Source organism: Curtobacterium sp. RIT-PI-V, assembly GCF_025642935.1.
Taxonomy (GTDB): Bacteria; Actinomycetota; Actinomycetes; order Actinomycetales; family Microbacteriaceae; genus Curtobacterium.
On sequence record NZ_JANZKM010000013.1, the window covers coordinates 1 to 57,440 of the forward strand.

Annotated in this window: 51 protein-coding genes (1 of these 51 running past the window's edge); 16 read left to right on the forward strand and 35 right to left on the reverse strand. The window is 69.3% G+C overall.

All coding sequences use genetic code 11. From position 1 onward, the window contains the following. Positions 1-169: 169 nt before the first annotated feature. Positions 170-919 carry an SOS response-associated peptidase gene (locus tag OGL88_RS09570; RefSeq protein WP_131880696.1) on the forward strand — a complete coding sequence of 250 codons (750 nt, stop codon included), beginning with the start codon at positions 170-172 and terminating at the stop codon, positions 917-919. A 116-nt stretch (positions 920-1,035) separates the two neighbouring features. Continuing rightward, positions 1,036-2,496, forward strand: a complete 1,461-nt coding sequence (locus OGL88_RS09575; RefSeq protein WP_263091219.1) for an MFS transporter — start codon at positions 1,036-1,038, stop codon at positions 2,494-2,496. A gap of 124 nt (positions 2,497-2,620) precedes the next feature. Here OGL88_RS09575 and OGL88_RS09580 read toward each other — a convergent pair whose 3' ends face one another. From OGL88_RS09580 to OGL88_RS09590, 3 genes are all read right to left on the reverse strand, one after another. After that, the gene (locus tag OGL88_RS09580) at positions 2,621-8,209 is read right to left on the reverse strand and encodes an Ig-like domain-containing protein (RefSeq protein ID WP_263055318.1); all 5,589 of its coding nucleotides are present in this window, start codon (positions 8,207-8,209) and stop codon (positions 2,621-2,623) included. 244 nt (positions 8,210-8,453) lie between these two features. Further along, on the reverse strand, positions 8,454-8,783 hold the full coding sequence (locus OGL88_RS09585) for a hypothetical protein (RefSeq protein WP_263055317.1): 330 nt from the start codon (positions 8,781-8,783) through the stop codon (positions 8,454-8,456). A gap of 111 nt (positions 8,784-8,894) precedes the next feature. Continuing rightward, positions 8,895-9,224, reverse strand: coding sequence for a hypothetical protein (locus OGL88_RS09590; protein WP_263055316.1), 330 nt, complete (start codon positions 9,222-9,224; stop codon positions 8,895-8,897). A gap of 260 nt (positions 9,225-9,484) precedes the next feature. Between OGL88_RS09590 and OGL88_RS09595 the strand changes: the two genes are divergently transcribed. Next, positions 9,485-9,955 carry a VanZ family protein gene (locus tag OGL88_RS09595; RefSeq protein WP_263091220.1) on the forward strand — a complete coding sequence of 157 codons (471 nt, stop codon included), beginning with the start codon at positions 9,485-9,487 and terminating at the stop codon, positions 9,953-9,955. 64 nt (positions 9,956-10,019) lie between these two features. Here OGL88_RS09595 and OGL88_RS09600 read toward each other — a convergent pair whose 3' ends face one another. The 5 genes from OGL88_RS09600 to OGL88_RS09620 all read right to left on the reverse strand — a co-directional run bounded on the left by OGL88_RS09600 (position 10,020) and on the right by OGL88_RS09620 (position 16,226). Continuing rightward, positions 10,020-10,577, reverse strand: a complete 558-nt coding sequence (locus tag OGL88_RS09600) for a hypothetical protein (protein ID WP_263055314.1) — start codon at positions 10,575-10,577, stop codon at positions 10,020-10,022. 375 nt (positions 10,578-10,952) lie between these two features. Next, positions 10,953-12,773 carry a DUF4012 domain-containing protein gene (locus tag OGL88_RS09605; protein ID WP_263055313.1) on the reverse strand — a complete coding sequence of 607 codons (1,821 nt, stop codon included), beginning with the start codon at positions 12,771-12,773 and terminating at the stop codon, positions 10,953-10,955. A 35-nt stretch (positions 12,774-12,808) separates the two neighbouring features. After that, positions 12,809-13,780 carry a GDP-L-fucose synthase family protein gene (locus OGL88_RS09610; protein WP_263055312.1) on the reverse strand — a complete coding sequence of 324 codons (972 nt, stop codon included), beginning with the start codon at positions 13,778-13,780 and terminating at the stop codon, positions 12,809-12,811. Then, on the reverse strand, positions 13,780-14,808 hold the full coding sequence (gene gmd, locus OGL88_RS09615) for a GDP-mannose 4,6-dehydratase (protein ID WP_134195695.1): 1,029 nt from the start codon (positions 14,806-14,808) through the stop codon (positions 13,780-13,782). The genes OGL88_RS09610 and gmd overlap by 1 nt, the downstream gene beginning before the upstream one ends. Continuing rightward, on the reverse strand, positions 14,805-16,226 hold the full coding sequence (locus OGL88_RS09620) for a glycosyltransferase family 4 protein (RefSeq protein WP_308202614.1): 1,422 nt from the start codon (positions 16,224-16,226) through the stop codon (positions 14,805-14,807). Before OGL88_RS09620 ends, gmd begins: the two co-directional genes overlap by 4 nt. Between OGL88_RS09620 and OGL88_RS09625 the strand changes: the two genes are divergently transcribed. The 3 genes from OGL88_RS09625 to OGL88_RS09635 all read left to right on the forward strand — a co-directional run bounded on the left by OGL88_RS09625 (position 16,216) and on the right by OGL88_RS09635 (position 18,993). Then, positions 16,216-16,767, forward strand: coding sequence for an acetyltransferase (locus tag OGL88_RS09625; RefSeq protein ID WP_308202615.1), 552 nt, complete (start codon positions 16,216-16,218; stop codon positions 16,765-16,767). The two genes, OGL88_RS09620 and OGL88_RS09625, sit on opposite strands and share 11 nt — an antisense overlap. A 70-nt stretch (positions 16,768-16,837) precedes the next feature. Next, positions 16,838-17,674, forward strand: a complete 837-nt coding sequence (locus tag OGL88_RS09630) for an alpha-1,2-fucosyltransferase (protein ID WP_263055309.1) — start codon at positions 16,838-16,840, stop codon at positions 17,672-17,674. Positions 17,675-17,730: 56 nt separating this feature from the next. Beyond that, a complete protein-coding gene (locus OGL88_RS09635; RefSeq protein WP_263055308.1) occupies positions 17,731-18,993 on the forward strand; it encodes an oligosaccharide flippase family protein in 1,263 nt (420 codons plus the stop codon). Here the strand turns inward: OGL88_RS09635 and OGL88_RS09640 are convergent. From OGL88_RS09640 to OGL88_RS09675, 8 genes are all read right to left on the reverse strand, one after another. After that, positions 18,970-19,824 (reverse strand): glycosyltransferase family 2 protein, encoded by an 855-nt coding sequence (locus OGL88_RS09640; protein WP_263055307.1) that lies wholly within the window; start codon positions 19,822-19,824, stop codon positions 18,970-18,972. The two genes, OGL88_RS09635 and OGL88_RS09640, sit on opposite strands and share 24 nt — an antisense overlap. Before the next feature lie 13 nt (positions 19,825-19,837). Then, positions 19,838-20,359, reverse strand: a complete 522-nt coding sequence (locus tag OGL88_RS09645) for a serine O-acetyltransferase (protein ID WP_263055306.1) — start codon at positions 20,357-20,359, stop codon at positions 19,838-19,840. Beyond that, a complete protein-coding gene (locus OGL88_RS09650) occupies positions 20,359-21,024 on the reverse strand; it encodes a glycosyltransferase (RefSeq protein ID WP_263055305.1) in 666 nt (221 codons plus the stop codon). Before OGL88_RS09650 ends, OGL88_RS09645 begins: the two co-directional genes overlap by 1 nt. Further along, positions 20,996-22,273 carry an O-antigen ligase family protein gene (locus OGL88_RS09655; protein ID WP_263091221.1) on the reverse strand — a complete coding sequence of 426 codons (1,278 nt, stop codon included), beginning with the start codon at positions 22,271-22,273 and terminating at the stop codon, positions 20,996-20,998. The genes OGL88_RS09650 and OGL88_RS09655 overlap by 29 nt, the downstream gene beginning before the upstream one ends. Before the next feature lie 20 nt (positions 22,274-22,293). Continuing rightward, positions 22,294-23,478, reverse strand: coding sequence for a glycosyltransferase (locus OGL88_RS09660; RefSeq protein ID WP_263091222.1), 1,185 nt, complete (start codon positions 23,476-23,478; stop codon positions 22,294-22,296). A gap of 94 nt (positions 23,479-23,572) precedes the next feature. Continuing rightward, the gene (locus tag OGL88_RS09665; protein WP_263091223.1) at positions 23,573-25,039 is read right to left on the reverse strand and encodes a sugar transferase; all 1,467 of its coding nucleotides are present in this window, start codon (positions 25,037-25,039) and stop codon (positions 23,573-23,575) included. A gap of 7 nt (positions 25,040-25,046) precedes the next feature. Continuing rightward, positions 25,047-25,931 carry a hypothetical protein gene (locus tag OGL88_RS09670; protein WP_263091224.1) on the reverse strand — a complete coding sequence of 295 codons (885 nt, stop codon included), beginning with the start codon at positions 25,929-25,931 and terminating at the stop codon, positions 25,047-25,049. Between the two features lie 78 nt (positions 25,932-26,009). Next, the gene (locus tag OGL88_RS09675) at positions 26,010-27,452 is read right to left on the reverse strand and encodes a polysaccharide biosynthesis tyrosine autokinase (RefSeq protein WP_131921299.1); all 1,443 of its coding nucleotides are present in this window, start codon (positions 27,450-27,452) and stop codon (positions 26,010-26,012) included. Between the two features lie 159 nt (positions 27,453-27,611). Here OGL88_RS09675 and OGL88_RS09680 point away from each other — a divergent pair, with 159 nt between their 5' ends. After that, positions 27,612-28,334 (forward strand): CPBP family intramembrane glutamic endopeptidase, encoded by a 723-nt coding sequence (locus OGL88_RS09680; RefSeq protein ID WP_263055144.1) that lies wholly within the window; start codon positions 27,612-27,614, stop codon positions 28,332-28,334. Between the two features lie 46 nt (positions 28,335-28,380). Beyond that, entirely contained in the window at positions 28,381-29,679 is a 1,299-nt protein-coding gene (locus OGL88_RS09685; protein WP_263091225.1) for a PP2C family protein-serine/threonine phosphatase, read from the forward strand. A gap of 5 nt (positions 29,680-29,684) precedes the next feature. On the opposite strand, the gene OGL88_RS09690 is transcribed toward OGL88_RS09685, so the two are convergent. Together OGL88_RS09690 and glgX are read right to left on the reverse strand one after the other, a co-directional pair. Further along, a complete protein-coding gene (locus OGL88_RS09690; protein ID WP_263055146.1) occupies positions 29,685-30,128 on the reverse strand; it encodes a hypothetical protein in 444 nt (147 codons plus the stop codon). An 80-nt stretch (positions 30,129-30,208) separates the two neighbouring features. Further along, complete coding sequence (gene glgX, locus OGL88_RS09695) at positions 30,209-32,227, reverse strand: glycogen debranching protein GlgX (RefSeq protein ID WP_263055147.1); 2,019 nt, start codon at positions 32,225-32,227, stop codon at positions 30,209-30,211. Positions 32,228-32,878: 651 nt separating this feature from the next. On the opposite strand from glgX, the gene OGL88_RS09700 reads away from it, so the two are divergent. The 4 genes from OGL88_RS09700 (at position 32,879) to OGL88_RS09715 (ending at position 37,619) form a co-directional block, all read left to right on the forward strand. Further along, positions 32,879-34,048: a hypothetical protein gene (locus tag OGL88_RS09700; protein WP_134195668.1), complete on the forward strand. Its 1,170-nt coding sequence runs from the start codon at positions 32,879-32,881 to the stop codon at positions 34,046-34,048. Continuing rightward, a complete protein-coding gene (locus OGL88_RS09705) occupies positions 34,045-35,769 on the forward strand; it encodes a glycosyltransferase (protein ID WP_205463874.1) in 1,725 nt (574 codons plus the stop codon). The genes OGL88_RS09700 and OGL88_RS09705 overlap by 4 nt, the downstream gene beginning before the upstream one ends. 106 nt (positions 35,770-35,875) lie before the next feature. Next, the gene (locus OGL88_RS09710) at positions 35,876-36,928 is read left to right on the forward strand and encodes a BLUF domain-containing protein (protein ID WP_111086135.1); all 1,053 of its coding nucleotides are present in this window, start codon (positions 35,876-35,878) and stop codon (positions 36,926-36,928) included. Positions 36,929-37,007: 79 nt separating this feature from the next. Continuing rightward, positions 37,008-37,619, forward strand: a complete 612-nt coding sequence (locus OGL88_RS09715; RefSeq protein ID WP_263055148.1) for a hypothetical protein — start codon at positions 37,008-37,010, stop codon at positions 37,617-37,619. Between the two features lie 27 nt (positions 37,620-37,646). On the opposite strand, the gene OGL88_RS09720 is transcribed toward OGL88_RS09715, so the two are convergent. Next, positions 37,647-38,633, reverse strand: a complete 987-nt coding sequence (locus OGL88_RS09720) for a signal peptidase I (RefSeq protein ID WP_263055149.1) — start codon at positions 38,631-38,633, stop codon at positions 37,647-37,649. Positions 38,634-38,664: 31 nt separating this feature from the next. After that, entirely contained in the window at positions 38,665-39,267 is a 603-nt protein-coding gene (locus OGL88_RS09725; RefSeq protein WP_263055150.1) for a hypothetical protein, read from the reverse strand. Positions 39,268-39,384: 117 nt separating this feature from the next. On the opposite strand from OGL88_RS09725, the gene OGL88_RS09730 reads away from it, so the two are divergent. After that, a complete protein-coding gene (locus OGL88_RS09730) occupies positions 39,385-39,852 on the forward strand; it encodes a MarR family winged helix-turn-helix transcriptional regulator (protein ID WP_263091226.1) in 468 nt (155 codons plus the stop codon). A gap of 35 nt (positions 39,853-39,887) precedes the next feature. Here the strand turns inward: OGL88_RS09730 and OGL88_RS09735 are convergent, their stop codons facing one another. The 3 genes from OGL88_RS09735 to OGL88_RS09745 all read right to left on the reverse strand — a co-directional run bounded on the left by OGL88_RS09735 (position 39,888) and on the right by OGL88_RS09745 (position 42,113). Beyond that, entirely contained in the window at positions 39,888-40,328 is a 441-nt protein-coding gene (locus tag OGL88_RS09735) for a YsnF/AvaK domain-containing protein (protein ID WP_263055152.1), read from the reverse strand. A gap of 102 nt (positions 40,329-40,430) precedes the next feature. Beyond that, complete coding sequence (locus OGL88_RS09740; RefSeq protein WP_111086141.1) at positions 40,431-41,198, reverse strand: mechanosensitive ion channel family protein; 768 nt, start codon at positions 41,196-41,198, stop codon at positions 40,431-40,433. Positions 41,199-41,303: 105 nt separating this feature from the next. After that, complete coding sequence (locus OGL88_RS09745; RefSeq protein WP_263055153.1) at positions 41,304-42,113, reverse strand: PRC and DUF2382 domain-containing protein; 810 nt, start codon at positions 42,111-42,113, stop codon at positions 41,304-41,306. A 230-nt stretch (positions 42,114-42,343) separates the two neighbouring features. On the opposite strand from OGL88_RS09745, the gene OGL88_RS09750 reads away from it, so the two are divergent. After that, entirely contained in the window at positions 42,344-43,060 is a 717-nt protein-coding gene (locus OGL88_RS09750) for a TetR/AcrR family transcriptional regulator C-terminal domain-containing protein (RefSeq protein ID WP_111086143.1), read from the forward strand. Between the two features lie 29 nt (positions 43,061-43,089). Here OGL88_RS09750 and OGL88_RS09755 read toward each other — a convergent pair whose 3' ends face one another. Continuing rightward, complete coding sequence (locus OGL88_RS09755; protein ID WP_263055154.1) at positions 43,090-43,815, reverse strand: hypothetical protein; 726 nt, start codon at positions 43,813-43,815, stop codon at positions 43,090-43,092. A gap of 224 nt (positions 43,816-44,039) precedes the next feature. Between OGL88_RS09755 and OGL88_RS09760 the strand changes: the two genes are divergently transcribed. Next, positions 44,040-45,137 (forward strand): BLUF domain-containing protein, encoded by a 1,098-nt coding sequence (locus tag OGL88_RS09760; protein WP_263055155.1) that lies wholly within the window; start codon positions 44,040-44,042, stop codon positions 45,135-45,137. On the opposite strand, the gene OGL88_RS09765 is transcribed toward OGL88_RS09760, so the two are convergent. Together OGL88_RS09765 and OGL88_RS09770 are read right to left on the reverse strand one after the other, a co-directional pair. Then, the gene (locus OGL88_RS09765; protein ID WP_263055156.1) at positions 45,092-45,553 is read right to left on the reverse strand and encodes a GNAT family N-acetyltransferase; all 462 of its coding nucleotides are present in this window, start codon (positions 45,551-45,553) and stop codon (positions 45,092-45,094) included. The genes OGL88_RS09760 and OGL88_RS09765 overlap by 46 nt on opposite strands. Positions 45,554-45,770: 217 nt before the next feature. Further along, complete coding sequence (locus OGL88_RS09770) at positions 45,771-46,406, reverse strand: TetR/AcrR family transcriptional regulator (RefSeq protein WP_263055157.1); 636 nt, start codon at positions 46,404-46,406, stop codon at positions 45,771-45,773. Positions 46,407-46,529: 123 nt separating this feature from the next. Between OGL88_RS09770 and OGL88_RS09775 the strand changes: the two genes are divergently transcribed. Further along, positions 46,530-47,003, forward strand: a complete 474-nt coding sequence (locus tag OGL88_RS09775) for a hypothetical protein (protein WP_263055158.1) — start codon at positions 46,530-46,532, stop codon at positions 47,001-47,003. A gap of 24 nt (positions 47,004-47,027) precedes the next feature. On the opposite strand, the gene OGL88_RS09780 is transcribed toward OGL88_RS09775, so the two are convergent. From OGL88_RS09780 to OGL88_RS09820, 9 genes are all read right to left on the reverse strand, one after another. After that, complete coding sequence (locus OGL88_RS09780) at positions 47,028-47,696, reverse strand: response regulator (RefSeq protein WP_263055159.1); 669 nt, start codon at positions 47,694-47,696, stop codon at positions 47,028-47,030. Beyond that, the gene (locus tag OGL88_RS09785) at positions 47,693-49,006 is read right to left on the reverse strand and encodes a sensor histidine kinase (RefSeq protein ID WP_263055160.1); all 1,314 of its coding nucleotides are present in this window, start codon (positions 49,004-49,006) and stop codon (positions 47,693-47,695) included. Before OGL88_RS09785 ends, OGL88_RS09780 begins: the two co-directional genes overlap by 4 nt. Beyond that, positions 48,993-49,967 (reverse strand): type II CAAX endopeptidase family protein, encoded by a 975-nt coding sequence (locus tag OGL88_RS09790; RefSeq protein ID WP_263055161.1) that lies wholly within the window; start codon positions 49,965-49,967, stop codon positions 48,993-48,995. Before OGL88_RS09790 ends, OGL88_RS09785 begins: the two co-directional genes overlap by 14 nt. A gap of 95 nt (positions 49,968-50,062) precedes the next feature. After that, positions 50,063-50,554, reverse strand: coding sequence for an SRPBCC family protein (locus OGL88_RS09795; protein ID WP_205463858.1), 492 nt, complete (start codon positions 50,552-50,554; stop codon positions 50,063-50,065). 187 nt (positions 50,555-50,741) lie between these two features. After that, positions 50,742-51,302, reverse strand: coding sequence for an arsenate reductase/protein-tyrosine-phosphatase family protein (locus OGL88_RS09800; RefSeq protein WP_263055162.1), 561 nt, complete (start codon positions 51,300-51,302; stop codon positions 50,742-50,744). A 2-nt stretch (positions 51,303-51,304) separates the two neighbouring features. Then, positions 51,305-52,600 carry an adenylosuccinate synthase gene (locus tag OGL88_RS09805; RefSeq protein ID WP_263055163.1) on the reverse strand — a complete coding sequence of 432 codons (1,296 nt, stop codon included), beginning with the start codon at positions 52,598-52,600 and terminating at the stop codon, positions 51,305-51,307. 119 nt (positions 52,601-52,719) lie between these two features. After that, positions 52,720-53,640: a glycosyltransferase gene (locus tag OGL88_RS09810; RefSeq protein WP_263055164.1), complete on the reverse strand. Its 921-nt coding sequence runs from the start codon at positions 53,638-53,640 to the stop codon at positions 52,720-52,722. A gap of 147 nt (positions 53,641-53,787) precedes the next feature. Next, a complete protein-coding gene (locus tag OGL88_RS09815) occupies positions 53,788-53,952 on the reverse strand; it encodes a hypothetical protein (protein WP_159573348.1) in 165 nt (54 codons plus the stop codon). A 163-nt stretch (positions 53,953-54,115) separates the two neighbouring features. Then, positions 54,116-57,440, reverse strand: the 3' portion of a protein-coding gene (locus tag OGL88_RS09820) for a S8 family peptidase (protein ID WP_263055165.1). 320 nt of this gene lie beyond the right edge of the window; only the last 3,325 of its 3,645 coding nucleotides appear in the window; the start codon falls outside the window, past its right edge; the stop codon is at positions 54,116-54,118.

Genomic DNA, 57,440 nt, shown 5'->3' on the forward strand with positions numbered 1-57,440 from the left:
AAGCTCTCGCTGCCGGGCGACTGAGGTCCCCGCTGGCCCGACTTCGTGAGCAGAAATGGTCGGGTGGTGTGACAGGACCCGACCATTCCTGCTCACGAAGCGGAACAGGCCGACACGACGCAACAGCACCGCCCGCGCGACTGTCGGGGGCACGGAGCACACTGGGCGCATGTGTGGAAGGTTCGTCGTCTCCGACACCACGGCCGATCTGTTGCCCGAGCTCCTCGGTGAGCTCGCCGGCCGGACCGAGCACGTCGACCAGGACACCGGCGTCGTGGGGACGGGCCTGGTGCCGAGCTGGAACGTCGCCCCGACCGACCCCGTGTCCGCGGTGCGCCAGCGGCACGGCGAACGCGAGTTGCCGCAGATCAGCTGGGGCTTCGTGCCGAGCTGGGCGAAGGACTTCCAGAAGCAGCGCCCGAAGCCGATCAACGCGCGCATCGAGACGGTCGCGACGAGCGGCATGTTCAAGCGGGCCTTCGCGACGAACCGCTGCATCGTGCCGGCGCAGGGCTACTACGAGTGGGTGGTGCGCGAGGACGGCAAAGAGCCCCACTTCGTGCACGAGCCCGGCGGTGCCTTGGCCATGGCCGGGGTCGTGAGCGCCTGGCCGGACCCGACCAAGCCCGACGGCGACCCGGACAAGTGGCGGCTCTCGCTGGCGATCATCACGCGGGACGCCCACGTGGCCCCGGGCGAGGTGCACGACCGCATGCCGGCGTTCCTGACGCCCGACGGCTACGACGACTGGCTCGGCGGCGGCACCGGTGGCGCCGGGGGCCTCGGCACCGACGACCTGCTCGCGCTGCTCGACCACGAGTCGCTGACGGTCGCGGCCGGCCTGGAGCAGTACGAGGTCGCGCGCACCGTGAACAGCGTGAAGAACGACGGCCCGCAGCTCATCGAGCCCGTCGCCTAGACTGGCCCTCTGACCGAATCTGATCGGTGCGGTTGACCCGTCGCGAGCGCGCGGTCGATCCGAGGCTGGAAACCTCCGGCGTTCCCCATCGAAGCCCGGAGACCATTTCCATGACCATGCCCTCACGGACCGCATCCGACACGACCGCCCCGTCCAGGCGCTGGTGGGCGCTCGTCGTCCTCGCGCTGACCCAACTCGTCGTGGTGCTCGACGGCACCATCGTCAACATCGCCCTGCCCCAGGCGCAACAGGAACTCGGCCTCAGCGACGGTGAACGCCAGTGGGTCGTGACCGCCTACGCCCTCGCGTTCGGTGCCCTCCTGCTGCTCGGTGGTCGAGTCGCTGACTACTGGGGGCGGAAGCGCACGTTCCTCGTCGGCATGCTCGGGTTCGGCGTCGCCTCCGTCATCGGCGGCATCGCCCAGAACGGCACCGAGCTGATCATCGCTCGTGGTCTCCAAGGCGTGTTCGCTGCGCTGCTGGCGCCGGCCGCGCTCGCGCTGCTGACCGTGACCTTCCCGAGCGGCCGTGAGCGGAACACTGCGTTCGCCGTCTTCGGGACGGTCGCGGGCGCGGGCGCAGCCGTGGGCCTCGTGCTCGGCGGTGTCCTGACCGAGTTCGCGGACTGGCGGTGGTGCCTGCTCGTGAACGTCTTCTTCGTGGTCGTGGGACTCATCGGCGGCATGCTGCTGGTGCAGGAGTCCAAGGCCGAGGGCGACAACCGCTACGACCTGCTCGGTGCCGCCACCGTCACGCTCGGCCTCGGATCGCTGGTGTACGGGTTCAGCCTCGCCGAGCAGGGCTGGGGCGAGATCCGGACGATCGGCTTCCTCGCCCTGGGCGCGGGACTGCTCGTGCTGTTCGTGTTCGTCGAGAGCCGTGTCGCCCAGCCTCTGCTGCCGTTGCGCGTCGTCACCGACGCGGTCCGGGGCGGAGCCTTCCTCGTCCAGATGATCGTCGGCAGCGTCCTGATCGGAGCCATGCTCTACGTGGCGTTCCACCTGCAGATCGTGCTCGGGATGGACCCGTTGCCCGCCGGCCTGGCCACGCTGCCGATGACGCTCACCATCATGGTCGTGGCTCCGATCGCCACGAAGCTGCTGTCCTCCGTCGGCCCGCGGCCGATGATGATCGGCGGACCGTTGATCGCCGCCGTCGGGCTCGGGTACCTCAGCCGCCTCACGGCGGACGGTTCCTACGTGGTCCAGGTGCTGCCGGCGCTGATCGTGTTGGGTCTCGGCCTCGCGTTCGTCTTCGTGCCACTGCAGAACCTCGCACTCACGGGCGTCGCGCCGCACGACGCCGGTGCGGCCTCGGCCACGTTGAACTCCGCGCTGCAGATCGGCGGGTCGATCGGTCTGTCCGTGTTCACCGCGCTCTACGCCGCTGCAGTCGCTCGCTACGACGGAGGCGGCTCGGAGCTGGACGCGTTCGCGGACGGGTACTCCGTGGCGTTCCTCGCAGCGGCCATCGGCATGGTGCTCGCGTCGGTCATCGCCGCCGTGTTCATCCGCGGCTCGAAGTCCGACTTGCTGCCCCAGGGGTCCGGCACGGAGGCAGCGGTGCCGGTGCACTGACTCCGGCTCCCCACCCGCCCGCTGGCGGCGTGCGTCGGACGCGACCACGGCACGACGACGGGAGGCCCGGATCACGTGCGCCTGTCGGCTGACGTGATCCGGGCCTCCCGGTCGACCGCAGTGGTCACGAACGCGCGCTGCGTCGGATCCCCGGGGTGGCTGCGATGCCCGCCGCGATGCGGCGACGTGTCACGAGCAGCACGCCGGCCAGGAGCAGGGCGATCGCCGCGAGGCCGAGGCCGACCAGGCCGGTCGCGCCGGTGAAGGCGAGCTCCGCGGTGTGGACCGCTGCCGCGATGCCGGTCGGGTAGGTGACCGTGATGGTCGCCGTCACCGTCTGACCGTTGCTGTCCGTCACCACGTACCCGATGAAGGTGGTGCCGGTGTGGCCCTCCGCCGGGGTGAACACGACCTTGCCGTCGCGGACGGTCCAGGTGCCCTCGTGGCTGACGACGACGCGGTCGGACTGCTCGCCCGTCTCCGGGTCGATCAGGTGCAGGGTGCCCGCCTCGAAGGTGGCACCGCCCGAGGCGGAGTCGTTGTCGAGCGGGTCGATCGTGACCAGGTGCCCGACGGTCCCGGTGGCGGAGTCGTCCTTCGCGACCGCGGCGGCGACGACCGTCATCGTGGCGGTGGCGGTGGTGGTCAGCCCCGAGGCGTCGATCACCGTGTAGGTGAAGGTGTCCGTGCCGGTGAAGCCGGCGGCCGCGGTGTAGACGTACGCGCCGGTGGGCTGGACCCTCACCGTGCCGTGGGCCGGCCGCCGGTCCAGGGCTGCGGTGAGGCGGGTGCCCTGGTCGTTGGCGAGCAGACCGTGGGCGGCGTCACGGGCGATCGGGGTGCCGGCGACGGTGTGGCCGGCGTCCTTCGTCGCGTCGATGCCGACGGTGACGGTGACGGTGGCGTCGACCTGCTGGCCCGAGGCGTCCTGCGCCCGGTAGGTCACGGTGTCGGTGCCGGAGAAGCCCTTTGCCGGGGTGTAGACGAACGTGCCGTCCGCGGCGATCGAGACCGTGCCGTGCTCCGCCGTACCGGAGGTCACGACCCTCAGGTCGCTGCCGTGGTCGTTGCCGAGGACGCCGGGGCCTGCGACGGTGACCGGCTTGCCGGCCTTCGTGGCCGCCTTGTCGTTCGTCGCCGTCGGGGTGACGGTGATCGTCACGAGGCCGGTCGCGGTGTTGCCGTCGCGGTCGACCGCCGTGTAGGTGAAGGTGTCGATGCCCGACCAGTCGTGCTCCGGCGTGTAGACGTACGAGCCGTCCTTCGCCAGCACCACGGTGCCGTGCGCCGGCTTCCGGTCGGTCTTCGCCCACAGGTCGGTGCCCTCGTCGTCGGACAGGACGCCCGTTCCGACGGTCGCGGTCACGGTGCCGTTGGTGGCGGTGCGGCCGGTGTCGGGCGTCGCCATGGTGCCGACCAGGACGGTGACGGTCGCCGTGGTGGTCTGACCGGAGCCGTCCGTGACGGTGTACGTGAACGTGTCCGTGCCGGAGAAGCCCTTCTTCGGCAGGTAGACGAGCGAGCCGGGCTCGGTGCCCTTGGTCACGGTGCCGTGCGCGGCGTCGCCGTGGCCGGTGACCGTGAGCGTCGTGCCGTGGTCGTTGGCGGTCAGCGTCGTGCCGGCGATGGCCAGCGCGGTGCCCGCGGTGGTGTGCACGGCGTCCGCGACGGCGACGGGCTCGACCGTCACCGTGACGGTCGCCGTTGCGGTGCCGCCGGTCGGGTCGGTCACCGTGTAGGCGAACGTGTCCGTGCCGGAGAAGCCGTCGGCTGGCGTGTACGTGACGGTGGTGCCGGTGCCGGTGCCGGTGCCGGTGCCGGTGCCGGTGCCGCGTCCGGTGATCGCGGCCTCGCCGTGACCGGGCTTGGTGACCGCGGTGACGGTGAGCTCCGTGCCGGAGTCGTTGCCCGTGACCACGACGTCGACCGGGGTCGAGGCGGAGGTGGTCGCGGTGTCGGCGACGGCCTTCGGTGCGACGACGATCGTCACGGTGCCGGTCGTGGTGCCGCCGGCGCCGTCGGTGACGGTGTAGTCGAACGAGTCCGGGCCGGAGTAGCCGGGCTTCGGCGTGTAGGTGTAGCCGCCGTCCTTCTCGACGACGACGTCACCGTGCGACGGGTCGGTGTTGTCCGTGACGTGCAGGTCGGTGCCGGTGGCGCCGTCGAGCACGCCCTTGTCGGCCGGCACGGTGATGGAACCGTCGGCGTCGGTGGTCGTGGAGCCACCCGCCGTGACGGGGGTGACCCGGACGGAGACGGTGCCGGTGTTCGTGAGGCCGTTGCGGTCGGTGACCGTGTACGTGAACTCGTCGGTGCCCGAGAAGCCGGGCTTCGGCGTGTAGGTGACCGTGCCGTCGTCGTTCCGGACCGCGGTGCCGTTCGTGCCGCTCTTGCCGACGGGGATGTCGAGCACCGACAGGCCGGTGCCGTGGTCGTTGCCGGTCAGGTCGGCGGAGGTGACCGTCTTGCTGCCGCCTGCCGTGACCGTGATCTCGTCCGGCTCGGTGCCGGGCTCGACCGTGATGGTCACCACACCCGTGGCCGTCCCGCCGGAGGGGTCCTTCGCCGTGTAGGTGAAGGTGTCCGTGCCCGAGAAGCCGTCCTTCGGGGTGTACGTGTACGACCCGTCCTCCGCCAGCTCGACGTCGCCGTTCGCCGGTTCGAGGTCGACCGTGGCGGTGAGCTTCGTGCCCTCGTCGTTCGCGAGGACGCCCGTGCGGTCGTCGCCGTCCCCGCCCACGGTCAGCGTGGTGCCGGCGGTGGCGGTCGCGGTGTCCGGGGTGGCCATCGGGCCGACGACGACGGTGATCGTGCCGGTCGTGGTCTGGCCGGAGTCGTCCCGCACCGTGTAGGTGACGGTGTCGGTGCCCGAGAATCCGGGCTTCGGCGTGTACGTGATCGTGCCGGTGGTCGGGTCGATCGTGACGTCGCCGTGGGTCGTGCCGTCGGCGTCCGGCACGGCGGCCGCGTCGGTGACGGTCAGCTTCGTTCCCTTGTCGTTGCCGGTGAGCGTCGTCGGCGCGATGGTCAGCGTCTCGCCGGACTTCGTCGACACGGTGTCGCCGTTCGCGACCGGCTTGACGGTGACGGTGACCGTCGCCGGGCTGGTGGTGACCTTGTCGCCGTCGGTCACGGTGTAGGTGAACGAGTCGGTGCCGGAGAAGTCACCCGTCGGCGTGTAGTCGACGGTGCCGTCCTCGGCGACCACTGCGGTGCCGTTCGCCGGACCGGTGACGATCGTGGTGACCAGGTCCGAGCCGCGGTCGTTGTGCTGCACGTCGACGTTCACCGGGGTGCCGGCGCTCGTCGTCGTGGAGTCGTTCGCGATCGTCGGGTTGACCGTGATGGTCACCGTGGCGGTCGTCGGCGCACCGGCGGTGTCCGTCGCGGTGTACCGGAACGAGTCCGTGCCCGAGAACCCGTCGGCCGGCCTGTAGGTGATCGCACCGGTCGCCTTGTCGAGGGTGAGCTCGCCGTGCGCGGGCTTCGTGTTCGTCGAGACGGTCAGGCCGGTGCCGAGGTCGTTGCCCAGGACGCCGGTGGCGCGGGTGTCGGCGGTGTAGGTGTTGCCGGCGGCGACGCGGATGGTGTCGTCCTTCGCCAGCGGGGCGACGTTCACGGTCACGGTGACGGTGTCGCTCTTCCCGTTGCCGTCGGTGACGGTGTACGTGAAGGAGTCGGCGCCGGAGTACCCGGTGGCCGGGGTGTAGGTGTAGCTGCCGTCCTTCGCGACGACGACGTCACCGTGCGACGGCTTGGTGCTGCCCGTCACTGTCAGGTCCGAGCCGAGGTCGTTGGCGAGCAGGCCGGGAGCAGTGCCGGGGGTGCCGGTGCCGGTGCCGGTTCCGGTTCCGCTTCCGCTTCCGCTGATCGGCGAGCCTGCCGTCGCGGTGACGGTGTCCGCGACCGCGGTCGGCAGCACCGTGATGGTGACGGTGCCGGAGATCTCCGCGCCGTCGCCGTCCTTCGCCGTGTAGGTGAACGAGTCCGGACCGGAGTACCCGGCGGTCGGGGTGTACGAGTACGAACCGTCCTTGCCGACGGTCAGGGCACCGTGGGCGGGCTTCGTGTTGCCCGTGACCGTCAGGCCGGTGCCGTGGTCGTTCGCGAGCAGACCCGTCTTCGCGTCCGCGGTGGCGGTCTGGCCGGCGTGCACGCTGAACGCGTCGTCGGTGCCCGCCGGGGCGACGGTGATCGTCACGGTGCTGGTCGACGTCTGGCCGGAGGAGTCCTTCGCCGTGTACTGGAAGGTGTCCGTGCCCGAGAAGCCGTCGGCCGGGGTGTACGTGTACGAGCCGTCGGGGTTCACGGTCGCGGTGCCGTGGGCGGGCGTGGTGTTCGACACGACGGACAGGCCGGTGCCGCTGTCGTTCGCCAGGACGCCCTTCGCCGGCACGGTCAGCGTGGTGCCGTTCGGCGTGTTGCCGGTGTCCGAGGTCGTGGTGACGTGGACGGCCTTGAGCGTGTTGGTGAAGGTCACCATGACGTCGGTGCCGTCGGCGGTCGTGGCTGCGGGGAACGTGAAGGTGCCGGTGTTCCCGGTGCCCTCGGCGACCAGCGCGCCGGTCGTCTGGTTCCGTGCCACCCACGACGTGCTGTAGTTCGCCAGGTCGGTGGTGCCCGAGGCGGTCTGCGTGACCGTGTAGTCCTTGTTCGGCGTGCTCAGGACCGCGCCGGCGCGCTGCGACTGGGTGCCGGTGTCCTTGCCGGTCGTCGTCGCCGAGGTGCCGGGCTTCGTGGGGTCGATGCCGCCGCCGGTGATGGCGAGGCCGAACTGGTCGCCTGTGTTCCAGCGCTTGTCGACGCTCGACTCACCGGTGACGGTGTCGGCGTAGTTGCAGCTGGCCAGGTCGCTGGCGGCGTAGTTGCCGACGATCGGGAAGCTGCGGACCTGCGCACCCGAGGTGGGGTCGAGCTGGTAGATCGTGGTCGTGGAGACGCTGTTCGCGGTCACGGTGTTCGACACGTACAGGTAGCCGTCGGACGAGAACGCGATGCCCGGGCTGCTGGTGCCCGCCGGCAGGGTCGCGATCGCGGACGTGGTCATGACCGTGCTGCCCGAGGTACTCGGGACCTCGTCGGTGTTGACGCGGTAGACCGTGTCGGCCGCCACGACGAAGAACAGGCCGCGCGAGCTGAACGCGAAGTCACCGTTGCCGGCCTTCAGACCGTTGATCTGTCCGACCTGACCGAGGTACGTCTTGGTCGCCGGGTCGTAGGCACCGAGCCACCCGGTGTTGTCGCCGTAGTAGTAGATGCCGTCCTTCGGGTTGACCGCACCGCGGATCACGGTCCGTGTCTTGTCCGTGGCGATCGGATCCGACGCGACGTTGGTCTTCGGGTCGTACTGCCGCAGCGTGGCGCTGACGTTGTTCGACGCGGCGAACATCGACAGGCCCTCACGCGAGATGCCCAGGCCGTTGTTGGCCCCGGTGCCGAGGTTGGTGACGTCGGCCGTCGTGCCCTTGGAGTCACCCGTGGTGATGTCCACCGCGACGACCTTGCCCGTGCCGTCGATGGCGTAGAGCGTGTTCTGGTCGCACACCAGTGCACCGTTCGAGATCGCGGTGACGGCCGAGGCGGGCTCGGCGGCGATGACCGCCGTGGTCGTCGAGAGACCGGCGCCGACGAGCAGCGCGGCGCCGAACACGGCGACGGTTCGGACGCCGAAGCGGCGTCGAGGCACAGCGGTGCCCTGGGAAGCAGGCAGCATGATCACTTTCGGGTCGAGACGATGCGGGCGCCTGATCCACGGCCGTCGGTTCAGGGAGGACGGGCGGTGGCGCCGGGTCGATACTGGCAGGTCTCGATACCGAAATGGGGACGGGACGGGTCCCCAATAGGGGGGACCACTCGTTGTGGGGGCAGGCGCGCTGCGGGCCTGCGTCACCCGCTCGGGGCACAACGAAACCCCACCGGGATCCGGCGGGGTTTCGGGGGTTCGAGCGCGGTCCGGATCAGGCGGTCGCGCGGATCACGTCGGGCAGCAGCACGTGCAGCCGCTCGGTCAGACGCCCCTTCGCTTCGTCGAGGGAGCGGAAGTCCCCCACATACTCGCCGAACGTGTCGGCGACGAAGAAGTGCGTGCCCTGCCGGTCGACGGTGCCGCCGTAGTACCCGCCGTAGTTGGCTACCCAGAGCCCCGTGTCGGGCTGCGCCCAGCTGATGCGGACGCGAGCCGGCGCGGTGTCGGCGACGACCTGCGCCTCGATCTCGGCGATGACCTCGATCGTCCGGGTGTCCAGCGTCACTTCGGTCTGCTGGTGGTGATCGGCGGTCATGCTCATGGTGGTGCTCCTTCGGGCTGTGCTGCGTGCTGGTGCTGGTGCTGCGGGCGTCGCGGACGCCGATGGTGCGTGGTGGGACGGGCACCGACGGTGCCCGTGGTGCGGTGGCGCCTACTCGACCGGTCGGATGACCGACGGGAGCATGACGTGGAGCTGGTCTTCGAGCTTGGTCTGCGCTTCTTCGAGCGATGCGAACTCGCCGACGACGAGGCCGAAGGTGTCCGAGGCGACGAAACGGCCGTCGCGCTTGTCGACGCTGCCGCCGAAGTACCCGCCGTAGCCAGCGATCCACTCGCCCTGGTCTTCCTGCACCCAGGTGACCTTCGCGCGGGTCGGACGGGTCGAGGTCGCCGCGTCGGCTTCGAGGATCGCGATGGTGTCGACCGTGTCGGTGTCGAGGGTGACCTCGGCCTGCGTCGCGTTGCTGACGGTGATGCTCATGTCGCTCTCCTTCACGATCCGGGGTACATCTACTGACACCAGAACGCTACGAGAACCACGACCCGAACCGCCAGCGATGCCTGTTGATTCACGGGTTCTGTCAATGCGGCCCATCGGCGTCCCCCGGGTTTCCGGGGCGGTGTGACGTCTTTCCGGGGTACAGGCTTCAGATCGGGGTACTCGTTTTCCGGACCTCCGAGATGCGTCACGGAATGACGGAGACGCCCATCCGGGAGGCCCGACTCACTACCGTCGGTCGGGTGACCTCCGACAGTCCCCGCGTTCCAGGGCGCGCCCCGGCCACCGGCCGCAGCCGTCGGGTCGCGACGTGGCTCGCCGCCGCCTACGGCGTCGCGGTGGCGCTCGTCGGGTTCTGGGGTTCACCAGTCGACGCGGCGGCCGGTCCGACGCTCGACCAGGTGATCGCGACCGCCCATCGGCACGGGGCCCCCGACTGGTTCGGCTACGGCACGATCGAGTCGCTGTCGAACGTGGTCTTCTTCGTCCCGTTGGGCCTGCTCGTGGTCCTGCTCGCGGGCGCTCGGTGGTGGTGGGCTGGCGCGGCTGCAGGTGTGGTCGTCAGCGTCGGCATCGAGACCGTGCAGGCGCTCTTCCTGCCCGCTCGCACCGGATCAGTGGCCGACGTGCTGGCGAACGGGCTGGGAGCGGTCCTCGGAGCCGTCGTGGGCGTCCTGGCGCTCGAGTGGGCAGCACACCGTCGGCGTCGCTGACGCGTGGACACGACGAAGCCCCCGGAGCGATGCGCTCCGGGGGCTTCGTTCAGTCGCTCGAGACTCAGACGGACTCGCGCTGGCGACGGACCGAGCCGCGGACCAGCAGCAGTCCACCACCGAGGACGACTGCGCCACCGGCGACCCAGAGGGCCAGGGCGGACACGGTCGAACCGGTGAAGGCGAGGGTGCCGTCGGTGCCGGAGCCAGCACCCGCAGCGGGGACAGCAGCAGCGTCAGCCGGGGCGACGGTGAAGGCGGCGAAGCCGACGACACCCGAGGTCGCGCCGGTGGCGGTCAGGTTGTAGGTACCCGAAGCGCCCTTCGGGAAGGTGACCTTGACGGCGAGTGAACCGTCGGAGGCAGCGGTGTAGGTCTTCGAGACGGTCGTGGTCGGCAGCGCGCCGAGCGTGACCGCACCGGCACCGGTGACCTGAACGTTGACGGTCTCGTTGTCCTGGAACGCACCCTCGGTGAAGTTCACGGAGGCGGTACCGCCGGCAACAGCGGTGCCGGAGACGGAGACGTCGGAGTCAGGCGTGTAACCGGCGGCATTGGCGACGGTCGGCGTGGCGAGCAGTGCGGCCCCAGCCAGCACCACCGCAGCGATGAGCTTCTTCATGTGGTTCCCCTAAAGATCTGAAAATCCAGACCCTGACACCCAGAGCCCGCTGATCCGCCCGTGGTTGTCCCCGGCCAAGAAACTGGCGGTTGTGATGGCGAAGTTGTCTCAATCTACCGGAGTTTCACAGCTCGGTACCAGATGGCGTGGATTTCGGTCATTGGTCGTCATGTGTTCATTCCGGACGAGCGCACGACCGAGTCGCCGTCATGATGCCATCGGGCTGAATCCGACGAGGAAATCCCAGGTCAGGCGGACATCCAGCCCCATCCCCACGAAGCCTGACCACCGCATCACCAGCCTGTGACCTCGGACAGCCGCGGTCGATCACCCCCGGAGTGGGGGCGCCCGATCCGCGTTAACGGGACGGCGGGCTCACCCGGCGGCGAGAGGCTGGTCGCACTCGAACGCGATCGGCTTGGCCTCGGACTGGCGGACACCCGGGGTGGAGCTCGCCTGCACGGGGGCTTTCGCGTACTTGCTCTCGCCGAGGAAGGCAACGCGGTAGGTCAGGCTCTGGCCCGGTGCGAGCAGCGTCTGCAACTGCGCCACGGGGTGTCCGCCATCCGTCGCCGTTTGCACAGCGGTCGTCTTGCCGTCCTTGGTTGCGCCGAGGAAGATCGCGCCCTCGGGCGCGTAGGTCGCGATCAGGGTCTTGATCCTGCCCGGCTCCACCCCGAAGTCGCCGCCACCCGTGACGTACTCGGGCAAGCTCGTCGCGGCGTCGGCGGGTGCAGTGTTCTTGATGGTGACCTCGACGATCGACGTGGGACGACCGTCTTTCCGGCACACTGAGCTGCCGACGGACACGGTCTTCTCGAGGTAGTAGTCCATCTTCGAGCCGGTGCCGTCGTTCAGGTACACCGCGAACTCTCGTGACGACGCCGACTCGGTCGGGAGTTCGCCGGCCACAGCGGTACCGCTGATGCGGCGCTGCTCGGCCCGGTCCGCGCTCCACAGGCGCAGTCGGTCCTCGCCGGTGCTCTGGCTCAGGGCGGAGACGAACTGCTGGGGGTCGAAGTCACCACTCGCGACCTTGTCGAACACCGCGCTGGCGGCGGAGGCGAAGAAGGCGTCCTGCACGACCGGATCCGGGTACCTCGCGTACACGTCGCTCAGGAGGAGCTTGACCGCGTTGTCCGACGTCAAGGTGTCTCCGGTCGGCAGTTTCACCGGGCCGGTGGCCTTGAGGATGTAGCTCAGCGTCACCGGGTCCATCGCCAGCACGCCGTCGACCTGTTCGCCGAACTTCTGCTTCCACATGGCCCGAGCGAGCTTCGCCGAGACGTCGAAACGCGGCGTCAGGGTGACGTCCTGCATGTACTTCCCGGTGATGCTGCCGTACAGCCCGGTCGTGTCCGGGGTCAGCGGCAGGATCGGCTGCGCGTACGGACCGAACGAGCCACCGGACGTCTGGTTCTGCAGGTGGATGGCGCCGTCGTCCGTCTGGAGGAGCGCCACGGCTCCCGGGATCCCGCCACCCGCGCGCAACTCGGCGTTGTTCTGGAACAACAGCAGGTAGTTCCGTTCACCGTCGTTGCCCAGCATCGCCGGCGCGAGCTGCACGACCCGGTTCGCGGTGGTCACCTGCGCAGAGGCGGACGACAACGCGTTCCGCAGCTCGGCAACCGCGGTCGTCACCGGGGACAACGTGTCACTCGTGTCGATCGCGTCCGCATCGCGGTCCGCCCGCGCCAGGGTCGTCGTCGCCTTCGCGACAGCCGGCTGCGCGTCCACGATCGGCTGCAGGTCGACCTTGCCGTTCTTCGGCGCGAACGAGTCGGTTCCGAGACCGCCGATGACGTCGGCGACCGGGGTCACCGCGTTCCGGGCAACATCGTCCACGACGACGGAGACCTGTCGGACTGCACGCAGGTTGGCCCCGAAGAACGGGACGTTCTGCGAGGCCCCCCAGATCGGATCACCCGTCAACGAACGAGCTGCCCCCGCTTCACGCTCCAGGTGCTTCGCGGTCTTCTGCGCGGCGGCGGTGTCGCCACCGGTGAGTTGTGAGCGCAGTGTGTCGACGTCACCGACCGCTCGTTCGAGGTGCCCCTTCGCGAGCGCACCACGCACTCCCACCCAGGCGACGGCGAGGATGAGCAGCAGGACGAGGGCGAGGACGATCCACAAGACGATCCGGGCCCTGGATCCCCGGTGTGCTGCAGTGCGTCGCGACTCGGGCAGGTCGGACATGACGCGATCCTACGGTTCCCCGTGTCCAGCCCACATCACTGACGCACGGTGTCCACGTGTTCGCGGTACCAGTCGATGGTGCTCCGCAGACCGTCCTCGAGGCCGATCTGCGCGGTCCAGCCGGCATCCGCGAGCTTGGATACGTCGAGCAGCTTCTGCGGCGTGCCGTCCGGCTTGGTGGTGTCCCAGACCGTCTCACCGGTGAAGCCGACGATGCTGCCGATCGTCTCGGCGATCTCCTTGATGGTGACGTCGGACCCGGTCCCGACGTTGACCTGGTCCGGACCGTCGTAGTGCTCCATCAGGTGGAAGACCGCCGCCGCCATGTCGTCGACGTGCAGGAACTCCCGACGGGGCGAGCCCGTCCCCCAGTTCTCCACGCGCGCCGCACCCGTTCGTGCCGCTTCGTCGTACCGGCGGATGAGGGCCGGCAGGACGTGCGAACCGGTGGGCGAGAAGTTGTCGCCCGGGCCGTAGAGGTTCGTCGGCATGGCCGAGATCCACGGGTGCCCGAATTGCCGCCGGACGGCCTGCACCTGCAGGATGCCAGCGATCTTGGCGATCGCGTACGCGTCGTTGGTGGGCTCGAGGTGCCCGGTGAGGAGCGCGTCCTCGTGGATCGGCTGTTCGGCCATCTTCGGGTAGATGCACGACGACCCGAGGAAGACGAGCCGCTCGACGCCGTGCTCCACAGCCGCGTCCATCACGTTGACCTGGATCTGCAGGTTCTCGCTCAGGAAGTCGTGCGGGTAAGTGTTGTTCGCCATGATCCCGCCGACCTTGGCTGCCGCCAGCACGACGTGCTTCGGCTGCTGCTCGGCGAAGAAGGCGAACACGGCGCCGCGGTCCTTCAGGTCCAGCTCGGAGGAGCTCCGCCCGACCATGTCGGTGAAGCCCTCCGACTCGAGCTTGCGCCAGACCGCCGAGCCCACCAAACCGCGGTGTCCCGCGACGTAGACGCGGTCCGCCCGGTTGATCGGACCGGGAGTGAAGTCGGTCGTGTTCATCAGGATCCCCAGCTCTCGAGTCGGACGGTGTCGATCCACGGGCTGCCCTCGTGCTCGAGGGCGGCGATGTCCGCGTCCACCATGATCCTCGCCAGTTCGGCGGTGTCGACCGTCGCCTCCCAGCCGAGCTTCTCCTTGGCCTTCGACGCGTCACCGACCAGCGCATCCACCTCGCTCGGTCGCAGGTACCGCTCGTCGAAGCGCACGTGGTCCTCCCAGTTCAGGCCTGCGTGGGAGAACGCGGTCGTCAGGAAGTCCTTGACCGTGAAGTCACCGCCGGTCGCCAGGACGAAGTCGTCCGGCTCGTCGACCTGCAGCATCCGCCACATGCCCTCGACGTACTCGGCGGCGTACCCCCAGTCGCGGACGGAGTCGAGGTTGCCGAGGTACACGTGGTCCTCGAGGCCGGCCTTGATCCGCGCGACTGCACGGGTGATCTTCCGGGTGACGAACGTCTCACCACGTCGCGGCGACTCGTGGTTGAACAGGATGCCGTTCACCGCGAACATGCCGTACGCCTCGCGGTAGTTCCGGGTCACCCAGTAGCTGTAGACCTTCGCTGCACCGTACGGAGAACGCGGCCAGAACGGCGTCTCCTCGTTCTGCGGCGGCGGGGTCGCCCCGAACATCTCGGAGGAGGACGCCTGGTAGAAGCGCGTGTGGATGCCGGAGACCCGGACCGCTTCGAGCATGCGCATCGTGCCCACACCCGTCACGTCACCGGTGTGTTCCGGCTCGTCGAACGACACCCGTACGTGTGATTGCGCCGCGAGGTTGTAGACCTCGTCCGGCTTCAGTTCGCTGAGGAGGCTGACGAGTCGTGCACCGTCGCCGAGGTCCCCGTAGTGCAGGAACAGTTTCGCGCCCGACTCGTGCGGGTCGACGTAGAGGTGGTCGATCCGCGAGGTGTTGAACGTCGAGGCGCGACGGATCAGGCCATGCACCTCGTACCCCTTGCGGAGCAGCAGCTCGGCCAAGTACGAGCCGTCCTGTCCGGTGATGCCCGTGATGAGCGCGCGCTTCGTCAATTGGTCCCTGTCTTGTCGGCAGAACCGGATTCGAACCGGTCTGGGAGGAGCACATGAAGAATACTTTTGAATCGATCGATCGCAGCAGCCGCAGTGAGGTGAGCCGCTCGGTAATTCCGAGCGTCCCTTCCGTACCGCTCCCGCGCAGTCGGGTCTCGGATGAGCGAGAGCACGCCGTCCACGAGCCGAGTCGGCCTGCCCGCATCGACAACGATCCCTGCGTTCGCAGCGAGCACCTCGGCTCGAGTGACGCTCCCCTCGTCCGACGCGGCGAGCACCGGAACGCCGGTCGCGAAGTAGGTGGTCAGCTTGCTGGGGACAGCCATGCCGGAGATGCCGGGTGCCTCATTGACCAGGAGAATGTCTGCAGAGTTGAGTGCAGCGGCGAATTCGTCGTCAGGGAGCGGCGCAAGGAATTGCAGGCTGTCGATCCCAGCCGCCTGCTGCTGCAAGGACTCTCGTTGGTTTCCGTCACCGAGGAGGACGAAACGGATGGGAAGACCTCTGTCCTGAACGGAGCGAGCTGCTTCGACGACGTTGCCCAGGCCCTGCTTCACACCCATGTTCCCCGCGTGCAGGACGATCGTCTCGTCCGGTGCCCAGCCGAGCGACGCACGAGCCCCGACTCGGTCGACGAACTCGGGCGGCTCGACGTGGGTCCAGTTCCGCATGACGGTCACTCGCGACGCCGGCACACCGAACTCTTCGACGACTGTCTCCATGAACCGGTCGTGGATGACCACGACTGTCGATGACCGTTTGAGGACCCAGCGCTCGATCGCCGCGACGAAGCGCTCAGCCGGCCCGGTACCCGATCCTGTCTCGCGGAGGCCGAGCGAGTAGATGTCCTGGACCCAAGTCACGACGGGGGTTCCTCGCGAGAACAAGCGGGCACGCACTAGTGCGATTGCCGAACTGAACAGAGCGGGAGACACGAGAACGAGGACGTCGTGCCGCGCCCAGCGGCGGGAAACGGCGTGTAACCCGAAGCTCACCTCGGACAGCAGTCTGCTCACACCACCGGGCCGGGCCGGGAGCCGATGGCGGAGTCTGTGCACCGCACAGCCAGTTTCGGTCGTCACTGCAGATGACGGTGGACGTGCGTCTCCGAAGCTCCAGGCCGGGTAGTGCGGAAAGGTCGTGATGACGCTGACGTCGACACCGGACGCCGTCAACCCGCTTGCGAGCCCTCCGCTGTAAGGAGCGATCCCGGCGGGCTCAGGGGGGAAGTTCAGGCCCACCATGAGAACTGCCCCGCGCCGCATGGGGCGACCATAACAGTTGCAAGGGATTCCGATCCGGCGTCGGCGCACCTGCGGCGCCGCCGGGCCGCCCGCCAGCCGGTAGCATCGGCGCAACGCGTACTCGGGCGCGCAGAGAGGCGGGGCCATGATGTCGGACGCGAAAGTGCCCGTCATTCCGCTGAAGTCAGCTCCGGGTGAACGGACGTCGTGGAACCGGGGCAAGGGGACGGTGTACCTGTGGGCCGTTGCCGAGCTGCTGTTCGTGACCAATCCCTGGCAGATCAGCTCCTCGCTCCGAGCGAAGGTCCTGCGGCTGTTCGGCGCGGAGATCGGGGTCCGCGTCATCATGCGACCGAGGATGCGTGTCCGTTTCCCGTGGAAGCTCCACATCGGCGACGACTGCTGGATCGGCGAAGGTGTGTGGTTCCACAATCAGGACCACATCCGGGTCGAGAACGACGTCGTCATCTCGCAGGAGGCGTTCCTCACGACCGGGAGCCATGCCCACCGCACCGACATGGCGTTGATCACGCGCCCGATCGAGATCGGAGCCGGCACCTGGATCACTTCGCGCTGCATGGTGCTCGGTGGCACGCGACTCGGCGAGTCGTGCCTCGTGAAGCCGATGTCATTGGTCTCCGGGACGAGTCCCGCGAACAGCGTCCTCGAAGGAAACCCTGCGCGGGTGACAGGCGTGCGCTTCGGAGATCGATGACTCCTGTCAACTTTGGCTGGGATGCGGTGCGAACGGAACCAGACCGATGCGATGATGAAGGAATGACCTCTTGGCGACTCGACTGAGGGACGCTTCCGTCCTGTGGGCGCAGGGGGGCCTCGGCAACCAGCTCTTCCAGTTGAACGCCGGCCTGACCCTGTCCGAACATCCCGCAACCCTCCTGGTCTCAGGGAGCAGTTTCGGTCGCGACCGTCTCCGGCAGTTCGAGCTCGGTGCTTTGCTCCCCTCTTCAGCGCTGACAAGCTCGAGAGAGGACTTCCGGCTCGGTCAGCCGTACGACTGGAGGGGCCGTCGCCGAGCGAAGACCCGCGATCGATCGCTGACGACGGTATTCAGCGACCCCGAGACGCTGCCCTCCGCCTTCCGCCCCGGAACGTTCAACATCGGGTTCTTCCAGGATGCGGCATCACTCGCTCTGCCGACGGACGCAACCACTGCCCTCCTCGCTGCGTACCGGAACGCTGTCTCGGCGGGATCTGCGTCAGCGAACCGACCCGTTCTGCACGTCCGCCGTGGCGACTACACGACTTCTCCTGCCGCGCAGCGCACCTTCGGCACGCTCTCCCGGCGCTACTACGACGACGCGTGCCGTGCGCTCGGGATATTAATCGACGAGAGCATCATCTTCACCGATGACCCCGCCGCGGTCGAACGCGAGTTCGACGTCCCTCGCAGCAACATCATCGGACCCGAAGACATCGAATCGCCGCTCGACACGCTCGTGGCAATGTCGCGCGCCAGCGCCCTGGTCATACCGAACAGCACCTTCTCGTGGTGGGCCGCTGAGCTCGCCTCCCACGTTCCGGTCGCGGCCCCGAGCACGTGGTTCTTCGATCGCCCGGGGAACCTGCGGCGCACTGGATGGGTCTCCGTGCCGAACGCATGAGACGATTCGGCACGTCCCTGTCGCTCGGGTGGCTCCCGGCGAGCCAGGCGCTTTCCTTGGTCGCCTCGTTGGCGGCCTTCGCCGTGCTCTCGCGCGAGCTCGGGCCCGCGAGCTACGCGCAGTTCGCCGTCTTCGTGTTCGTCTACACGATGGCCGCGCTGGCCACGGACTTCTCAGCCATGGGTTTCCTGCTCGTACACGGGGTCTCCGGCCCGCTCCGACGAGCGGCGTGGTCCAGTTCGGCGGTGAGCGCGACCGCAGGTGGTGTTGCGCTGACCGCAGCATTGTTCGTCCTTTCGTTCTTGAACCTCCCGACGGGGCCTCCCCGGGTCTTCGACGTGCTGATCTTGGTCGCGGGGCTCGTCACCCAATCGCTCATCCAGCCGCTTCGCGGCGAACTCATGGTGCATCGCCGCTACCCGACTGTCGCTCTTACCGACGTGGGCGCAACAGTCGCCGGCTTCGCGGCCGCGATCCTCCTCGCCGCACAGATCCACTCCGTGACCGTGCTCTGCGTCCAACTCGCTCTCACCTCCGTGGTCCGTCTCCTGTTGACGCTCGCGCTCTCAGCTCGCGGTCGCCAACGGACCCTCCGAGGACGCGCAAGCAGCTCCCCGTCCGAAATGGCCGCCCCTGCGCCGAACCCGTTCCGGTACGGCCTCAAGGTGCTGCCGCTGAACGTTGCTTCGTACGCGAGCCGAGCGATCGATTCGGGCACGTTGCCGCTCATACTCCCGGTCGGAGCGGCAGCAGCGTACGCACGCTCGTACCAGTTGATCGTCACGCCGGTCACTCAGGTCCAGCTGTCCCTCGGAGGGGCGATCGTCGAGCGCATGGCCCGTCGTGCCGCGCTCCCCGGAGACAACGGCACGTTCGACAAACGAGTCTGGCAAGCACTCCACGTCGTCACCTTCGTCGCAGCCATCGTGTTGTCGGTGGGCGCACCGATCCTGGAGAAGGTCTTCTTCGGCCCTGGCTGGGTGCATGTCGCGCTCATGATCTCCTCGATGGCGCTGCTCCTGCCATCCCTTACCTTGAGTTCCTTCATGTCGTGGAAGCTCCAGATCAAAGCGGAACTCCGGCACTCGCTCCTCAACCTGGCCGTCCTCATGCTCGTGCCACTGCTCGCCATCGTTCTCGGACTGCTTTACAGCACCATTGGCGCGTTGATCGGCTTGGCAGTCGGTGCGCTCGTCCAGGGTCTTGCTCTGGCCACGCTCCATCGTTCGCTCCTGCCGATACCGCTCAGGTACGCCGTTGCACAGATCGTCGTGGAGTGGGCAGTCCTGGCAGCCCTATTGGCGGTCCGATTCCTGTGAGCTCGCTCCTCCGGTGGTCCTGAGCGGGAAACTCCACGGAGAACGCACCAGCCGCCGGAGGTGACGGCGGTCTCGCCTACTCGTCACGTCGTCGATGCGGCGTTCGAGCCTCGCACGCAGCTGGTCGGTGCTCGTGTCGCTCACGTCGACGCCGAGCACCGACTCCGCAAGCGCGACGTACGACGCGGCGAGGTCTCTGTTGTCACGCACCTGCCCGCCGTAGCCCGGTTGCGAGGTTGCCTGCTCCGGGTGATGGCGGTACGCAACCGTCGGCACGGAGGAGAACGAGATGCGAACGCCGGATGCAGCCAGTCGCATCCAGAGCTCGTAGTCCTCGGCATGGCCAGGCCGGTACGTCGCGGCCCCGTCCAGCGAATCCCGTCGAGCAATCATCGTCGACTGCGGCACCGGGTTCAGGGCGAGGAGCGCCAGTGGCATCGCCGCCGGTGACAACGATGCAGGTCGAGGGAAGTGCACCCGCCACGTCTGACCGAATCGTGCGATCGGGGCGAACACGATGTCAGCGTCCGAGACCTGGCGGCGGTACCCGAGGAACCGGTTGGGCAGGCACACGTCATCAGCATCCATCGCGGCGACGAACTCGCTGTCGGATCGGTCGAGCAGCCGATTGCGAGCCTCTCCCGCACCGACGTTGGTCGTTCCTTCGATCAGCGACACACGTCGCGAGCGCTCGGCGAAACGCTCGACGACGCGGCGGGTTCCGTCCGTGCTCGCATCGTCGTACACCAGGACCTCCGCGTCGCTCGGCATCGCGCTGAGCGTCGACCGGAGCGCTGTCGTGATCGTACGCTCCGCATTCCATGCGGGCATGATCACCGACACCCTAGGCATCTCGCATGCCCACAGGCCTCGCGGGGGCGCCGATGACTGTCACTCCAGGCTCCACGTCATCGACAACGACCGCCATCGCAGCGAGCGTCGCACCGGAACCGACCCGGATCGGCCCGAACACCTGGGTGTACGCGCCGAAGGTCACGCTGTCCCCGATGACCGGTACCCCGCCGCCCTCGCGGCGTTCTCCGATAGTGATTCCGTGCCGCAGCACACAGTCAGCCCCGATCCGCGCTTGCGGATGGACGATGATCCCGCCGAAGTGGTGGATCATCAATCGTGGACCGATCTCGACCGTCCGGGGGATGTCAATCCCGGTCACCAGTCGAACCACGCTGTAAAGCACGAAGGACAACGCGTGGAGGAACTTCCCTCGGATGCCCCTGACCTGCAGCGTGTATCTGCCGAACCGGTACACCCGAAGCGCCCAGTAGCCGGGCTGCAGGAGCCACGGGTGTCCGCCGAACAGGGCGGCTTCCTCCTGCTTGGCGGTGACGCTGTCGTAGAACGACATCAGTGTCCTCTCGAGAGCATGGACCGGTACCTGCGTGCCGCGCGATGACGGAGCCCGCTCACGACGGACACGGCGGGGTGCACGGACAATGTCTCGCGCTGGACCCGACGTGCTTCGGCGCCGATCAGTTTGCCGTGCTGCGTGGACGTCCCATCGAGGTGGAAACGAGCGACCACGATGTGCTCGACGACGAATGGGACTCCCGAGGCATACAGCCTCGCCGTGAAGTCGTAGTCGGCGGCTACCCGGAAGCTCTGGTCGTAGCGACCCGTGATCGCCGCTCGCGGGTAGAAGATAGCTTGATGCGAAGTCGGCAAGGCGTGCCACATCGAACGAGCGGGTCGAGACGCGCGGGTCCGGTCCCGAGTGGCCGCTGCTAGGACGAAGTCCCCGAGGATCACCGCAGCCTCGTGCGCGTCGAGGACCGCGGACAGTTGCGACCATCGGACGAGGCTCTCGTCGCCGCCGTTGAGGAACCAGAGGTGGTCGCCGCTTGCCGCAACCATGCCCTTGTTCATCGCGTCGTAGATGCCGGTGTCGGGCTCGGAGATCAGCCGAACCGATCGTCCGAGATCCGACACGAGCCGAGCTGTACCGGGTGACATCCCGCCGTCGACGATGACGAGCTCACAACTATCACCCGATTCGTGGAGCAGGGTCTCCAACGAAGCGACCGTCCGCCGCAGGCCTTCGTCGTCCTGGAACGTCACGGTGATGATCGACAGCTTCGGGGGCAAGTGCAGAACCGCTCTCTCCTGGGATCACGAATCGGCGTTGGTGCCGGGTGGCGAAGACCAACCAAAGGGTGAACACGTACTCCGGCAACATGATGCCACCTGAGAAGAGAAGACTCCCGACCGCCCAGAACGGGAGCACCGCCTGCGCGACCGATCCGGTTCGCAGTCCAAGCGCCAAGCCGACGAGCGCCCACGACGCCAAGGCGATGGACGCGATGAGACCGAGCCAACCGAAGTAGAAGACGATCACGTAGAAGCCGTTGTCGAGGGAGTCGCCCGCAGCCGCGCCGTTGAGGATGCCGTAGTCCGCGACGGTGTTCCGCAGTGAGCCGTACGGATGCCCGAGCGGGAAGTGCACGAGCGTGTCACCGAGGATCTGCAGCGGGCCGATCAATCGGTAGTAGGCACTCGAACCGGTGGTGAAGGTCGAGTCCAACCTCCCCGACAAGTACGGCAGCGCCAGTGACGTCAGCACCGCCAAGACGATCAGTGCAACGACCTTCAGGCGGCTCTTGCCGACGAAGATGACCATCAGGGCCACCACGCCGAAGAGGATCAACCCGGTTGCGGAGCGAACAGCGAGGAGACCTGCTCCGGCGAGCACCCAGACCGGGGCCTTCCGGTACCCCTGCGCCAGCAGCGCGACGGCAAGGGAGCCGATGACGAACGCGGCGTACGACGGCTCGAGGTAGAAGCCGGCGGCGCGCGGGATCGGATTGAACTCGAGGTGTGGGTCGTACTCGTAGAGGTACTGGTGTTCCCCGAATGGATTGAACCACTGGACTGATCCTCGTGCGCCCGTCGCGACCTGGAGCACGCAGAGCGCGACGACGATGACCAGAGCGAAGAATGCCCCGCGCAGCATGGCCGGGACTGCTGCCGGTCGGATGGTGCCCCGTCTGCACTGTCCGATGACGACGGCCGCGAACACGAACAGAGCCAAGGTCTGGAAGAAGGACGACGAACCTTCACGCGTCGAAGGAGCAGCGATCTGCACCAACGCGTTCGGGACCACTGCGATCCCCAGGGCGATGACGACGTTGCTCATCGCCAACGTGGTGCTGACGCTGATGACGAGCACTATCCCGAGGAACAGACCCATCGTGATCGGGTAGTCGCCGACCTTGCCGACCTGGAAGTGCTCGAGGAGCACGAAAGCGGTGGTCAGGAGACTCACGAAGGCTCGGTAACCGTTGCTCATGCGGCGAGCACTCTCCGGTAGACGTCGACGTACTCGTCGATCATCCTGTCGGGAGAGAAGCCAGCGAGCTCGGTCGACGACACCGGGTTGCTGGGGACGGCCGACGCGATGGCGTCTGCCCATCGACGACGTTCGTCCACAACCGTCACGTTCGACGACCACCCGAACTCGCGAGCGGCTCTGGACTCCGCCGCGATAACCGACATGCCAGCCGTGAGCGCTTCGACGATGGTCAACGGGTAGTAGTCGACGGTCGACGAGAACACGAGGTGAGAGTGGTCACGCATGAGGCGGTACATCTCACTGCGATCGGTGATCGCTCCGACCATGGTGGCGTTCGGGATGGGGGACGGCGCGTTGTCGCCGACTATCGTCAGCTTTCCGGGGGCTATCCGCGCGATCTCCTCCAACAGGCTCCAGTCGACCTTCGCTGCGTCACGAAGGTCTCGGCATATGAAGAGGAACCGTGCCGGAGTGGAGCGGTGATCGACCGGACGCTGCGCCCAGGCCATGTTCCAGAACCGCGGATCAACCGAATTCGTGACGGTGGTCACATCTGAGAGACCGCCCGCTTCCATCTCCTCAGCCAGCCATGAGGCGCAGGCGACCATCTGCAAGGGCACGCTCGATCGAACGTCGTCGATCGCCCGGCGACGTGCAACGAACGTGGGTGCCGCTCGATCGATCTTCGCGGGCGGGTATGCGGTCAAGAAGGGACAAGGGTCACACCCGCCCTCCCACCCGGTGCACGTCCCGGGCTGTGCGCACCGCCCAGTCATCGCCCACTGGTCGTGCATGGTCCACACGATGGGCTTCCCTTCCTCAGCGATCATCGAGAGAAGGTCGGTCGGCGGCATCATGTAGCTGTGGATGGCATGGAGGTGGACGACGTCGCTCTGTCGCACCGCCCGTCGCAGGGACGCTCTCCTCGACCGTGATGGGCGGACCACCTCGGTCCCGACGATCTGGTGCGCAGCGAGATTGAGCGCGGCTCGCGGAGCCGATGTGAGTCGGAGAGCGCCGTACTCCGCTTCCAGCGGGGACGGGCTTCCGCCCTTCGCATAGCCGTACGCGATCTTCGCGCCGATCCCACGCGACGGCAGGCCGTCGTGCAGGGTGCGCGCGACCCCGGCCGCGCCGCCCTCACTGAGGCGAACGTTGATTTGGAGCACCTCGGTCATCTCAGCGGCCCCTCCTCGGCCGAAGTGACCCCGTTCACTTCACGCCGTTCGCTGACGGACGCGTTCTGGAAGGGGGGAGCCTCGAGCGCGGCCATCAATATGCTCCTTGCGATCGCCAGACGGCCTTGGCAGTCCGCCAGAGCACCACGAGATCACCCGTGATGGACCAGTTCTCCACGTAGTACAGGTCCAACCGCACCGAATCCTCCCACGACAGGTCGGACCGACCGCTGACCTGCCACAGACCGGTCATGCCCGGCTTCACCAGGAACCGACGGTGGACGTGCGTGTCGTAGCGCACGACCTCGCGAGCGAGCGGAGGACGTGGACCGACGAGCGACATGCTGCCGGCGAGAACGTTGAACAGCTGCGGCACCTCATCGAGGCTGTAGCGCCGCATGAACCCACCGACCCGGGTGACGCGTGGGTCGTTCCGCATCTTGAACAGGACGTCGTTCCCCTCGGCGCGGTCCAGAACGCTGAGCTCCTGCAAGCGATCTTCGGCATCGACGACCATCGATCGGAACTTGATCATCCGGAAGGTACCGCCGTTCAGGCCGACTCGCTCCTGGCGGAAGAAGACCGGACCCGGTGTGGTGGTCTTCACCAGCACCGTCAGCACGAGCAGCAGCGGCGACAGGACGATGACGAGCAGCGCTGCACCGACCAGGTCGAAGGCACGCTTCGTGTAGAGCTTGCGCCCAGAGTACGTCGGCGTCTCGACGTGGATGAGCGGGAGCCCCTGCACGGGCCGCGTGTGGATGCGCGGACCTCCGATGTCGGTCAGGCTCGGTGCGACGACCAGGTGCTGCCGACCGGGCTCGAGCGACCAGCTGAGTTCGCGGACCCGCTCCGGCGGCAGGTCGTCGGAACTCGTGATCACGACGGTGTCGGCACCGGTCTCGCGCAAGGCCGAGCCGACGTCGTCGAATCCGCCGTGGCTCCGGATCGTCGAGCCCGCCAGCATCCCGCGGTGGTTGGAGGACACGACGGCACCCACCACGCGGTACCCGGCTTCGGGTGAACGAGCCAGTTCGCGGCCGATGTGCAGCACGCTGGCCGGCGAACCGACCAGCAGCACCGTCGCCGAGTACGCACCCTGCTGACGCTGGGCGACCAACCACTGCCGCCACATCCACCGCGACAGCAGCAACACGAGGATCCCGATCGGGAAGGCGATGAGCACGTACCCGCGCGCGAGATCGACGTGCAGCAGGAACGCCGCGATCGCCAGCAGCCCGAACACCCGGACGCTGGAGTCTGCGACCAGGCGGTACTCCGTGCTCCCGACACCGATGACTCGCGCCCCGCGGGTGTCGTACAGAGCGAGCGCGCTCATCCACATCACGATCACGACGATCGAGATGGCCGAGTAGCTGAGCCGGAGGTCCGCGGTGTTGGTGGCGAGGTTCGACTCGATCCCCAGCCAGGCGATCTGCACGCCGAAGACCACCCAGATCAGCGCCAGCAGATCCGTGATGAGCACCCGGCGCGAGTACGAGCGGCTCCACTCGTCGCGGGCCCCGACCACGCTCGGTGCGCGGAGCGCGTCCGCCGTCATGATCGCATCACCACGACGCACCGCCGTCACTCGAGACCCTGACCGTCTCGCCGTCCCACAGCCAGACGTCCTGTCCGGCACGGTCGATCGTGACGGTGCCGTCGGAGTCCGCACCGTCGGCGCAGCCCACCGGCGAGACCGCGGTGCTGGGGGTCACGTCCGCCGCGGGCATGGTCACGAGTTGCACGCCGGAGCAGGACGCCACGTCCACGCGGGCCAGGGTGTACTCGCCGCCGTCGACCGCGATCGAGCGCACGCCGCCCATCGGTACGTCCACCCAGGCGTCCGTGCCGGCCCGCCACTCGAGCTGTCCGTCGCAGATCACGACCGAGGTCCGCTCCCCCTGGAACGCCTCGATCGGGTCCGCGCACGGGGCCTGGATCGTCCCGCTCGCGAGCACCACACCGTCGGTGCTGATCCCGGCGCCGGCGGCGCCGGGCGTCCCCGCGTTCCACGTCACGCCCGCGTCGGTGCTGGTCCGCGCCGTCGTGGTGCAGTCGTCACCGACGCCCGCCAGGATCGAGAGCTCCGCATTGGAGGCCCGGATCGCCATGAGCGATCCGACATCCGTCCCGAGTCCCACCGGGACCCACGTCGACCCGCCGTCCACGGTGTGTTCCAGCACCGGCCGGGGGCCGCCGCACGACCCGCCGGACGCACGCCATGCCTCCCGGTCGTCCACGGCTGCCAACAGGCGCCGCCCCTGCTGAGCAGTGGATGCGGGGTCTGCGTCAGCCGACGTGCTCGCGCGCGGCGTCTCGGTCGTGTCGGGTGTGCTCGTGAACGTGGGGATCGGGCCCGCTGGCCCGTTCTGCTCCGGCGCGGTGCGCCCCAGGGCGAGGGAGACGAGCACGACGTCGATCGCGACCAGCACCACCACGACTGCCGCCACCACGATGAGTGTGGTTCGGGGCAGTGCGCGGCCGAGGCTTCGGGTCCCCCGGCGGGTCTTCATGGTCGGCGGCTCCGTTCAGCGTCCGGCGCGCCGGAGCACGCCGAGCTTCTTGCCGGGTTGCTTCGGCGGGGTCACCGGTGCAGAGGCGCCGTCGTCCTGGCCGTAGCCGTACCCGTACCCGTACCGGCCGTACCCGTACGCACCGGGACCCTTGACGGGCATCTTGGTGATGACGAAGCCGGAGATGGGGGCGCCGACGTTCTCGAGCGATGCGATGGCTGCCGCCAGTTGCCCCTTGTGGGTGTGGCCCGAGGCGACCGCGATGATCGCGCCCGATGCCTTCTTCGCCAGGATCGCCGCGTCGGTCACCGGGAGCAGCGGCGGCGCGTCGAACAGCACGTAGTCGAACTGCTGCTCGAGGCGCTCGATCAGGTCCTGCATCGCGCGCGAGCCGAGGAGTTCCGACGGGTTCGGCGGGATCGGTCCGGCGGGCAGGACGACGAGCTTGCCGCGCCCCCACGGGTGTGCGACGTCCTCGAGGTCGGCACGACCGATGAGCACGTCGGTGAGGCCGGCGTTGCCCTCGACGTCCATGTACTCGGCGACGCGGGGGCGGCGCAGATCGGCGTCGATCAGGATGACCCGGAAGCCGGCGCTGTCCAGGGCGATCGCGAGGTTCGCCACGGTCGTGCTCTTGCCTTCGGACTGCATCGACGAGGTCATGACGAAGGTCCGAGCGCCCGTGCCGATGTCGAGGAACTGGAGGTTCGTGCGGAGCGTCCGGAAGGACTCGGCGCGGGGGCTGCGGGGGTCGACCTGCACGATGAGCGGACGCTCGGCGGCCTTGGCGTCGTAGGCGATCCCGCCGATGACCGGCTTGTCGCTGATCTTCTCGACGTCGAGCTCGGTCCGGACACGGTTGTCCAGGGTCTCGCGCAGCACGGCGATCCCGATGCCGAGTGCGAGCCCGACGAGCAGGCCGAGTGCGACGTTGACGGGCACGTTCGGACTGACCGGGGTGCTCGGGACGTCCGCCTGCTTGACGCGGGTGAGCTTGACCGTGCTCTTGCCGCTCGCGTCGGTGGCCTCGATGTCCTGCACGACGTTGGTCAGGCTCTGCGAGGTCGCGTTCGCGATGTTCGCGGCCTGCACCGGGTCGGTGCCCTCCACCGAGATGGAGATGAGGGTGGTGCTGGTCGGTGCCGTCGCCGACACCATCGTCGCGAGCTGGTCCGCATTCATGTCGAGCTTGAGCGACGAGATGACCGGCAACAGGACGATGGGCGTCGACACCAGGTTCGAGTACGTCAGCACGCGCTGCTGAGTGAACGTGTTGCCCTGCGCAAGGTCGCTCGCGCTGCCGGACGTCTCCGTGGAGACGAAGACCTGCGCGGATGCTGCGTAGACCGGCTTCTTCACCAGGGAGAAGCCGGCCGCGGCCGCGACCCCGACCAGTGCCAGCACCAGGATGAAGACCCATCCCTTGCGCAAGACCGCTATGTAGTCGCGTAGCTCCACGCGGCACCCTTCCCCGGAAGTCGCCGCGCCCTGCAGAGTCCCTGTCGCAGGTCGACCGGGATCGTCCCAGCGTTCGGCAGGGAAATACTGCCACACCGATGAGACGCGCTCGGGGTCTGGCGACGTCGAGTCTCGTTCTGCGTCCCGTACGGTGGCGACATGCAGCCCGAACCGGACGCGCCGACCGCCGCCCGCCCTTCCTCGGCGGTGCGGGACCTGCAGGTCATCGTGATCGCGCTCCTGGTAGCCGTGCTGCTGTCCCGGATCGTCGGGGGCGTCGCCCGGACTGGGGGTCTGCCCTCCCCGGTCGCGCAGGTGCTGGTCGCCGACCTGGCCGTGTGGGTGCCGCTCGTGCTCGGTGTCGGGTGGGTGCTCCGGAAGTCCGCTCCGGCTGCCCTCGTGCGCCGGCTCGGGCTCGGGTGGGCCGATGCCGTCGCGGCCATCGGCATCGTCACCGTGTGCCGCGGGCTCGATGCCGTGCTGTCCGTCGCGTTCTTCGGTGTGACCGGGCTGACGCCGCAGCCGACCCTCGGCACGCCAGACGTGCTGCTGCTCGTGGTCTCGGCGATCGGGGTGTGCCTGGTCAGCCCGGTGCTCGAGGAGGTCGTGTTCCGGGGTGTCATGCAGCGTCGCCTGTCGGCCGAGCTGACGCCACGCACGCGGTTCCTCGCGGTGCTGGTGACCGCGTTCGCGTTCGCGTTGATGCACCTGGCGATCAGCACGACCACGTCGTCGGTCGCGGGCTTCGAGGTCTTCGTGACGACGTTCGTGCTCGGCCTGCTGACGGGGACGCTCGTCGCCATGACCGGACGCCTCGGCGGGGCGATCGTGGCGCACGTCCTGTTCAACACGGTGGCGGTCGTGCTCACATGGCCGCGCTGACATCGGCCGCACGATGAGCCGCTCCGACCGGTAGCGTCCTTCTCGAATGTCTCGCCCAACCAGCATCCTCGAGAGCCCCCTCGCCCGGCAGGCTCCCCTGAGTGCGCTGTTGGCGCTCGGCGCCGTCCTGAGCATCACGGTGCCGTCGCTCCAGGTGACGGACGACGGCCTGTTCGTCGCGAGCCTCGCGGTCACCGGTGTCGCGACGGTCGTGGCTGCGGTGGCACTGGCGCTCCCGCACTCCGTCGGACTCGTGCCGGCGTTGCTGGTGCTCGACTTCGTGGCGATCGCGCTGTTCCGGACGAGCACGGGCGCAGGCGCCTCCGTCTTCACCTCGCTCGCCGTCCTGCCGGTCGTCTGGTGCGGGTCCCTCCGTGGGCGCCTGACCGTGGTGTACGCGGCGCTGGGCGTGACGCTCGTGATCATGGCGCCCTACTTCCTGACGCCGACGAACGTGCCCGGCGCGAGCGAGCTGGTCCGTCTCGGCGTGACCGTGATCGTGTTCGGGACGGTCGCGGCGGTCGTGCAGGAACTCTCACGGCGAGCGCGGCGCAACGTGCGCGCTGCCCGGCTGGGCGAGGAACGCGTCCGCGCGGAGATCGACCGCGCCGCCGCCGTCCAGCGGTCGCTGCTCCCCGCGCCGACCGACCACCTGGGCACCGACGTCGCGGTGGCGGGCGCCTGCCTGCCGGCGAAGTCGGTCGGTGGTGACTTCTTCGACTGGTACGAGACGAACACCGGGATCGCCGTCAGCCTCGGTGACGTGATGGGCAAGGGCGTGGGGGCGGGGCTCATCGCAGCGGCCGTGCGGGCCACGGTCCGCAGTGCCCGCACCGTCGACGACCCGTCCGAGGCCCTCCTCCGCGCAGCCGACGGGCTGGCCGCCGAGGCCAGCGCGACCGACGTGACGTTCACCACGCTGTTCCACGCGCGCATCTCGACCGACGGCACCTTCCGGTGGGCGGACGCGGGCCACGGATTGAGCCTGGTGCTCCGGTCGGACGGCACCGTGGACCGGCTCCGGTCGAGCGACCTCCCGCTCGGGATGGGGCTCCGCGACGAGTGGGCGACGACCGAGGGGTTCCTCGACACCGGCGACCTGCTCATCTCGTTCAGTGACGGCGTGCTCGACCTGTTCGGCGGGCGTGAGGACACCGTCGACGCCGTGGCCGATCTCGCACGGGCCTGCGGCTCCGAACCCACGGCGCTGGTGGCCGCACTGTCCGCGCGGGCGGACGAGGTCGCGCACGACGACGACGTGACGGTGATCGCGATCCGACGAGCACCGGTGGCGACCGTGGCCCCCGCGCTGCCCGCGCAACCGGCGCGCCAGGATCGAGCGTGACGAGGTCAGTCGCCGGTCGGTGACTCCTGCTCGCGCCGGAACCGCTCGACCTCGGCATCGACCTGCCGCCGCGAGAACCGCTTCGCCACGAGCGCGGCCCAGGTCGAGCCGACCGCGGTGAGTGCGACGCCGAGGACGGTCCCCTCGACGCGGAGTTCACCGTCGTCGCGGTTCGGGATGAGCGCACCGATCAGCAGGCTCAGACCTGTCGCCACCAGCACGAACGCGACGATCGTCGCGGGACGGTTCCCCGCGCGTGGAGCGGCCTGCGGATGCGCAGACGTCGAGATCGCCAGCACCAACCACACCCCAGGGACCCCAGCGCTCACCGGGAACCACTGCCCCAGCACGAGCAGCAGCCCGAGCGACAGGACGAACCCGCCGGCGCACCAGAGCCACCACCGGTTCCGGTCCCGCCGCTGCTGCCCGGCCAGGTCATCAGTCCCCATGGGTCGAACGTAGACCAGCTCCGGTCGCCGACCGTCGACCCCACCGGGTCGGTGTCCGGCGACCGGCGACCGGAACCGTGTCAGTACAGCGCGGAGAAGGACGCGTCGCGCACGAGTACAGTCGCCGCGTCACCCGCGACCTGCTGCTCCGGGTCGCTGGACAACCCGAGCTGCCAGTCGCCGCCACCCGGCTTCGCGGGCAGCGTGAACTCGACGGTCGTGTCCGAGGCGTTCAGCAGGACCGCGACGGTGTCGTCGCCCTGTTCGAGGACGAGCATCACCGCCCGGTTGCCGCCGTCGGCCCAGTCCCCGTCCTCGAAGCCGGCGTTGTCGGCGCGGAGCACCGAGACGGTCGATTCGGAGTCACCGGGTGCCGTACGGTACCACTCCGGACGCAGGGAACGGTGCTGCGCCCGGAACGCGATGGCCGCGGTCGTGAACGCGAGCAGGTCCCGGTCGGCCGCTTCCCAGTCGAACCACGAGATCTCGTCGTCCTGGCAGTAGGCGTTGTTGTTGCCGCCCTGGGACCGAGCGATCTCGTCGCCGCCGAGGATCATCGGCACACCGGCCGACAGCAGCAGGGTGCCGAGGAAGTTCCGGCGCTGCCGGTCGCGGTACGCGTTGACGCCGGCGTCGTCCGTGGGCCCCTCGACGCCGCCGTTGAACGAGGCGTTGTCGCTCTCGCCGTCGTTGTTGTCCTCGCCGTTCGCCTCGTTGTGCTTCTCGGCGTACGAGGTCAGGTCCGCCAGGGTGAAGCCGTCGTGTGCCGTGACGAAGTCGACCGAGCACAGCGGCGAGCGCCGTGACCCCTCGTAGACGTCCGGGCTGCCGAGGACACGCTGGACGGCGTCACCGAGCGCCCCCTCGTCGCCGCGCCAGAAGGCACGGAGGTCGTCGCGGTACTTGCCGTTCCACTCGGACCAGTCGGCCGGGAACCCGCCGACCTGGTACCCCGCGGTGTCCCACGGCTCGGCGATCATCTTGACCCGACGGAGCACCGGGTCCTGGTGGACGATGTCGAGGAACGCTGAGTGCTTCTCGGCCTCGCCGTCCTGTCGCGTCAGCGTCGTCGCCAGGTCGAAGCGGAAGCCGTCGACGTGCATCTCCTCGACCCAGTAGCGCAGCGAGTCCATGATGAGCCCGAGCGCCGCCGGATGCCCGACGTTGAGCGAGTTGCCGGTGCCGGTGGTGTCGAAGTAGTTGGCCTCGTCACCCTCGACGAGGCGGTAGTACGACTCGTTGTCGATGCCCTTGAACGACAACGTCGGGCCCATGTGGTTGCCCTCGGCGGTGTGGTTGTAGACGACGTCCATGATGACCTCGAGCCCCGCGGCGTGCAGGGCCTTGACCATCTCCTTGAACTCGGCGACCTGCTCGCCGGCGGTGCCGCTGGACGAGTACTCGTCGTGCGGTGCGAAGAACCCGATGGAGTTGTAACCCCAGTAGTTGCGGAGCCCCTTGTCGGCAAGAGTCGAGTCCTGGACGAACTGGTGCGTGGGGAGCAGCTCGACGGCCGTGACGCCGAGATCGACCAGGTGCTGGATCGCCGCCGGGTGCGCCATGCCGGCGTAGGTGCCGCGGATCGCCTCGGGGACGTCCGGGTGCTGCTTCGTGAAGCCCTTGACGTGGACCTCGTAGAAGACGGTGTCGGCCAGGCTGGTCGAGGGACGGACGTCGTCGCCCCAGTCGAACGAGCGGTCGGCGACGACCGACTTCGGCATCGCGGCGGCGGAGTCGGTGTCGTCGCGGGTCTCGGGGTCGTTCATGTCGTGGCCGAACAGGGCCTGACCCCACTCGTACGAGCCGTCGACCGCCGTGGCGTACGGGTCGAGCAGGAGCTTGGCGCCGTTGTGGCGCAGGCCCTTGGCCGGGTCCCACGCGCCGTGCACTCGGAAGCCGTAGCGGGTGCCGACGGCGACGCCGGGGACGATGTCGTGGAAGGTGTAGCCGGTGCGGTGCTGCAGCTCGGTGCGGTGTTCGTTCCCGTCGTCGTCGAACGTGCAGAACTCGACGCGCTCCGCGGTGCTGGAGAAGAGTGCGACGTTGGCGCCGCCGTCGACGAGCGTGACGCCGAGCGGGGTGCGGGCAGAAGTGGTCATCGTGTCGTTGTACCGGGCGGCCGCTGTGGTCCCGGCTCGCGCACGTACCCCGCCAGGCATGGATGCGCAGACCGGACAGCTGCGACCGCCTCGTCGGACACCGGACGGTGACCGAGGGCGTCTGCTCCTCGTTCGGGTCGAGGAGCAGGCGCCCTCGCGCTACGACGACGTCGGGTTCGGCGCGGCGGTCCGCGACGATGCCAGCCCGGAACAGGGATCGGGCCCCCGCAGCTGGGCGGCGCGGGGTAGCTCACGAGACGGTACGGACGTGCCGCTCTCCGGGCGCACAGGTACGCGGAAATCGACGGAAGCGGCCCCGCTGCCATCCAGAGAACGCGCGTTCCCCGTTTGGGGGATACCAACGAGGGGCGTCGCCTGATTGGGTCATCGAGTCAGCAACTCCGTTGCGGACGAGATCCGCGCGGAGCTTTGGCACCAAGCGAAGGTGACCTCCCTCGGGTGGGGCGGTCACGGTGGGTGCCGGCGTGTCGATTCGGGTTCGACGCGGCGGCACCCCCATTCACGAGACGCGCAGAGGTCCTCACTTCAGGGGACTCGCCTGTACCCCGTTCTGGGTGTACCGATTCGTCTGTCCTCCGACTGTGATGGGTGCCTGGGCTCCACTGTCCGCATCCACCCGAAGGAGCGCGCATGACCGTCACCGTCCCGCGTCTGAGCGCCGTCCTGTCGTCGGCCGAGCCGCCGCACCGATCGGCGCTCCGGCCGCTCCCCCGCGCGTGGACGCGGTGGCTCCTCCGGCTCGCGTTCGCCGTGCCCTACGTCGTGGTCGCCGTGCTCTCGATCGAGATCCCGACCACACCGCTCCTGGAGCTCACCGGCAACCAGGCGACCCTCGACCGGGCGACGGCGGCACTCGACGGCGGCGTCGTGCAGGCCGTCGGTCAGCTCTACCCGCTGCTCTCCGGCGTCCTGCTCCGGTTCCTGCCGTTCGGCGTGCACGGTGCAGCGGTCCTCGGCGGCCTCGCAGCAGGCGTACTGCTGCAACTCCTGGCGCAGGCCATGCTCCGGCGCGGTCTCCGGATGCGGAAGGTGGTCGTCTTCACGATCGCGCTCGGCGCGAACCCGCTCTACGCCTTCGTCGCCCTCAACGACCTGCAGGCCTTCCTCGGCATCGCACTGTTCGCGCTCGCGATCGCCGACATGGTGCGGTTCTTCTCGTACGGCGACACCCAGGCGGGGTTCCGTGCCGGCCTGTCGTTGATGGTGTCGACGCTCGTCGACCCCATGGGCCTCGTCTACGTCGTCATCGCAGCTCTGACCGCCCCGCTGCTGGAGCTCGCCCGGCACGGACAGCCGGGCATCCGCCGAGCGAACACGCTCGTCCTCGTGTTCCCGAGCATCGCCGTCATCGGCTCGATGTCCGTGCTCGACCTGCTCGTCCTCCGCGACCCGTTCGCGGCACTGCGGAACACCGTGCACACCGACAGCACCCGGCTGAGCGGCCTCGAGCACCTGGTGGGTTCGTTCGACGGGCTGTTGCTCCTCGCGATGGTCGTCGCGGGGTGCCTCCTGGCCCTGCTCGTGCACCGACCCGGTGCGATCGTCATCGTGGTCGCGCTGTTCGCCGGGATCCTCGCCGGCTACGCGATCGGGCTCATCCCGGTCGCCACCGCCGGCAACACGTTCGTCACGATGCTCGCCGTCGCGATCGCGATCCTCCCGCGTGTCAGCAGCCGGGTCACGAGCGCTCTCGTCATGGTGCTCGCCGCCCTCCAGATCCCGCTCGCGTGGACCGCGGCGTTCGAACGCGAGGTCGTCGCCGAGTGGATGCACGCCCTGGTCTCGGCGGTGGGCGCATGACCGCCGTCGTGTCCGGTGCGTCCGCCGTCACCAGCGAGACCGACACCCCGTCGATCGACGAGACGACCGCCCGGCACCGCGGCGACGAGTCAGACTGGCGCCCGCCGCACCGGTGCTCGGTCCGCCGGCACGTCGACGAGGGCTGGGTCGCCTCCGCACGGATCCGCGAGGGTGTCCTCGTCCTGACCAGCGGCCGGTCGGACCCGGATGTGCTCCGGGCCGCCTTGACCGAGGAGTTCGGCGAGCCGGTCGTGCTCCGGGCGGTCGATGAGGCCGAGGTCCGCCAGCGCATCATGTGGGAGCTGGACGACGAGGTCGCCGACCTCGCCGCACACGACCTCGCCCGCACGATCCCGGCCATGTCCGCCCGCACGGTGCTGTCCCGCGGTCAACAGGTCGGCGGCGGCATCGCCCTGCTCGCGTTCGCCGGCTGCCTGGTGATCGCTCCGGGCACGACCGCCGCCATCGTCACCGCGGTGCTCTCGCTCGGGTTCCTGGCCGGCATCGTCTTCAAGTTCTGGGTCTCCATGGTCGGCGCCCGCTTCGACCTCGTCGAGCAGGTCTCAGCGGCCGACGTCACCGCGCTCGACGACACCACCCTGCCGACGTACACCGTCCTGGTCCCGGTGTTCCGCGAGGCGAACATCGTCGGCGACCTCGTCCGCAACCTCGAGGTCCTCGACTGGCCAAAGGACCGCCTCGAGGTCCTGGTCCTCGTCGAGGCCGAGGACCACGAGACACGCCAGGCCGTCCTCGACGCTGATCCACCGGCCTGGATGCGGATCGTCATCGTCCCTCCCGGTGCGCCGCAGACCAAGCCGCGCGCCTGCAACGTCGGCCTCGCGATCGCCCGCGGCGAGTACGTGGTCATCTACGACGCCGAGGACCGCCCCGACCCTGACCAGCTCAAGAAGGTGTTCACCACGTTCGAGCGGGCCGGCACCGACACGGTGTGCGTCCAGGCCGCTCTGAGCTACTTCAACGCCGACGAGAACGCCCTGACGCGCATGTTCACGCTGGAGTACTCGTACTGGTTCGACTACATGCTCGCCGGCCTCGACGCCCGGAACCTGCCGATCCCGCTGGGCGGGACCTCGAACCACTTCCGCACCGAGCTCCTGCGTGAGCTCGGTGGCTGGGACCCCTACAACGTCACCGAAGACGCCGACCTGGGCATTCGTGCGTCCGCGGTCGGGTACCGCGTCTCCGTCGTCAACTCGACCACGATGGAGGAGGCGAACACCTCGATCCCGAACTTCGTCCGGCAGCGGTCGCGGTGGATCAAGGGGTACATGCAGACCGCCCTCGTCCACGCCCGGCGCCCCCGCGCGCTCGTGCGGGAGATCGGGCTGCGCCGGGCTGCTGCGTTCGCGCTGCTCATCGCCGGGACACCGTTGACGTTCCTCGGCATGCTGCCCGGCATCGCGGTGACGATCGCCACGCTCGTGCTGCCCACGGCGTGGACGGCCTCGGTGTTCCCCGCCCCGGTGCTCTGGCTGTGCGTGCTCGACTTCCTGCTCGGCAACGCCACGATGATCTACCTGACCATGATGGGGCCGTACAAACGCGCTCGGTTCGACCTGATGCTCTGGGCGTTGCTGAACCCCGCCTACTGGGTGCTGCACTCGGTCGCCGCCTACAAGGGCCTGTGGCAGCTCATCACCCGACCCCACTACTGGGAGAAGACGGAGCACGGTCTCACCAAGACGTCATCCGTGTGAGTACTGCGGTCGCCGCGGCGTCTCCCGTTCAGGGGGTTGCCGCGGCGGTCGAGGTGGAGCACGCTGTGGTCGGTCCGGTCATGTCAGAACCTGAGGGGGAACCATCATGCGATCGCTCGTCTACACCAGCACGCAGACCCGACCGATCACGGACTCGGAACTCGCGCAGATCCTCGCCGTCGGCCGGGAGAAGAACACCCGCCTCGGTGTCACCGGGATGCTCGCACACCGCGACGACAACTGCATCGGCATCATCGAGGGCGACGACGACGTCGTCGCTGAACGCTTCGATCAGGTCCGAGCCGATCCCCGCCACACCAACGTCCGAGTGCTCCTCAACGAGCCGATCCGACACCGGTCCTTCCCGGACTGGTCGATGGCGTTCCAACCGCTCGACCCGTTGCTGCACGACGTGCCGGGGTTCAGCGACCTCTTCACCGCCAACCGCCCCAACGACTCCACCTTCGGTGCGTCCCGCGCGCGTGCTCTGCTCGACTGGTTCCGGAAGCACCCGCTCGCTCCATTGACGAACCAGGACGCGGCCGACGAGGAGATCCCCCGAACCCGGATCCTGAACGCCGCGATCACCGCTGTCCACGCCGGCGGCGCGTCCCGGTTCACCCTCGAGGACGTCGCAGAACGCGCGGGGATGACCGTCCCCGAGGTCCTGGGGCTCTTCCCGTCGCAGCACGCCGTGCTCGCCGCGACCGTGATGCGGTGGACCCGAGCAGTCTCCGCTCCCCTGCTCCCCCTGGCCGCCGAGAAGGGCACGATCGCGTTCCTGCACGCGCTCCTCGCCGCCCATGCCGAGGAACCAGCCCTGATGCGCCTGATCGCGTCCACACTCGCCACGTCGACCGACCCGTCGACCGACGGAGCGGACTACTACCGGTCCGCTTACCTCCAGTTCCGTGAGACCGTGCGCACCGCCCTCGCCGAAGACGTCCGTGCCGGGCGGGAACCCGCCACGATGGATCCGATCCGCGGTGCACAGCAGCTCCTCGCCCTCTACGACGGCATCCGCCTGCAGGCGCTCCTCACACCGGACACCGACGTCGTCGACGCCTTCGACCGCGCCGCGTCGCGCATGCGACGGGGCTGGACCGAACACTACGAACGACCCGCCTACTGGGACCTGCCCACGATCCCCAGCGCCTGACGACGGGGGCCGGTCCCGCCGACTCCACATGGGCCGATGGCCGAGAGGCACAGCATCGCGCGAGTGGTAGGACCTGTCCATGGTGTTCTACGACGCACGTCCGATCCGCACGGCAGGGCAGGTGCTGCTCGATGTCGTCGTGGTGGCCGGGATGGTCGCCGCGGTTCTGCTCGGGCGATCGGTCTCCGCATCGATCAGCGCCCTCGCCGACATCGGAACTCGTGTCCACGACCAGGGCACCGCGTTCCAGGAGCAGTTGAGCAGCACCGCAACGGCACTCGAGAAGGTGCCGTTCATCGGCAAGTCGGTCAGCGCACCGCTGCAGGACGCGAGCCAGAGCGCGCAGCGGATCGCGGCTGCCGGAGCAGAACAGCAGCAGGAGACGCTGCACGTGGCGCACCTCCTGGGTACCTCGTCGACCGCGGTGCTGATCATCGTCCTGGTGGTGGTCTGGATCCGGTACCGCGGCGGCTTCATCCGGCTCGCCACGCTCACACAGCGCCTCGGTCAGCAGCCGGACGGAGCCGAGTTGCTCGCTGTCCGCGCGCTGACGACCCGGAACGCCGCCGGCCGGCTCGGCGTCGACGTCGTCGACCGATGGCGCCACCGGGATCCGGAGGTCATCCGCGCGCTGGCCGATCTCGAGCGGCGCTCCACAGGGCTCCGCGTGGCGCCTTCGCGGACGTCGTGACCTCCCGCCCACGAGGGCGGGATCGGGTCAGGCACAACTGGTGCGGCCGAGTCCGAGGAAGCGGACGGTGCTGATGCGGACGCTGCTGGCGGAGGTCGTCGTCCACGTCGAGGTGACGTCGGCGCGGACGGTGACACTGGAGGTGCGGAACGAGAAGAGGTCCCAGGAGCTGATCGTGGTGGATCGGGCGGTGCCGGCGCTGGTGTCGCTGCTCGCGACGCCGTCGATGACCGTGGTGAACCGCTCGGGTGCCACCCCGTCGTAGCTCCACCCGATGGTGACCGACCCGTTCGTGTTCGACGTGCACGTCAGCGCAGTGGCCGGGGTCGCGGCCACGGTCGCCATCGTGCTGGGTGCGGTGGCGGTGGCGGCAAAGGCCGCGGCGGCCGCCGGAGCAGGTACCGCCAGCGCCGCGACGGTGCAGACAGAAGCGACGAGGAGTGCCCCCACCGCCCACGGCCGGTGGTCCTGCTGACGATGCCGGGGCCCACGTCGGGACGCCCCCGTCGTCCTGGTCGGATCTGCGACGGCCGGCAGGACGGCGAGTCCAGCGACGAGGACGAGGGCCGAACCGAGGGCGACGAGCGCGCCCGCTCGATGGTCCGCAGCCCAAAGGACGGGTGTGCCGATGAGTGGGACACGGAGGTACCCGACTCCCGTGACCGCGGACCGGGAGATGTGTGTGGAGTCGGCGGAGGGGTTCGCGTCGCCCTTCGTGGTGAGGGTTCCGTCGCTGTTGAGGGAGTCGAACCGGTGCAGCCGGAGGGTGCCGACGTGGTCGGGGTCGGCGAAGAGCAACACCTGTCCCTTCCGGAGCTCTCCCGCGGTGACCGTCTTGCTCACCACGACGTCACCCGGGTGCAGGGACGGCTCCATGGAGCCGGTCATCACCGTGGTGGTGTGCCAGCCGAGGACCATCGGAGCGACAGCCCAGAACACGAGACCGAGGACGGCAGCCAGGATTCCCCGGGCGCCGAGCACCACGGCGAACCGACCCCACACGGACGGACGCATGACCGACCTCCTCTCGTGTCCTCCCGGCCGCTCAGGAGTTCTGCGCTTCCCAGGTGAACCCGAGGCTCGCGGTGGCACCCATAAGGGAGGCCGGGGCATCCGACGAGACGGTGTAGGTGATCTGGTAAGTCTTGGTCTCCGACTTGTCGCCGGTGGGCTTCCACGTCCCGACGCCGGTGGCGTAGCTCGTTCGGTTGGACGCGAACGACGCGAGGGAGTCGTTGTACAGGAGACCGTCGGACCCGGCCGCCGCGGTGAAGCCGTTGCACGTGCCGTAGCCTCCACCGCTGCCCTGCTTGACCTGCAGGGTGACGTACGAGGCCAGCGCCTTGGTCTGCTGCACGTTCGTGGCGTAGAGCTTCACTGCACTGGGGAGCGAGCCGGTCGAGGTGACGGCGATGCAGTTCGTCCCGGTGGAACCGGGCTTGAGGTTCGACGCAGCGAAGAGCGCACCGTTCGACGCGTCGTTGCTCAGCGCCACCGATCCCATCGACCAGTTGTTGGCGTCGTCCGACGAGGTGGCCGAGAACGCCGAGTACGACGCGGTGGACACGGCGACACCGGCGGCGAGCAGGGCAGCCGGGATGACGGCGAGGGTGGCGACACGGGCGATGGTGCGGTTCGGGCGACGCATGAGAGAAGATCCGTTCAGGTTGAGACTTGACTCGAATTTCGAGCTAGATGAACCATACGCCTACAAATTCGTTCAAGTCAATTTTTGTCCCAAACGGATCTCGTCTAAGATAGGACCATGAGCGCGAGCCCTCCTCCGATGAGTGACGCCGACCAGGATCGTCTGCTGGACGAGGCGGTCGCCGCGTTCTACAGCGCTCAGGTCGAGCACGCGCACCTGATGCAGCACCTCGCCGTCACGCACGACCTGAACCCGGTCGACCTCCGCGCGCTGAAGTTCCTCGGCGCAGTCGACGACGACCGCACGCCGAAGGAACTCGGCGGGTACCTGGAGATGGGGACGGGAGCCGTCACCGCCCTGCTCGACCGTCTGACCAAGCGAGGCCTGCTCGATCGTGTCCGCAACCCGGACGACCGCCGGAGCGTGCGGATCGAGCTGAGCGCCGACGGGTTCGCGGTGGTCGGGACGCTCCGGGCCGCCTACCGCCGGGCACTCCGGCAGTCCTTGCCGCCGGAGAGCACGGATGTGTTCATCCACTTCACCGAACGCGTGTCGCACGCCTTCCGCGAAGCCAGCCTCGACTGAGGACGACCGACTCCCTCACGCGTCCCCCACGCGACTCACGGGAGTGGAGCTCCTCCGGCCCGACGGTGCGACGTGACGATGTCGATCTCCTCCCTCCGGAGCTCCGCCTCGACGCGGTGTTCCTCCGTGACGGTGTGGGTCGTCAGGGTGATGCGTTCGACCGGGACGACTGCTGTCGAGACCGTGATCTGTTCCTCGCGGAGGACCACGACGATCGGTTCGTGGACGGTGTCCGTGGTGCCGGCCGACACCGGTACCGCGCCGCTGATCGGCTCACGGACGAGTCGGATCTCCTCGTGACTGACGTCCACTGTGATGGTCCGCTGCTCGGTGACGATGACCCGCTCGAGCCGGACACGTTCGATGGCGTGGCGTTCGGTGCCGATGACGAGTCGCTCTTCGCGTCGGACCACGTCGAACTGGTCCGTCCGTTCGTCACCACCCGGAGCGTCGCGCGGTGCGTGGCGAGAGGTCATGGTCTTCTCCGATGCTGGGGGCACGGTCCCGAGCGAACACGGGAGCGCGGGGATGGCCCTCGGCCCCGCCCATGGTGAGCGGGGCCGACACACAGGGCGCGCTCAGTTCGAGCGATGGGAACTGGTCGTCGGCGAGGCAGCTCGCTTGGCCTTCCCGGCAGCCTCTTCTGCCTGCTCGACGACGGACGGCGCACGCTGGGCGTGCTGCTGGATCTTCGGGGCTTCTGCCTCGGCCTTCTCGAGGATCGCCTCCCAGCGGTGCTGCATCGGCTTGATGAGTCCGCCGCCGGCTCCGACGATGACGACGCCGGCGATGATCGCCAGGACCGCGATCAGGATCGGGGTGGTGACCGAGGTGGCCACGTCGATCTGGTTCAACGCCGCGGTCGCTCCGATGAAGACGATGAAGACCGCGACGATGTTGCCCAGCAGCTTGCCGTAGGAGAGACCACCGAGCGTGTTCTGGATCAGGCCCTTCGCTCCGGCCGCGATCGCCGCGGCGACCACGATGATGATGATCGCGACGATGATCTTCGGCAAGAACCCGATGATGCCGGCGAGGAGATCACTCACCGGGTTGGACCCGAAGACGCCGAACGCGAACTGGAGCACGAACAGCACCAGCGTGTAGTAGATGATCTTCGACACGATGTCGGAGGCGTCGAGTTTCGAGTTCGCGAGGGCCTTCTTGATGCCCCCGCGTTCGACGGCACGGTCGAAGCCGACCTTGGTGAGGAGACGCGAGAGCCCCTTCTCGATGAGCTTCGCGACGATCAGGCCGACGACGAGGATGAGCAGGAAGAGCAACGCGAGCGGGACGAACGCGATGACCGCGGCCAGTCCGTTCTGCAGAGCGGCGGGGAAGTCCATGGGGTGAGCCTTTCGGGTGAGGGTCGGGTGGACAGGGCGCAGAGAAGGCGTCCTGCGCTGGCGACGGCCGTCCGGCTGTCGCCGAGCGGCCGTCGCCCAGCACGATCAGGAACGGCCGTCGCGGTCCGCGATGGTCTCGTCGGTCACGGCGGTGTCGTCGAGGACGATCTCCTCGTGCGCGACGTCCTCGGTGACCTCCTGCTCGCCGGCGATGGTCTCGGTGCCGAGCCGGACGCGCTCGACCGGGACCGTCTCCTTGGCGGTGACGACGCGCTCCTCGGTGAGCACGACCTCGTGTTCTTCTTCACTCAGTGCGGGCCCCGACAAGGCATCGTCGGCGGTCGCGTCGGTGATCGGCTCACGGCTGAGGGTGACCTCCTCGTGGCTGACGGGCACGGTCTTGGTGACCTGCTCGGTGACGATGTGCTTGCGCAGACGGGCACGGCCGGACTCGATCCGCTCGGTACCCACGTGCAGCCGTTCCTCGGAGCGGGTCATGGCGTCGTCCGTCGTCGGACCGGACGTGTCGTGTCCCTGGACGTCGGCGGAGTCCGTGCTCCGGTCGGCGTCCTGGTCGTACAGACCCGCATCCGCCGACGCGCTCGACGGGTTGCCGTAGAAGGAGTAGAGCGACTGCTCCTCGTCCGCGCTGAGCGCCCCGTCGGCGTCGACCCGCGGGGCGTCCTTCACGAAGGACTTCTCGTAGGCGACGTGGACGGCGCCGGCTTCGAACGTCGCGTCGTTCAAGGGTGCGAACGACTCCGAGGTGCCGAAGAGCCCGGTCCGCACCGTCACCCAGGTCGGAGCCTGGGTGTCGTTGTCGACGTAGACCTGGCCGACCGTGCCGATCTTGGCGTCGTCGCTCCCGTAGACGTCGGCGCCCGTGAGGTCGTTGATGCTGCTGCTGTCGATCATGGTGGTGCTCCTCTTCCCCGGCAGGTCGCCTGGGGTTCGATGCGGAGTGGATCCGAGGTGACGGCGGCGCACGGCCCGCTCGATCGGCGGAGACCACCACCTCGTGGACTTACGGCGTAAGCCCAGCGGGAGCTTACATCGTAAGTCGCGATAGCGTGGGTTTGTCGGCCGCGAACTCGGCGCAGCGCCCGTTGTCAGCCACGAACCGCGGATCGGCAGGGAGATCAGCCGTGGCAGCACGATCGAGGGCGAACCGTTCCGAGACGAACGCACCGAGGCTCAGCCGTGACCTCATCGTCGAGACCGCGTTGCACCAGATCGATCGGTCAGGTCCCCAGGGACTGTCCATGCGGTCACTCGCGCAGGAGCTCAGCGTGGAGGCGATGTCCCTGTACCGCTACGTGCACGGGAAGGAAGACCTGCTCGAAGGCGTCGTCGCCTCACTGATGCGGGATCTCACCTCGCAGCTCACCGAGGCCGAGGAAGCACACTGGCAAGGGTTCCTGCAAACGGTCGCCCATGCCGTCCGGCAGATCGCCACGGACCACCCGAAGGCGTTCCCGCTGGTGGCGACCCGCCACCCTGCAGCCCCTTGGCTCCGCCCGCCGCTGCGGAGCGTCGAGGTCGTCAACACGTTCCTGACCGCGCTGACGGGGAACGGCTTCACGGACGCCCAGGCGGTCAACGCGTACCGAGCGTTCAGCAGCTTCCTGCTCGGCCAGCTCCTCCTGCAGTCAGTGGTCAGCGGTGCCGAAGCAGGCCCAGCCGAGGAACCGCTCGACGAAGGAGGCGCCGCCATCCCCGAGGGCGACGGCAACACGTCCCTCGACGTCGCACCGGAGGTCCGCCGACTCCGCACCTTGTTGAGCGAGGACCGCAGCGACGAGGAGTTCGAGGTCTCCCTCGAGGCACTCCTCGACCGACTGGACCGCGAACTGTCGCAATGACCCGCGATCGCGGTCCGGCGACGCGGCCGTCAGACGTGGGCGTCGAGGTGCCCACCCCACACCTTGTACGTGTCGCGGTACCGGTGCTCGTCCGACTCGGGCCGCCACACCGACCGCGTCAGCTCGTCCGGGAACCCGACTGCGCGCACCCGTGGACAGGCTTCGACGACGAGTCGAGTCCGCGCGTTGAGGCGACGACCGTGCACCCCGGCTGCGAGCCGAGCCGGCCGGGACAGACTCCCGGCGTTGTCGAGGGGTGGGATCTCACCGATGACGACCTCGGCATCCACGGGCACCACCTCGCGCAGGGCAGCGATCGTGTCCCGGACGCGTTGTTCCCACACCCTCGTCGGCAGGACCCGGAGCGCATCCGTGATGCCGACCAACACGACGACGAGGTCGCACCGCCCCAGGTCCTCGCGGTGGGCGGCGATGACGGATGGGAGTTCCCGGACACTCGCCGACGGTGCGGGGAGCATCTTCCAGGCGACGCCGCGCGCGGTCCGTGCTGCCCGGTGCCGAGCGAAGAACGCGGGGAGCGAGAGCTCGTGGGTGCGGACGCCGAGCGACAGTTCGCCCCGCTCACCCACGAACACCACGCGATCCGGGTCCGGGCCGGGCACCGTGCCCTCCATCGCGTCGTCCGGGTAGAAGTCCCCGGTCGCGTCGAGGCGACGGAACACGAACTCGACGACGCGCGCACTGCGCGACGGGAACCTGAACGCAGCGCGGCGCAACGACTTCGTCCGTGACACTGCCCCACCTCTTCCGAGCACCTTCACCGACCGGGACCCGGTCGGTGTCCGGTTCCTCCAGCGTAGGCAGCGGCCCACCGCCAGGACACCGCGCCATCCACCTTGCGCGCCGGCCACGGGCCACAGACGACAGGAGGAGCGCGACGCGATCGGCACGCCTTGCCATCGGGGCAGGTGTGCGCCACTGTGTGGAACACAAGCTTGCTTCGAGGAACAGGGGCCACATGCTGTCGTTGGTGTACGTGAGCACGATGAGCCGACCGGTCACGGACGAGGAACTCGCCGAGATCCTGGTGGTCGGTCGCGAGAAGAACCTGCAGCTGGGCATCACGGGGATCCTCGCCCACCAGGGGAGCAACTGCATCGGCATCATCGAGGGCGACGACGAGGTCGTGCGGGAACGGTTCGAGGGCATCCGTCAGGACCCCCGTCACACCAACGTGCGCCAGGTCGCCGCGGACACCGTCGCGACGCGGTCCTTCCCGGAGTGGTCGATGGCGTTCCAACCGGCGGACCCGTTGATCAAGGAGATCCCGGGGTTCCTCGACCTCTTCGCCGACGGGCACGCGCCCGACCCCGCCACCGGGACGTCCCGCGCGACGGCCCTGCTGGAGTGGTTCCGGAAGCACCCCCTGGCGCCGCTGACGAACCAGCACGGCGACGACGGCATCGAGCTGCGCACCCGGATCGTCAACGCGACGATCACGGCGCTGCACGACACCGGGGTCGAGCAGGTCGACGTCGACACCGTAGCCGCCCGGTCCGAGATGACCGTCGACGAGCTGCGCACCCACTTCCCCACCCGCGAGAGCCTGCTGACGGCGACGGTCGACCGGTGGTCGAGCTCCGTGTCACGGCCCCTGCGGCCGATCGCGGACACGCACGGCGCGGTCGCCTACCTGCACGCGCTGGTCGTGGCGTACTCGGAGGAACCGGCGCTGATGCGACTGCTCGCCTCGACGCTCGCCTCGAGCACCGACCCCGGGCACGAGGGCGCGGAGTACTACCGCACCCTGTACCTCCGGTTCCGTCGGACCGTCCGGGAAGCACTCGAGCGGGACATCCGGGTCGGTCGCGAACCGGCCACCATGGATCCCGCGCGTGCCACCGAGCAGCTCCTCGCGCTCTACGACGGTCTGCGGATCCAGTCGCTCCTCATCGAGGGGTTCGACATCATCGCGTCCTTCGACCGTGCGGCGTCACGGCTGCGGCGGGGGTGGGCCGAGGACTACCGGCACACGGACCTCTTCGAGATCCCGGTCGAGGGCACGGGCGATCACAACGCCCGCGAGAAGCAGACCGACTCAGGGTCGTCGCGGTAGTGCCCGAACGGCTGGATCCGCACGAACCCGTTCCGGCTGAACAGCGCGGCGGCGTGCGGCTGCAGCACGCCGAACTCGGCGACGACCGCCGGCGCCTGCAGCTCTTCGGCCTGCGCGAGCAGTTCGAGCACCAGCAGGTCGCCGACGCCCTGCCCGCGGGAGTCCGGTCGGACGAACAGCCGCCGGACCTCGAACACGCCGTCGCCGGCCGCACTCAGCGACGCGGTGCCGAGCGCCAAGCCCGAGCGGTCTCGGGCGATGACGTGCACGGCGGCGGTCGCCTCGGTCAGCGGACGGCCACGGTCGGCCGGGCGGCCGTAGATCCGGTCGACCTCGATCCGCGCCGCGGCGCGCAGCCGGACGGCGTCCTCGTGGTCGAAGGGCTCGGCCGCGACCGAGAACGTCAGGTGCTGCATCGTGGTGTGTTCCTCGCCCGGCGCCGCGTCGTCGCGGTGCCCGTGGGTGATCGGTGTGCGTGCCGCCGCTCGAACCCGAATCGAGCGGCGGCACGGTGTGCGCTCTGCCGCTCGAACCCGAATCGAGCGGCGGCGCGTGCAGACGACTGGCGTCTGCCCTCGGACGCCCTAGCGTCCGTGGTCTGTGGTGGGTCTGGGGCAGTCCACGAGGTCCTGGTCAGCTCACCAGGTCGAGGTCCCACACGGGGGCGACGTACTCGCGGGACCATCCCTCGCGCAACCGGGTGACTGCCCGGTCGAACGCTTCGAGCAGGTCCATCTCGGGGCGCACCATGGACTGCAGCTGCAGTCCCTCGTAGGTCGCGAGCAGCTGCTCGGCGCCGCGCGACGGCTCCATGGTGCTCGGCTCGCGACCGAGCAGGCTGTCGCGCTGCAGGGAGTTCTGCACGAAGGCGTGGAAGCGGCGCCACCGCGCGTGCAACATCGGCGCGAGCGGGTGCTCCGGTGACGCCGCGATGTTCAGGGTGGCGGTGAGGAAGCGCATCAGGGACGGGTCGGCGATGTTCGCGGTCACGATCGCACGCAGGAACGGCACCGTCCCGAACCGTTCGGCGAGTGGCATGAGCGGTGCGGTGCGCTGCTCGTTCCAGTGGTCGATGGTGGCCAGGAGCAGACCGTCCCAGCTGGGGAACGTCCGCTCGACCACGTCGACGTCCTGGCCGGCGTGGTCCGCGACGACGGCCGGGGTCACCTCGTGGAGCGGACGTGTCCGCAGTGCCGTGATCATCCCGTCCACGACGGCCGATCGGAGGGCAGCATCGTCCGAGGTCCGGCGCGATGATTCGATGTGCATGCATACACCCCATCAGGCACATCGGTCCCACCCAAGCCCCCGAACGGGGATCGCGCGCAAAACGGACCAGCACGATCCGGCCACGACACTTCCCACCGATCGACCTGCGAGCGATACTCATCCATGCAGTGGGGACGGATCGTACCGGTCGTGGTGCCGGCCCTGGTGGTCACCGGCGGGCTCGCGGGGTGCGATGCGGAGGGCCGGGTCCAGCCCCGCGGGGACACCGAGGAGAAGAGCGTGGCGTGTGCCTCGCGCATCGCACTCGACACTCCGGCCGAACGCCGTGCAGCTGCTGACCTCGTCGTCGATGCGGAGGTCGACAAGACCGGCCGCACCGTCGAGTTCCAGGGCGTCTACGACGTCTACGACGCGTCGGTCACCGACGTGTCGAAGGGCGACGACCCCGGCCACACCATCCAGGTCATCAGCACCTCGGACCAGTGCGAGACGAGTGGCGAACCCGTCGAGTACCTCGACGGCGACGTCCTCGCAGCGGAAGGAACGTTCCGCCTCAACCTGACGAAGGCCGACCCCGAGGACGACGTCTGGCGCCTCGTCGTCCCCGGCGCCGCCGAGCCGCTCACCACCGGCTGACGCCCGGCACGCACCACGCGCGCCCTACGTCTCGGGGACCGCCACGATCCGGTTCTGGTACGCCCACACCACGGCCTGCAACCGCGACCGCACCCCGAGCTTCGGCAGCATCCGCGCCAGGTGCGACTTCACGGTCGAGACCTCGAGCACGAGTGCGGCGGCGATCTCCTCGTTCGACATCCCCTGCGCGAGCAGCAGCAGGACCTCGCGTTCGCGGGCGGTGAGCACTCCGTCTGCCCGGTCCCCCGACACCGGCTGCAGGCTCCGTCGCGACACGAACTCGCGCAGCACCCGCCGGGTCAGGGCCTGGTCGAGCGTCCCGTTCCCCGCGGCGACCTGGCGCACGGCGTCGACGATGGTGTCCGGCTCGGCGTCCTTGAGCAGGAACCCGGAGGCACCGGCCTCGAGCGCCCCGAACACGTAGTCGTCCAGGTCGAACGTCGTGAGCATCAGCACCGGGATCGCCGGGTCGGCGTCCGGCGCGCAGAACAGCCGCGCGAGCTCGATGCCGTTCTTCACGGGCATCCGGATGTCCAGGCAGGCCACGTCGGGTCGCAACGAGCGCGCCAGCGCGAGCGCCTCGCCGCCGTCGGCGGCCACGCCGACCACCTCGATGTCGGCCTCCGCGCCGAGCAGCGCGGACACCCCGGCACGGACCAGCGGCTGGTCGTCCGCCACCAGCACGCGGATCACGCGACCACCTCGCCACCGTCGGCGGCCTGCGCGGGCGCGGCAGGTGCCTCCCGTCCGAGCGCCAGCTCCACCAGCCATCCGCCGGTGGCGGTGGGACCGGTCTGGAGGCTCGCCCCCACCAGGTCCGCCCGCTCGCGCATCCCCCGCAGGCCGTTGCCGCCCGACGGTGAGGTCGGCGCTGCCGGAGCGGCGGCCCGCGCGTTCTCCACCCGGATCACCACCCGGGCCTCGTCGCGGTCGTCGACGGTGACCGTGCACGGGGCGGACGGGGCGTGCAGGGCGGCGTTGGCCAGGGCCTCCTGCACCGTCCGGTAGGCGGCGAGCTGCGCGAGCGGGCCGACGCCGTCGGCCAGGGCCTGCGCCTGCGCTCCGCGCTGGTGGTCGCCAGCGAGCACGTCGAGGCGCACGTCGCTGCGGAACCGGGCACGCTCGACCAGGTCGACGATGCCGGCGACCGTCTCGACCGCGCGTTCGGCGGGGACGTCCTCGCGCAGGAGCCCGACCAGACGGCGCAGGTCGTCGAGGACGGCGGTGCTCTGCTCCCGCACCTGGCGGGCGCCCTCGTGCGCGCGCTCCGGGTCGCTGTCGATCTGCCGGTCGATGACGGCGGCCATCAGGGCGATGCCGGACAGGTGGTGGGCGGCGATGTCGTGCAGTTCGCGGGCCATGGCGGCACGCTCACGGGACACCGCGGCCTCGACCAGGGCGTCCTGTTCACGGAAGACCGCGCTCGCCTCGGCGGTGCGGGCGGCGCGGACCTCGCGGCGGGAGCGCACCAGCAGGGTGACCAGGAGCGGGAGCCCGACGGCGCCGACGGCTTGCAGGACGCCCTGGCCGAGTGCGCCGGACAGGACCGCGTTGCCCGCTGCCACCAGCGCGCCGGCGACCAGGAGGGTCGGCCACAGGCGCACGAGCGGGACGCGGAGGGCGGCGAGGACCACGGCGACCACCACCGGCAGGGCGGTGAGGCCGAACAGGTCGAGCGACTGCGGGGCGAGCGCGGCGACGAGCACCGGCAGCACGGACACCGCGACGAGCACGGCGCGCGGTGCCCGACGGGCGGCGAGCAGGGCGGCGGATTGGGCCAGCAGGCCGAGCGCCAGGACGGTCCACGCAGCGGTGAACGGTGCCGGCACCCGCATCGCCAGGGTGGCGCCGTCCGGCTCGAGGCCGTCGAGCGGCGGCAGGCCGAGCAGCAGGCCGATGGCCACGACGCCCGTGCCGAGCGCGACGAACACGTCGACGCGCCGGTCGCGGGTGCGCTGCGCGCCGTCGCGCTGGGTGCGGGTGCGCGGGTCAGCGGAGGCCATCGTGTGATCCTACGAGGCGGGTGCGGGCGGGGACCGGGGCGTCGATCGGCAGCGCTCGGCGAGCCGGGTCGTAGCCCAGGCGTCCGCGGGTCACGACGAGGAGCACCGCGGCCGCGACCGTCGAGGTGATCGTCAGGCCGATCATCAACGTGCCGGCGGTCATGCTCGGGTACATCTCCGGGAACAGCGTCGAGATCGTGTTGTTCACGCCGACGTGCAGCAGCAGCGCCAGTGGCAGGCTCTCGCCGGTCTTGTTGAACACCTGGATCATCACGACGTTGAAGGTGATCGTGAACAGGGCGAAGACGACGGGTTCACTCCAGTGCGCGTTCGGCCACCCGCCCCAGTCACTCAGGTAGAGCGGCATGTGCCAGAGCGCCCAGACCGGACCGAGGATCGCGGCGGCTCCGAGCCCACCGAAGCGGTGCTGCAGGCGGGGCAGGGCGAAGTCGCGCCAGCCGGGCTCCTCGCTCAGCCCGGTCGAGAACAGCTGGATGAGCAGGCCGGGCACCAGGGCGGCGAACGCCAGCGCCGAGGGTGCCCGGACGTCACCGCCGGCGAAGGGCAGCGCGGACGCCACGATCATGGCCGGCACGACGACGAGCGCCAGGGCGTACCAGTACCAGGCGACCCGCCAGCGGAACAGCCGGCCGACCCAGCGACGGAAGCCCGGACGGCCGTCGGCGACCGCGGTGACGATGAACGCGCCGCCCAACGGGCCGAGCAGCGCCCCGGGCAGCACGCCGGTGAACTGGGCGGAGCCGAGGACCTCGGGGAAGTGCAGGTCCCACACGCCCAGGCCGTGCGGCGACAGGATGTACGGGATCCACGCCAGCCAGCTCAGGCCGAGCGCGAGGGTGAAGAAGGACGCGAGCGGGTGCCGGGCGATGACGCCGCTCGCTCCCCCTCGCTCCTGCGGAGTGGTGCCGGCGGTGGGCCGGACTTCGGTGGTGTTCGGCATGCACACGACGCTAGGAACTGCGGCGTCGCGCGACGACCGGCTTCGGGATGCACCTGCGGGAGTTCCGTCGAAGGATGCAAGGCCTCCCGGGCCGTTCAGGCGGTGTGCTGGGCGGCCACGTGGGCCAGCACGACGGGGTCCTCGCAGCCCCGGGCGAACCCGCGGATGCGCCGGTCGATGTCCCGCTGCAGCACGAGCACGCCGATCCGTTCAGCGAGTGGCGCCAACCACTTCGGCCGGCAGGTGAAGTTGTACCGCCAGACCGCCAGCGTGTGCCCCGGCTCGCCCTCGGCCGCGGAGAAGCGCCACCCGCCGCCCATCCGCTCGAAGAACCACGACCCCTTCGTCATCTTCATCCCGACGTTCGACGGCGGGTGGTACGACACGTACTCGCTCTCCATCGCGAAGCCGAACCGCTGCACGGTGTACGTCCGGACGCCCTTGCTGGGGACCGTCGCACCACCGACCAGGTGCTGCCGTCGGATGAAGGGGTCCCAGCGCTTCCGGATCGCGCCCTGCGTCTGCGAGACGGCGAAGGCGACCTCGGGCTCGACCGGTACGACACAGCGGGACTCGACGACGGGCATGAGTCATCCTCGCACGGTGCGGTGGCCGCCGGCCCGTGGGAGCTCCGCCGAGCCCCCACGGTGCGGTGGCCGCCGGCCCGTGCGAGGTTGGTCACTCCGTGCGCGGACAAAGCCCTGCACCGAGTGGTCAACCTCGCACCAGGCGCAGCGCGGCGTCAGCGCAGCGCGGCGTCAGCGCAGCGCGGCGTCAGCGCAGCGCGGCCCGGAGGGCGTCGGCGATGGGCGCAAGCGCGGCGTCGATCTCGTCGGCGACCCGAGCGTGGGTGGCGTCGGACCGGCGGTAGGGGTCGTCGACGTCGTCGGCGGCGGGTTCGGCCGGCGGCGGCACGGTACCGCGCAGCCGTGCGACCCGTTCGACCAGGGCCTCGGGCGAGTGCACGTCGGCCAGGTCACCGGGCTCGAGCCCCCCGAGCACCCGCGCGAACTGCTTGATCGTGAACGCCCGCTTCGTCGCCCGAGGAGCGAGGGACGCCACGGCCGCACGGTGCGACCGTTCGGCCGTCAGCACCAGGTCGGCGTCCTCGACGATCGCGGCCGTCAGGTAGCGCGAGCCGTGCCCCGACGGGTCACCGCCGAGCCGCACGGACTGCGCCGCAGCGGCGCCGTCCATCGCGGCACCGTCGTCGGCGATGGTGCCAGCGGACTCGACCACGAACGCCGCAGCGTCCGGACCGAGTCGCGCCGTCAGGACCTGCGCGCCGAGCGGCGAACGACAGATGTTGCCGCTGCAGACGAACAGGACCCGCATCGTCAGGCGCCAGCGCCGAGCAGGTCGTGCCGGACGACGATGGCGTCGCGGCCCGGACCGACACCGATCGCGGAGATCCGCGCACCGGACATCGCCTCGATCGCGAGCACGTAGTCCTGCGCGTTCTTCGGTAGGTCGTCGAACGAACGGGCACCGGTGATGTCCTCGGTCCAGCCGGGGAACTCCTCGTAGACGGGCTTGGCGTGGTGGAAGTCCGACTGGTTCACGGGGACCTCGTCCACGCGCACACCGTCGACCTCGTACGCGACGCACACCGGGATCGTCTCGAGCCCGGTCAGCACGTCGAGCTTGGTCAACACGAAGTCGGTCACGCCGTTGATGCGCGCGGTGTACCGGGCGATCGGGGCGTCGTACCAACCGCAGCGGCGCGGACGGCCCGTGGTGGTGCCGAACTCGAAGCCGTTGGCGCGCAGGAACTCGCCGGACTCGTCGAACAGCTCGGTCGGGAACGGACCGGCGCCGACGCGGGTCGTGTACGCCTTCACGATGCCGATGATGCGCTCGAGCTTGCCCGGGCCGATGCCGGAGCCGGTCGCTGCGCCACCGGCGGTCGCCGACGACGACGTCACGAACGGGTAGGTGCCGTGGTCGACGTCGAGCATGGTCGCCTGACCGGCCTCGAACAGGACGGTGTCGCCGCGCTCCAGGGCCCGGTGGATCTCGAGGGCCGTGTCCGCGACCATCGGGCGCAGGCGCTCGGCGTACGACAGCAGCGACTCGACCACTTCTTCGGCGTCGATCGCGCGGCGGTTGAAGACCTTGACGAGCAGGTGGTTCTTCTGGTCGAGGGCCGCTTCGACCTTCTGACGCAGGATGTTCTCGTCGAAGATGTCCTGGACGCGGATGCCGACGCGGTTGATCTTGTCGGCGTAGGACGGACCGATCCCACGACCGGTGGTGCCGATCTGGCGCTTGCCGAGGAACCGCTCCGTCACCTTGTCGATGGTCCGGTGGTAGTGCGTGATCAGGTGGGCATTCGCCGACACGAGCAGCTTCGAGGTGTCGACGCCGCGGGCCTTCAGCGCGTCGAGTTCCTGGAACAGCACCTCGAGGTCGACGACGACGCCGTTGCCGATGATCGGGGTGACGCCCGGGGTGAGGATGCCGGACGGCAGCAGGTGCAGCGCGTACTTCTCGCCGCCGACGACGACCGTGTGCCCGGCGTTGTTGCCGCCGTTGAACTTCACGACGTAGTCGATGCGGCTGCCGAGGAGGTCGGTGGCCTTCCCCTTGCCCTCGTCGCCCCACTGGGCGCCGATGATGACTGCTGCGGGCATCTGGTTCTCCTCACGTTGGCGGAGGACCTCACGCGACCAGGCGGGCCGGTGGTCCACCCGAGTCTATCGGCTGGTCACCTCCGCGTCACCCGACCCCCGCACCCCTGCCCGCGGCGAGGTCATGTGACGGCGCCGGGGTCCATCCGCGGCACCGTGGCCCGGAACCGCCATCGACGCACCGCGGTCAGCCGTGCTCGCCGTGCCCGACGGGCGCTCGGGGCGAGCCTCGGACGGAGCAGACCGACGCACGTGACGATGGTCAGTTCGACTCGCTGCAGGATCGAGACCACGCGGCCCCGGTGCGCCGCCGTCACCCGGATCGCACCGTCCGCCCGGGCCGCTTCCACCAGCGGGTGGAAGGACGCCTCGGACGCGGACCCGGCGTGCTCGACCCGCGCCGCTCCGACCGCGACGAGGGGGTGGCCGGCGGCACGTGCACGTCGGGAGAGATCGGCGTCCTCGCAGTACATGAAGAACTGCTCGTCGAACGGGCCGAGTCGACGGAGCACCGCGGTCGCTGCGAAGAGCGCGCCGCCGCTCACCTTCTCGACGTGCCGGATGCCGTCCGCACCGAGGGCGTCGGACCACCGAGCGCGCTTCACCAGCCGCTCGCACGAGAAGTCCCAGTCGATGTACCCGTCGCGTTCGACCGCCCCGTCGCGGATCATCCACCCACCGAGGAGTGCGTGCGGCACTCGGCGACCGGCCGCCAGGAAGGCACCGAGCGCCGGCTCCTCGAGGGCGGCGTCCGGGTTGAGGACCAGGACCGACTCGGCTGTGGCCGCTGCGATGCCGAGGTTGACCGCGGCACCGAAGCCGACGTTGCCGGGCGACTCCACCACGACCAGTCGGAGGCCCGCGGGGACCGACTCCAGCGGCAGTGCCCCGCCGTTGTTCACCAGGATCAGGGTCGCGACGACGCCGGATCCGGCGGCCGATCGCGCCACCGAGTCGAAGCAACGCGCCAGGAGCGTCGGATCCGAGTGGAAGTGGACGACCACGACGTCCACTCCGGGCGACGGGTCACGAGAGGAGTCCATCGTGACATCCTAGCATGTCACATTCCTCCGACACTCGAGCCGGAGCGACATCGATGGTACCCGCCGAGGCAGCACCGGCCGATCACCGGAGGCCCGGTGCCGCCCGACACCGGGCCTCCCGGTCGTGCGCGACGCGCCTGGTCGCGATCAGGCGCGGAAGAAGTCCTGGTAGGACGGGTCGCCGACGGGCTGTGAGTAGCCGGGCTCGGCGAGGCGCTGCTCGATCATCGCCTGGACGACGTCGGGCGGGGTGAGTCCCCGGCGGCGCCACTCGGTCGGGTTGGCCCGGAGCTGGCTGAGCGTGTTCTGCATGCTGCAACCCTGGCACCGTGTAACTAGTTTGTCTAACTACCTGTCCTGAATCCGCGTCCTCGGAGCGCCGGATCTCGTTTCGTGAACAGGAGATGTCGGGCCCGAACTCGGGACCCGACATCTCCTGCTCACCGTGTGCGGCGCGCGGACGCGCTCGCGGCGACTACTTGCGCGCGACCTTCGCGGTCGACTTGGACGTCGCGGTGCCGTCCTTGTAGCCCGAGGCGTGCGCGGTGACCTTCACCGAGAACCTGTGTCCCGCGTCGGACGTGCCGAGCTTGTACGTCGCAGCGGTGGCCTTCCGCACGACCTTGCCGTCGCGGAGCCACTGGTACTTGTACGTCGCCTTCGTCGTGCTCCACTTGCCGTGGTTCGCCGACAGCTTCGAGCCGACCTTCGCCGTCCCGCTGACCGTCACCTTGCTGCCCGCGGCGAGCGCGAGCGTGGGCGGGGTCACCGAGATGGTCGACGTGCCGGCCTGCTTGCCCGACGCGTTGCCGAGGTGCAGGAGCAGCACGGTGGCCTTCGTGACACCCGACGCCCGGGTGACCCGGAGGGCGCCGGAGTCGGCGAACAGGACGCCGGTGCTGCGGCCCTGCGCGAAGGACAGTGCCGGCTTCGACGGGTCGAACGAGGCACTCTTCGTCTCGTCCACCACGGAGGAGCCCGTGGTCGCGGCGCCCGGGGCGTAGGCCGACTCGGTGAGGACCGAGTAGGTGAACGTGCCCTTCGCACCGATCAGCGCACCCGTGGTCGTGAGCACCTTCACCGAGCTGTCGAAGGTGTTGACGTCCTGGCCGGGCGCCCCGCCGTTGAGCGGCTGGGCGTCGACGACCTTGCCGGTCGCCAGGTCCACCGTCGTGGCGAGCGTCGCGTCGATGGTGGCCGACTTGGCGTCGTACACCAGGTAGTCGGGCTCGCCGTCCCGGTTCGTGTCGATGAGCACCTCGACGTTGGTCACGGCGCCGGGGTTGGCGTCGGGACCGGCCGTGTGGATGCCGAACGCGATCGTGTCCGAGGCCTTGTCGTAGCTCGCACCGTAGGAGCGGATGTCCGCCGCCTGCAGCGAGCGCTTCGCCGAGCCCTCCGGGAACGACTCGACGGGGTCCGTCCCGCCGAGCACGAACGGTGCCACGGCGGCGTGGTAGCCGGTCGTCAGGCCGCCCTGGTCGACGGTGCGTCCCGTGAGCTTCAGGTCGGCCGACCTGCCCGGGCCGGTGAAGGCGACGGTGGAGCGACCCTGCACGGAGCTGACGGGCTTCGGTGCGAGGTACGCACCGACGCGCAGCGGCACCGCGGTCGTGTCGGTCGGCGTGAACGCCACGATGCCCGAGGCGGCGCTGACGAACTCGCGCTGGTAGCCCTGCTGCACCGATTCCTGGGTGGGGTCGATGACGCGGCGGAGCTTCGTCGGGTCAGCGATCGTGAAGGTGAGCTTCACCGTCGCGGTGCGGTTCGCCGGCACGGTGACCCGCTTCGTGTCGAGCGCGAACGTCACGCCGGGCTGCGACACCTGCGGCTGGTAGGCCACGTCGTAGGTGTGCGCGACGCCGTCGGTGTTCGCGATCTGCAGGGTGCGGCTCTCACTCGTCGCGCTCGAGACCTCGACGACGCCGAACGAGGCGGTGACGAGCAGGTCGTTCTCGACGCTCCGCACGGTGGTGCCGGCAGTCACGGCCTGCAGGGCGTCGACGCGGCCGGTGCCCTGCCGGAGCAGGGTGGCCGAGCGCGAGCCGTCCTTGACGTCGTGCGTCGCCGTGTTCATCAGCGCCGCCTTGACCTGCGGTGCGCTCCACTCGGGGTGCGACTGGAAGGTCAGCGCCGCGATGCCCGCGACGTCCGGCGTGGCCATCGAGGTGCCGCTCATCGACATGCGGCCGTCACCGGTGCCGTTGGCCGCCGAGATCACGTTGACTCCGGGGCCGGCGATGTCGGGCTTGACGATGTCGTCGAACGAACCGTGCACGCCGCGGCTGGTGAACCCGGCGAGCGTGTTCACGGCCTCCGGGTCGGTGGCGAGTTCGAAGGCCTTGAGCTCGTCCGCGAAGCGCACGTGCAGGGTCCCCGCCGTGGCAGCTGCCTGGAGGCTCGTGACGGCACCCAGCGTCAGCTCGGCTCCGGGGATGGTCGCGTTCCCGGCGATCCCCCCGTCGAAGGTGTTGATCGTGCCCGCCAGCAGGACGCCGATGCCGCCGGCGGCCTTGACGTTGTCGAAGCGGGTCTTGGAGCCGCACTCGAGGGCGCCGTCGGTCCACTTCAGCCAGACGACCTTGCCCGCGATCTTCGCGGCGTCGGTGGCGCTGAACGCGGTGCAGCCGTCGATGTTCGTGGTCGGGACGACGACGTCGCCCTCGACCGGCAGCGTGCCCGTGTAGTCCTGCGAGTACTGCGACCGGTAGGTCTTCGCGACGTTCGCGGGGGCCGTGACCTGCACGCCGTCGTAGAGCGACTGGCCGGTGGCGCTCGCGGCGACGGTGAGCGCACCCTCGGCGTTGCCCGGCGAGCCACCGATGTCGGTGAAGTCGTCGGCGTTGCCCGAGGCGATCACGGGCAGGACCCCGCGTGCGGTCAGTGCGTCGATCTTGGCGTTGTCGGGGTCGTCCGGTGCGCCGTAGTCGGAGCCGAGCGACAGGTTCAGGACGTTGATGTCCTTGCCCTCGGTGAGCGCCTGGCCCACCCAGTCGAGCGCGGCGCCCGTGACGTCGGTGGAACCGCCGCCGTCACCGAACACCTTGAGGGCGTAGAGGCCGGCCTCGGGCGCGGTGCCCGGACCGATCCACATGTCCTGCACCTGCTGCGTGGTGAGCTTGGTGTAGTCGCCGTCGAACTGCCGCTTGTCGGCGGTCAGGCCGTAGCCCGCGATCGAACCGGACACGTGCGTGCCGTGGTCGCCTCCCGTGCCGTCGATGGGGTTGTCGTCCGGAGCCGGCACCGGGTCGTAGGCCGGGTCGTCCGGGTCGGCGTTGTAGGTCGCACCGGCGAAGTCGTACCCGCCGAGGAACTTCGACGCGTCGTACAGGCTGGGGTCCGGGGCGCCGGAGCTCGCGTTCGCCAGGGCCTGCTGGTAGGCCGCGGTGGTGCCGGGGCCGCCGAAGTCCGCCTGCGTGTAGTCGAGGCCGGTGTCGAGGACGGCGACGTTGACGCCCTTGCCGGTGTGCCCGGTCTGCTGCCAGGCGTTGAGCGAGCGCGTGTAGACGTCGCTCGCGGCGTTCTTCGGCGAGACGCCGTCGGCGCCCGGCTTCACGAGACTCGGGTCGACGCCGGACGGTGCCGCGCTCGCGTCGGCGTTCACCGTCGGCTCGACGATCTTCTTCGGCGTCAGCGGGATGATGCTCTCGACGTCGGAGCGCTTCGCGATGTCCTGCAGCGCGGAGACGTCGGCGACGACCGCGACACCGGGGACGGTGTACTCGGTCGAGTAGAGCTCGGTGGAGTCGGCGTCGGCGCGCTTGACGGCCGCGCGGACGGCCGCGGTGGTCGACTCGATC

Coding starts and splice junctions, on each gene's coding strand:
- OGL88_RS09770 (WP_263055157.1), bottom strand. CDS start 46,406: ATGCACATCGAATCATCGCGCCGGACCTCGGACGATGCTGCCCTCCGA.
- OGL88_RS09785 (WP_263055160.1), bottom strand. CDS start 49,006: ATGGCCTCCGCTGACCCGCGCACCCGCACCCAGCGCGACGGCGCGCAG.
- OGL88_RS09685 (WP_263091225.1), top strand. CDS start 28,381: ATGTCTCGCCCAACCAGCATCCTCGAGAGCCCCCTCGCCCGGCAGGCT.
- OGL88_RS09760 (WP_263055155.1), top strand. CDS start 44,040: ATGCTGTCGTTGGTGTACGTGAGCACGATGAGCCGACCGGTCACGGAC.
- OGL88_RS09690 (WP_263055146.1), bottom strand. CDS start 30,128: ATGGGGACTGATGACCTGGCCGGGCAGCAGCGGCGGGACCGGAACCGG.
- glgX (WP_263055147.1), bottom strand. CDS start 32,227: ATGACCACTTCTGCCCGCACCCCGCTCGGCGTCACGCTCGTCGACGGC.
- OGL88_RS09715 (WP_263055148.1), top strand. CDS start 37,008: ATGGTGTTCTACGACGCACGTCCGATCCGCACGGCAGGGCAGGTGCTG.
- OGL88_RS09585 (WP_263055317.1), bottom strand. CDS start 8,783: ATGAGCATGACCGCCGATCACCACCAGCAGACCGAAGTGACGCTGGAC.
- OGL88_RS09810 (WP_263055164.1), bottom strand. CDS start 53,640: ATGGACTCCTCTCGTGACCCGTCGCCCGGAGTGGACGTCGTGGTCGTC.
- OGL88_RS09725 (WP_263055150.1), bottom strand. CDS start 39,267: ATGCGTCGCCCGAACCGCACCATCGCCCGTGTCGCCACCCTCGCCGTC.
- OGL88_RS09660 (WP_263091222.1), bottom strand. CDS start 23,478: ATGACCGAGGTGCTCCAAATCAACGTTCGCCTCAGTGAGGGCGGCGCG.
- OGL88_RS09720 (WP_263055149.1), bottom strand. CDS start 38,633: ATGCGTCCGTCCGTGTGGGGTCGGTTCGCCGTGGTGCTCGGCGCCCGG.
- OGL88_RS09680 (WP_263055144.1), top strand. CDS start 27,612: ATGCAGCCCGAACCGGACGCGCCGACCGCCGCCCGCCCTTCCTCGGCG.
- OGL88_RS09795 (WP_205463858.1), bottom strand. CDS start 50,554: ATGCCCGTCGTCGAGTCCCGCTGTGTCGTACCGGTCGAGCCCGAGGTC.
- OGL88_RS09600 (WP_263055314.1), bottom strand. CDS start 10,577: ATGAAGAAGCTCATCGCTGCGGTGGTGCTGGCTGGGGCCGCACTGCTC.
- OGL88_RS09790 (WP_263055161.1), bottom strand. CDS start 49,967: ATGCCGAACACCACCGAAGTCCGGCCCACCGCCGGCACCACTCCGCAG.
- OGL88_RS09745 (WP_263055153.1), bottom strand. CDS start 42,113: ATGATCGACAGCAGCAGCATCAACGACCTCACGGGCGCCGACGTCTAC.
- OGL88_RS09645 (WP_263055306.1), bottom strand. CDS start 20,359: ATGTCGTTCTACGACAGCGTCACCGCCAAGCAGGAGGAAGCCGCCCTG.
- OGL88_RS09735 (WP_263055152.1), bottom strand. CDS start 40,328: ATGACCTCTCGCCACGCACCGCGCGACGCTCCGGGTGGTGACGAACGG.
- OGL88_RS09815 (WP_159573348.1), bottom strand. CDS start 53,952: ATGCAGAACACGCTCAGCCAGCTCCGGGCCAACCCGACCGAGTGGCGC.
- OGL88_RS09570 (WP_131880696.1), top strand. CDS start 170: ATGTGTGGAAGGTTCGTCGTCTCCGACACCACGGCCGATCTGTTGCCC.
- OGL88_RS09700 (WP_134195668.1), top strand. CDS start 32,879: ATGACCGTCACCGTCCCGCGTCTGAGCGCCGTCCTGTCGTCGGCCGAG.
- OGL88_RS09620 (WP_308202614.1), bottom strand. CDS start 16,226: ATGACGGGCACTTTCGCGTCCGACATCATGGCCCCGCCTCTCTGCGCG.
- OGL88_RS09710 (WP_111086135.1), top strand. CDS start 35,876: ATGCGATCGCTCGTCTACACCAGCACGCAGACCCGACCGATCACGGAC.
- OGL88_RS09590 (WP_263055316.1), bottom strand. CDS start 9,224: ATGAGCATCACCGTCAGCAACGCGACGCAGGCCGAGGTCACCCTCGAC.
- OGL88_RS09640 (WP_263055307.1), bottom strand. CDS start 19,824: ATGCCCGCATGGAATGCGGAGCGTACGATCACGACAGCGCTCCGGTCG.
- OGL88_RS09740 (WP_111086141.1), bottom strand. CDS start 41,198: ATGGACTTCCCCGCCGCTCTGCAGAACGGACTGGCCGCGGTCATCGCG.
- OGL88_RS09605 (WP_263055313.1), bottom strand. CDS start 12,773: ATGTCCGACCTGCCCGAGTCGCGACGCACTGCAGCACACCGGGGATCC.
- OGL88_RS09800 (WP_263055162.1), bottom strand. CDS start 51,302: ATGCGGGTCCTGTTCGTCTGCAGCGGCAACATCTGTCGTTCGCCGCTC.
- OGL88_RS09580 (WP_263055318.1), bottom strand. CDS start 8,209: ATGCTGCCTGCTTCCCAGGGCACCGCTGTGCCTCGACGCCGCTTCGGC.
- OGL88_RS09730 (WP_263091226.1), top strand. CDS start 39,385: ATGAGCGCGAGCCCTCCTCCGATGAGTGACGCCGACCAGGATCGTCTG.
- OGL88_RS09575 (WP_263091219.1), top strand. CDS start 1,036: ATGCCCTCACGGACCGCATCCGACACGACCGCCCCGTCCAGGCGCTGG.
- OGL88_RS09705 (WP_205463874.1), top strand. CDS start 34,045: ATGACCGCCGTCGTGTCCGGTGCGTCCGCCGTCACCAGCGAGACCGAC.
- OGL88_RS09765 (WP_263055156.1), bottom strand. CDS start 45,553: ATGCAGCACCTGACGTTCTCGGTCGCGGCCGAGCCCTTCGACCACGAG.
- OGL88_RS09775 (WP_263055158.1), top strand. CDS start 46,530: ATGCAGTGGGGACGGATCGTACCGGTCGTGGTGCCGGCCCTGGTGGTC.
- OGL88_RS09610 (WP_263055312.1), bottom strand. CDS start 13,780: ATGAACACGACCGACTTCACTCCCGGTCCGATCAACCGGGCGGACCGC.
- OGL88_RS09805 (WP_263055163.1), bottom strand. CDS start 52,600: ATGCCCGCAGCAGTCATCATCGGCGCCCAGTGGGGCGACGAGGGCAAG.
- OGL88_RS09665 (WP_263091223.1), bottom strand. CDS start 25,039: ATGACGGCGGACGCGCTCCGCGCACCGAGCGTGGTCGGGGCCCGCGAC.